This is a genomic window from Sphingorhabdus sp. (genome assembly GCF_044239045.1).
Lineage (GTDB): Bacteria > Pseudomonadota > Alphaproteobacteria > Sphingomonadales > Sphingomonadaceae > Sphingorhabdus_B.
Genome location: NZ_JBIICD010000001.1, coordinates 115,344 through 173,014 on the forward strand (window position 1 = coordinate 115,344; position 57,671 = coordinate 173,014).

Below are 57,671 nucleotides of genomic sequence, written 5' to 3' on the forward strand. Positions count from 1 at the left end.
TCGACCTTTACAAGTCGGATGGCATTTTCGAACATGCCAGTTCGCTCCATGGCTATTGGCAGGAAGCGATACACAGCCTGAAGGGCAAAAAACATATCATCGACATCCGCAACATGGGCATCGTTGCGGCTATCGAACTTGCACCGCATGCGGCCGGCGTTGGTAAGCGCGGCATGCAATTGTTCCACAAATGCTTTGATAATGGCGTGCTCGTGCGTGCAACAGGCGACATCATTGCGCTATCGCCGCCGCTTATCCTGCAAAAATCGCATATCGATGAAATTGTTGGGCGGATCAGTGAATTGATCGAGACTGTCGATTAAAGCGACAGGACAATCTTCCCGACATGTTGCTTCGTCAAAAACGCTTCCTGTGCTTTGACGATGTCAGATAGGTCGTATGTCGCTGCCACCACTGGCCGGATTTCACCGCGCTCGATATAAGAGACAAGGTTTGGAAACACATCTGGTTCCAGCACGGTGCAACCAATCAGGCGCAAATCCTTAAGATACAAAGTCCGCAGATCAAGATCGACAATGGGGCCCGAAATGGCACCCGAAACGCCATAGCGGCCGCCGCGTTTCAATACGTTTAATATGGCGCCAAACTGCGATCCTCCGACAATATCGACAACGGCATCGAAATATTCCTGCCCAAACAAAGCTTCAAGATTGGCATCGCGAGGCACCACCTGCGATGCGCCCAGCGCGCGAACAATCCCCGCCTTTGCGTCGGCGGCCATAGCGATCACCTCAGCACCACGCCTTTTGGCAAGTTGCACAGCGGCGGAGCCAACACCGCCCGACGCTCCGGTGATCAACACGCGTTCGCCTGCCTGCAAATTAATCCGCGTCAGGATATTTTCTGCAGTCCCATAGGCGCAGGGAAAGCTTGCCAGTTCAACGTCAGATAGCTCAGAATTCACACGATGCGCATGTAGGGACGGGGCGCACGTATAATCGGCAAAGCCACCATCGACTTCTGATCCAAAATAGCAAATGTCAAAGGTGCTAGCGCCGCGAAAAACAGGTTCAACCATCACCCGTTCACCCATGCGCGCTGGGTCAACATCATCGCCCACCGCCACAATGCGTCCGCACGCATCGGCACCCTGAATACGCGGAAATTGAAAGGCTGCGCCCGACCAGCCGTCATCCTGCGCACCCGCAATCCCGGTCGCGGCTCCCACATCCGTCGCCTCAGCCACGGCCTTTGAGTACCAGCCGATGCGAGTGTTGATATCGGTATTATTGACGCCAGCTGCCGCAACGCGGATCAGCACATCTTTTGGCCCCGGTTTAGGCACCGGAACGTCATCCCGAAAGTCAAGCTTATCATAGCCGCCATGGCCGGTCAGCAAAACCGCGCGCATATTGGCGGCTATTGTCACTCAGCCCGTTCCAGCCCGAATTGGTTGAGGTACCATTTCTGGAAGTTAAGCACGCTTCCTTCCTGATCAGAATATCGACCGGGCCGATACCGACTCGACATGATACCTTCCTGGTTATTTTCGGTTATGACTTTGTCCTGCGTCGTTGTGGCATGATAGCCCCAGATCATCTTTTCAATGTCCACTTCAGCTTCGGTCGCGCGTCCATCCACAAGCCAGATCATCTCAACATCTGTTGCCAATGCGCCACGTGGAGTAAATTGGAACAGGATGGCAAAATGATCATCTGCAACAATCTGGCTGAACGGGCTGAAGCTTAAATGCATCCGTCCGCCATCTGCTTTAATGCGCTTGCCCATAAGCGGAGCAGGTGCAGAGCCATCTTGCGTTTCTGAGGCCCAGCCGTCTTTGTTCATCCGTTGCATCAGCAGGCGCAGATGGCTGCTATCGGGTGCATCATCAATAGTACCAATGGGTCTACCTGCCGCGGCGGCGCTCTCTTCCCAGGCCGCTAATTTAGGCGCGAAGTTAGCAATTGCGTCAGCTGGGCCGGAACTTGGCCCAGCGCCAACCGCGACAATAGATTCTGATGCATGCATGGAGCAGAACTCCGGATGCGACGGCACGCAATGATAGCATTCAAAGAAATTTTCGACGACCAGCTTCCAATTGGCTGTCGTGGGATAACTGCCCGCATGCGCAATGCGCGCGTCGGCAAATCCGTGATAATCGAGAATGGCTCCCATATCGCCAAAGGTGGCATCAAAATCGACTGGCTCATCCTCACTCATATTGATGAAGATTAGGCCATGGAACACGCGGATATGGCATGCAAATAGGCTGTTTTCCGCTTTGTCGAAATCCTCAGGCATCAGTCGTGCGGAAATCAGACGTCCATCAAGCCCAAAGGTCCAAGCGTGATAGGGGCAGACCAGACGCGGTGCGTTGCCGCTTTCCGCTTGGCAGATCGTCGAACCACGGTGGCGGCAGACGTTGAAGAAGGCGCGAACGCTGTCTGCATTTTCACGAATGACAATGATCTGTTCCTTACCAACCCGAAACAGGAAATAATCACCCTTGTCGGGGATTCGCGACACATGGCCGGCCAGTAGCCATTTCTGGCTAATGACTTCGTCGAAATCCGCCTTGAATACCGCGTCGCTGGTGTAGAATTCCTGATCAAAGCTATACCCCATCCGCGTTTTTGCGGCGAGTTGTTGCATGATGGCATGTGATGTATCAGTCATCAGATTTTGATCCGTGCATTTGAGGGGTCATAAAGGGGTTTGAGCGAGGCGGTTACTGGGTAACGCACGCCCGCAATTTCGATTTCATAATCATCTGTACCAATCGGGCCAACAACGCCGCCATCGGCCGCGGTTACATAACCAAGGCCGCACGATGCGCCGAGCGTATGGGCATACATGCCCGAACGGATATATCCGGCGATCCGATCCCCCTGCCAGATTGGTTCATTATGATACAGCATCGGCTCAGGCGATTTCAGCAGGAATTGAACGAGCTTTTGCTTCAGCCCCTCTTCCTTCTGCTTCACCAGTGCCTCTCGGCCGATAAAGCCGCCAGGCTTGTCCATCTTCACGGCAAAGCCAAGTCCGGCTTCTAAGGGCGTATCTTCATCAGTGATGTCATGGCCCCAATGGCGATAGGCCTTTTCCATGCGTAAAGCGTTCAGCGCATGGTAGCCGCAATGCTTCAGGCCAAAATTAGCGCCCGCGGCGACAATCTCGTCATAAACGCCGGTCATGAATTCGGTCGGAATATAGAGCTCCCAACCCAATTCGCCGACATAGGTGATGCGCGAGGCGCGCACGATGGCATAGCCCAGTTCAATTTCCTGGCTCGTCGCGAAAGGAAAAGCCTCATGCGACAAATCATTGGGGCAAATCGATTGCAGCAATGCACGCGCATTTGGCCCCATGATGGAGATTACCCCCATGGCGGAAGAAATATTGGTCAAAATGGCATGGGCATCATCAGGAATATGCCGCGAGAGCCAGTTGAAATCCTTCGTTTCTGTCTCTGCCCCAGTGACGATGAGATAGGCCGTCTGCGACAGTCGGGTGACCGTCAAATCCGCCTCAATCCCACCCTTATCATTCAACCATTGGGTATAGATCAACTTGCCCGGTGCCACATCAACATCATTGGCACACACGCGGTTCAGGACGGCGCAGGCATCGCGCCCTTCCAGACGGAATTTGGCAAAGGAGCTTTGGTCAAACAGGCCCACGGCCTCGCGCACGGCCTTGCACTCTTCGGCATTGGCCTCAAACCAGTTTTGGCGGCCATAGCTATATTCATATTTGGGCGTGCTGCCCGGCGCGCCATACCAATTGGGGCGTTCCCAGCCAAAAGCCTCGCCATGGCAGGCACCAGCTGCGACAAGCCGATCATGAATGGCCGAACGGCGAACGCCGCGTGCGGTTTCATATTGCTTGAAGGGATAATGCGTCGCGTAAAGCAGGCCAAGGCTCTCGGTCACGCGTTCGCGCAGATATTTGCGATTGATCTGAAACGGCATGTTCCGCCGAATGTCGACCGTCCAGAGATCCGCTGGCGGAATACCATCGCGGATCCAATCGGCCATGACCTTGCCAACGCCCCCAGCAGATTGCAGGCCGATGGAGTTAAGGCCTGCCGCAACAAAGCAACCCTTCAACTCGGCACTTTCGCCCAGATGATAGCGCACATCGGGGGTAAAGCTTTCCGGACCGCAGAAGAATTTTTGGATACCCGCATTCTCCAACGCAGGCACGCGCCGCATGGCATCCATCAACAAGGGTTCGAAATGCTCAAAGCTGCCAGCAATTTCGTCAAAGCAGAAATCTTCTGAAATGCCGTCCATGCCCCAAGGGCGGGCATTGGGTTCAAACGCACCGACGAGCAGCTTACCCGCATCATATTTATAATAGCCGCAATAATCATAGTCCCGCAGCACAGGGAGCGTGTTGTCGATCCCCTCCACGCCTTCAAACAGAACATAATAATGCTCACATGCATGCAAGGGTGCCGCCACGCCGATGCTCGCCGCCAGATCGCGTGTCCACATGCCGCCGCAAATCACGACATAATCGGCGTCAATCGAACCATCTGCCGTATCAACGCCCGTCACGCGTTCCCCATTATGGCGGATTTTGGTGACTTTCGTGTTTTCAAATATTTTAGCGCCGCCTGTGCGTGCGCCCTTTGCAAGCGCCTGCGTGATGTCGACCGCATTGGCATAGCCGTCGCTCGGTATATGAATGCCGCCGACCACATCATCGACATTGACAATGTTCGCGAGCTCTTTGATCTCTTCCGGTGTCACGACATGGACTGGCAGATCGAAAACTTTCGCCATTGAAGCACTGCGTTTCAGTTCTTCAAACCGTTCCGCATTCGTCGCCATTGATATGGAACCGCACTGGCGATAGCCCGTAGCTTGTCCCGTTTCAGCTTCCAGTCCGCGATACAGTTCACCGGTATATTTGGCGAGCTTGGTCATGTTGATCGAGGGACGCAATTGCCCCACCAGACCAGCCGCATGCCATGTCGTCCCGCTGGTCAGTTGCTTGCGTTCCAGCAATACAACATCGTCCCAGCCAATCTTGGTCAGGTGATAGGCAATGGAGCAACCAATAACGCCGCCGCCAACAATGACGACCCGCGCCTTTTTGGGAAGTTCAGCCACTATATTATACCTTCATCTTTGCGTTATCGGCATCATATGCCGGATGCTCTAGCACCGTTCCAACGCGCCGTTCGCCCTGCAGCATGATATCAAAACGTGATCCTGGCGCGGCGTTTTCAAGCGGTACGCAGGCAAAGAAAAGGCTCTTGCCCACGCGGTGGCCATAGCCACCCGACGTTGTCAGACCGATGCATTGATCACCGACCAAACACGGTTCTGCGCCGCGCACGTCGACATTGGAGGCATCCACCTCACCATAGACGATGCGGAAACGGTCTGGCGCATCCAGCGTTGCCTGCTTGCCGACAAAGTCATCCTTGTTGAAATTGATGAAGCGCGGCATATCGGCCTCAATCATCGTCAATTCGTTGGTGAGTTCCGAGCCCCAGGCCTTATAGCCTTTTTCAACCCGCATCGTATTTGCGGCATAGAGGCCGTAATTGACGATGCCATATTCCTGCCCAGCATCCCAAACGGCATCATACAGCGCTGCAAGGTCTTCCATAGCTGGATGCAGCTCCCACCCAAGCTCACCCGCATAAGACACCCGCAGCGCGCGCATCTTTATGCCTGCGATTGTGATTTCCTGACCGCTTAACCAGCGGAAGCCTTCATTCGTTAAGTCCGCATTGGTAAGCTTTGCCAGCACATCGCGCGAACGCGGGCCGTTCATCACCAATACGCCAAGATCCATCGTCAAATTGCGGATAGTTACGTCCTCATGCGGCAATTTACTTTGGATCAGCAAATCCCAATCGCGCTGCTCGGCAGCCGCTGCCGACAAGCAGTAAAAATGATCATCGGCAAAGCGCGTGACCGTCATTTCGCCATAAATACGGCCCTGAACCGACAAGGGGTGCACCAAGCCGATACCGCCCAGCTTTTTAGGCATGCGGTTGGCGCAAATACGATTGAGGAAAGCCTCTGCATCGGGACCACAGACATCATATTTGGCAAATCCGGACAGATCGAGCACGCCGACACCCTCGGCAACAGCCTTCACTTCGGCGGCGACCGCGTTGAAGCTATTGGTACGTTGGTAGCCGCCTTGCTCCTCCGCCCCATCAAGCGCGAAATATTTGGGTCGTTCCCAGCCATAGGTTTCGCCATAGACAGCCCCAGCGGACAGCAGCTTACCATATAATGCGCTGGTCTTTTGTGGACGGCCGTCGGGCTCTTCTTCGCCAGGAAGCCGGGTCGTAAACGTCATCCGGTAATCCAGGAATACTTTGTCGCGGCTGTAGTTTTCGTCCGCATAAGGGCCATAACGGCGCGGGTCGAACTCAGTCATGTTAATGTCGACATCACCAAACACCATCCATTGCGCCATATATTTGCCCGCACCGCCACCTTGCGCGATACCAAAGCTGGTACCGCAACAATGCCAGAAGTTTTTCAGCCCTACTGCTGGCCCCAATAATGGCCCACCATCTGGCGTATGCGGGATAGCGCCATTGACAAAGCGCCTCAGGCCAACCTCGCCAAATATAGGCATCCGCTCAATCGCGCGTTCCAGCCATGGGGCAATCCGCTCCAGATCTTCGGGAAATAGCTCGCTGGTTGAATCCCATTCAGGGTGACCGCCGCGTGGTGCCCACGCCTCGACCAAACCTGTATCTTCATACACGCCAATCAGGCCGCTTTTTTGCTCCTGACGGAAGTAACCCGATACATGCGGGCAGCGCATAACCGGAATTTCTTCCTCGCGATCCTTAAATGCAGGAATGGGATCGGTGACGACATAATGATGCTCCATATTGGTCACCGGAATATCAATGCCCGCCATTTGCGCAATTTGTCGCGCGTAGCAACCTGCGGCATTGACGACGATTTCCGCCCGGACCGTGCCTTTTTCGGTCTCAACATCCCATTCGCCTGTGGGCAATTGCGTAAGACCCGTCACCCGGTTCTTACGGACAATCTTTGCCCCCATATTTTTCGCACCAATGGCAAGCGCATTGCAGATGCCCGACGGATCAGCATGCCCATCTTCGGTTGTGCGCGCGCCTGCGATGACACCGTCAAGTGTCATGAACGGGTTATGGCGCAGGATTTCCTCGGGCGGGATGATTTCCATCTCAAAGCCAATGATTTTGGAAAAACCTTCAATGTAACGCATCCATGCCAGCTCGCGCTCGTTCGTCGCGAGACGAATTCCGCCGGATTTATGCCAGCTTACATATTGCCCCGTCAGCCCTTCCAGCTTGGGATAAAGCTGATTGCTATAGGCATGCATTTTGGCGAGATTGTAGCTGCCAGTAATGTTCGGGCATTGCCCGGCGGCGTGCCAGGTGGAGCCGGACGTAAGTTCGTCCTTTTCAATCAACAAGCAGTCGGTCCAACCAAGTTCGGCAAGATGATAAAGCAACGAAGCTCCCATTATGCCGCCGCCAATGATGACAACCCGCGCCGATGTTTGCATGAAAACCGTGCTCCTTAAGGCATTAAATCCGACGAACCTTAAGGCGGGATTGCGGTAAGACACAAATGGGGAATATGACGGGATTGGTTAAAAAAATTTTTGAATGCACGCCGCCTGTGGCTGTAAGGAAAGCGTCGTGGTTTCAATATGGGAAAGTTCGACTATGCGGGTTACGTTGATTACAGGTGCTGCACAAGGTGTCGGCTATACAAGCGCGAAGACATTTGCGGCGATGGGATATCATGTCGTCTTAACAGATATTCAGCCGCTCGATGCACAAATCGAGGCACTATCGGCACTTGGCGGTAGCGTGTCCGCCCTGTCGGGTGACATTTCATCGGAAACTTTCGTAACCGAGCTGGCCGAAAAAGTTGCGCGCGATCACATCGCAGTCGATGTCCTTGTGAATAATGCCGGTATCAGCATGATATGCCCCGCGGAAGACACAAGCCTTGACCAATGGCAACGTGTCATGAACATCAATTTGACCGGACCGTTTTTGTTGTGCCGTGAATTTGGCAAACAAATGCTGGCGCGTCACCAGGGCAATATTGTCAACGTCGCTTCAATTGCTGGCTTGCACGGCGTTATCGATCGTTCGGCCTATAACGCCTCAAAACATGGACTGATCGGATTAACGCGTACGCTTGCCGCCGAATGGGGCAGTCGCGGCGTGCGTGTAAACGCTATCTGTCCCGGCTGGATTAAAACCGAAATGGACGAGGCGGACCAAGGTTCAGGCGCATATTCCGATGCAGACATTATTAACCGCGTGCCCATGGGCCGTTTTGCAAAACCCGAGGATGTCGCCCGCGCGATTGCGTTTCTGGCGCAGGAAGACAACTTCATAAACGGCGTTAGTCTGCCTGTAGACGGCGGATGGATCGCAGATGCCAGTTGGGATGCGCTTCGTTTAAAAAAGCGGTGAAGGATTTTACGTGGCTTTTGGTGAGCGCACGTGTCAAATAGAGCTCTTGTGGACCGTCACAGCATAGTCACAGTTGTCACCTAACGCCTAAAAATCTTAGATGTTGTCTTAACAGCAAAGTGAAGTTCAATGACGACGATTTCCATTTCGACCCGGAAGTTAGATTTTCAGGCTTATCTCCTGTGCCTCGTCCGAGCGCTTTGGATAGCGCTGCCATTGGCAATATTGTTACCTCTTCACCTCGTCTGGCATTTGCTGAAACTACCTTCGCCATGGGCCATGCTGTTCCTGCGCATTTCCACCCGTGCGCTTGGTGCGCGGGTCACCGTCTACGGACAGCCATTGCGAAAAGATGTATTCTTTGTCGCTAACCATATCTCATGGCACGATATCCCGATTTTGGCTGGCATTACCGGCACTTCTTTTGTGGCGCAGGACGGCGTTAGGGCTTGGCCAATCATTGGCTGGCTCGCAAAACTGAACCGCACCATTTTCATAAGCCGCACGGAAAAACAAAATGTGGCGCAGCAAGTGGCGGAATTGCGCCAAGCGATTGCAGAAAATTGGTCTGTAACTCTTTTCCCAGAAGGCACGACGTCCGATGGGCTTGGGCTTTTGCCGTTCAAACAATCCTTGTTTGCGACCTTGGCTCCGCCACCCAAACCGATGATGATTCAACCTGTGCTGCTCGATTTCGGCAATGACGGCCGGGATATAGCTTGGATCGGCGAAGAAACGGGTTGGGAAAGTGCGTGGCGCGCGTTTACGCGGCCTGGCAGCTATAACGTTGGCGTCCATTTCCTCGAGCCATTCGACCCCGGCGCGCTTGCGGACCGTAAACTTGTGTGCGCTCTTGCGCGGGCACGGTTGGCAGAGGCATTATCTGCAAAGCTAGGTTACGACGTGCGCTAAAGCAGCAAGCCGCACTTAAGAACGCATAAGAATAGCAAAATAATTCACCCAATCGGCCAAATTTTTCAATTGTGGCCGCGCATCGACGGCGCTCTAACTTTTTCAATCGGCGGGTAACGCTTCTTGAAAAACAACTGGGTGCAATCATGAAAATCGGATTTATCGGGCTTGGCAATGTCGGCGGAAAACTGGCGGGAAGCCTCATCCGTAACGGGCACGACGTAACTGTCCGTGATCTTGATGACGCTTTAGTCGCGGAATATGTTGCACGCGGCGCAAAGGCCGCTGCATCGCCCAAGGAATTGGGTGAAAATGTTGACCTGATCGTCACCTGCCTGCCCTCGCCCGCTGCCAGTGCGGCTGTAGCCGAAGGTGCAGATGGCTTTTTGCAGATTATGCGTCCCGGCCAAGTCTGGCTGGAAATGAGCACGACAGATTATAGCGAAATCATCCGCTTGGGTGCACTGGTCGAAGCACGCGGCGCAATGTTTATGGAATGCCCGGTTTCGGGTGGATGCCATCGTGCCGATACGGGCAATATCGCGATTTTCGCAGGTGGCCCCCGTGCAGCCTTTGAATTTGTGCTTCCTGTGCTGACCACAATGGGCCGTCGCATCTTGCACACGGGCGATTTGGGCACAGCTTCTCAGTTGAAGGTGATGACCAATTATCTTTGCACCGTGCATCTGGTTGCGCTCGCCGAAGCCTTGACGACGTGCAAGGCCATTGGGCTCGACATGAACACCACTTATGAGGCGATCAAAATCTCATCCGGCAACAGCTTTGTCCATGAAACCGAAAGCCAGGTAATTCTTAACGGAAGCCGCGATATCAATTTCACCATGGATCTGGTGTCTAAGGATATTGGCCTGTTTGACAAGATTGCACAGGAAGCCGGTGTTCCGGTGGAAATGTCTCCGCTAATCGTGCGCCTCTTCAAAGAAGCAGAGGCCAATTACGGGTCGCGCGAATTTTCGCCCAATATCATTCGTCGCTATGAAGAGCCGCTGGGCCTCAAGGTTCTTGGCACAGGCTTTCCTGACCAAATGGTCGATGATGAGCCCGAAGAACGCGGGTATGAAGTCGTTCCTAAACGCTAAGGCGCAGTACCTAGCTAACCGCAACCTTAGCCGGCTGGCCATCTGCTACATTTTTGGCCACCCAATCCATGAACGTTCGGATTCGTGGGTTTTCCCGCATATCTTTGCGGCAGATTAACCCCCACGCACCGGGGCAAACGGCCTTATGGGCAATCGGCTGCACCAGTCGTCCTGCAGCCATATCCTGATCCACAAATGGGCCGTTGACCAGCGCGATCCCTTCGCCGTTGAGTGCCATTTCGAGTGCAACCGCCAAGGTATCAACCATCAGATACGGCACGGATGGTTCAAACTCGACGCCGGCGGAAGCGAACCAAGTTTCCCAATTTTGTACTTCAGTATAAATAGCGACGAGAGGCTTGGTCATCAATTGTTGTGATGTCGGCTTTTGCCCCATGGCCGCGGCTACCTCAGGACTGCACACCGGGAACAAGGCATATTCATACAATGGCACCCAATGAAACTTGGCTGGGTCGGGTTCAGTTGCGCAATAGACCAGCCCGACATCCGCATGCACATCATCAAATTCCCATTCCACCGCGCACGTGTTGAGCGTCAATTTGATTTCGGGATGGTCGGCGAGAAATTGCGGTACGCGCTTTGCAAGCCAGCGGATGGACGCTGTCACATAAGTTTGTACCCGAAGCGGTTTATCCAAGGCATTACGATGAACTTCTTCGACACCCTCCAGCAAGGATTCAAACGCGGCCCGCACATAAGGGTAAAGCACCTTGCCTTCTTCGGTCGAGACAATGTGACGTCCTTCTTGAACGAATAAAGTGACGCCAAGCGCGTCTTCGATGAGTTGAACTTGATGGCTGACCGCAGGATGTGTCAGGCAAAGTTCATCCGCCGCGTCGCGGATACTTTGGTGACGTGTCGCAGCCTCAAAGCCTTTTAAAGCTTTCAAAGGTGGCAGTTGCTTCAGATCAATCTTTGGATGCATCGCCACTCCCTCCCCGGATTCGCGCAGTCTGATTTGACTAGCACAGCGGAAAAGGACTGGTAAATAAAATTAACGCATCAATTTCGCATCTTCCAAAATCATGGCCGCACCCTTTTCCGCGACCATAACTGTGGGCGCGTTCGTATTCCCCGAGGTAATTGTTGGGAACACGGACGCATCGACAACCCGCAAACCCTCAACATTATGAACGCGTAAGCGGGCATCAACTACCGAGTTGGCAGGGTCTGTTCCCATCATGCATGTACTGGTGGGATGATACACCGTGTCGGCGCGGGCCCGAAAATCAGCCAACAGGGCTTCATCACCGTCCACATCGCTACCGGGAATAAGCTCCTCGGTAATAATATCGGCAAGCGGCTGTGTCGACGCCAGCTGACGCAGAATGCGGTTGCCAGCCAATACGTCATCAATGTCCGTTTGCGTTGCCAGATAATTGGGGTGGATCGCAGGATATTCGGAAGGGTCCGAACTGTTAAGTTCAATATGCCCCCGACTGGTCGGGCGACAGGGGTTATGCGATAGCAGGAATGCCGAAAATGGATCGGGGTTCAGCAGCTTGCGTTCCGACAATGGGGTCTTGGTATAGCTCACTGGGCTAAAATATAGCTGCAAATTGGGATGCTCTTTGCTCGCATCGCTGCGCACGAAACCGCCACTTTGATTGACGCTCAATGACAATGGCCCTGCGCGATCCGCCACATAACGCAAGCCCGCGCGCAATTTGCCGAGCAACGGGTGGAGCACATCGTTCAACGTAGCCGTCCGGACCTTATAGAAATAGGATACGGCAATATGGTCCTGCAAGTTGCGACCCACCGCTTTTGCATCAACCAGCGTATCAATGCCCATATCTTTCAAATGGCTTGCAGGTCCGATGCCCGACAGCATTAACAATTGGGGCGAGTTGATCGCGCCGCCCGAAAGGATGACTTCGCGCCGCGCTTTAGCCTCTAACTTGGCGCCCTTGCGGGTGTAAGCGACGCCTACCGCGCGCCTTCCTTCGAACAATATCCGCGACACATGCGCTGAAGTCTTAAGCTTCAGCGTTTTGCGCTTTCGCGCCGGATGCAAGAACGCGTTTGCAGTTGATGCACGCCAACCGCCGCGCGTGTTGATGTGATAATATCCCACACCTTCTGGTTTGCCGCCGTTAAAATCACTGCTGGTTGGAAAGCCCAATGTCTGCGCGGATTCGATAAAGCTACGACAGATCGGGTGCGCAAATGGCGAAATATCGGTGACATGCTGCGGCCCGCCTTGACCATGGTGCGCGCTGTGCCAGTCGAAATCCTCTGACTTTTTGAAATAGGGCAACACATCGTTCCAGCCCCAGCCTTGGTTGCCCAAAGCTTTCCAGTCATCAAAATCGCGCGGCTGTCCGCGCACATAGACCATCGCATTGATCGAACCCGAACCGCCGATCACCTTGCCGCGCGGCCAGTAGCTTCGCCTGCCCCCTAGCGCCTCAACTGGTTCGGTATCGTACATCCAGTTAATCCGCTTATCGAAAAAGGTCCGGCCATAGCCTATTGGCATCTGAATCCAGATGGACCGGTCGCTTCCGCCTGCTTCAAGCAACAAGACGCTATATTTACCGTCTTCGGTTAAGCGATTGGCAAGCACACAACCCGCCGTGCCTGCGCCGACGATGATATAGTCGAATTCTTCGCTCACTGAACGGGGTGCTGCGTCATTTCGAGGTGGAGCATGTTACCCGTATACGGATTGGCGCGCGCCACATCTTCGTTCAATTCGACCCCCAAGCCTGGCGCAGTCGAAGGAATGACATGCCCTTCTTCGAAACGGATTGGCGATTTCAATATTTCCGTGTGAAAGCCACCCCAAGTCTCAATACTCTCAAGGATGAGGAAGTTGGGCGAGCAAGTCGCTATCTGGATATTGGCAGCGCCCACAACGGGTCCGCAGTATAAATGCGGCGCAATCTGGACATGATCAACTTCCGCCATTGAGGCAATTTTCTTTGCTTCCAATATGCCGCCGACCCTGCCGAGGTTCATTTGTAAAATCGCTGCCCCACCTGCGCGTAATAACCGGGCAAAATCATATTTCGTCGTTAGCCGCTCGCCTGTTGCAACAGGGATTGACGTTGCCCTTGCAACCTTGGCCATTTCTTCGGGCGCATCGGGTGGCACGGGTTCTTCCAGCCACAAAGGATCATAAGGCTCTAGCCGCTTGGCAAGACGGATTGCGCCTGCCGCTGTCATCTGGCCGTGGGTGCCGAACAACAGGTCTGCTTTCATGCCGACCGCTTCGCGCAAGGATTTCGCAAACCGTTCACACAGGTCGAGTGCTTCCAACGACAATTGTCGCCCATCAAATGCGGAATAAGGCCCAGCAGGATCAAACTTCAATGCGGTAAAGCCTTGCGCTAAATATTCCGCCGAACGCTCTGCCGCCAGTTCAGGATCGTGATACACGTCCTTTTTATCACCGGGTCGTGGGTAAATATAGGTGTAAGCGCGCAGTCGTTCATGGACTTGCCCGCCCAATAACTTGTAAACTGGCTTGTTGGCTTCTTTACCGATGATGTCCCAGCACGCCATTTCGAGCGCCGACAAAACCCCCATCAATGTCAAATCGGGATGCTGGGTAAAGCCGCTGGAATACACTCTGCGCCACATATTTTCGATGTCATGCGGATCATTGCCCGCGACATAACGCGCGAATACATCCTCTATCATCTTGGCAACAAGATGTGGTTCAAACGGCACGCAATAGGCCTCACCAATGCCGGATACACCGCTGTCGGTCGTTATCTTGACGAAAACAAAATAGCGCCCGCCAAAATGCGGTGGCGGATTGCCTACGACGAAGGTTTCAATATCAGTTAGCTTCATGCGGCGCGAAACCCGCTGATCGATTTAATCTCTAGAAAATCGCGGACGCCAAATTCACCATATTCGCGGCCATTGCCCGATTGTTTATAGCCGCCAAAGGGCGCCATATAATCCTGGCTCGTGCCATTAATGCTCACACCACCCGCACGCATCAATCGCGCTACACGGCGTGCACGATCCATGTCGCCGGTTTGCACATAGGCATAAAGGCCATAGGGCGAGTCATTGGCGATGGCGATGGCGTCTGCTTCATCTTTAAAGGGGATCAGCACCAACACCGGCCCGAACACTTCTTCTTGCGCGATACGCATTTTGTTATGGACGCCTGCAAACACCGTGGGCTTCACATAATAACCGCGGTCAAAGCCCTCTGCCCGGCCAGTGCCGCCAGCAACGAGCTGTGCACCTTCATCAATCCCGACCTGAATCAGGCCTTGAATCTTCTCATAATGTGCCTTGCTGACAACTGGGCCATAATGCGGCCCTTTCTCCATCGGGTCACCAAGTTGTGCGGCTTTCGCCACACGGGTCGCAATGGCAACCGCCTCGTCATAGACCGATTGCTCAATAAGCATACGTGTGGGTGCGTTGCAGGATTGGCCGGTATTGCCATAGCAATGCAGAACGCCACGCGTGACCGCCGCCTCTAAATCGCTGTCCGCAAAAACGATATTGGCTGATTTACCGCCCAGTTCCTGCGCAACGCGTTTCACGGTATCGGCGGCATTTTTGGCAATCTGAATGCCCGCCCGTGTCGATCCGGTGAAGGATATCATGTCGACTTCGGGGTGGCCGGTCAGCGTATCGCCGACCGACGCGCCCGTACCGTGAATCATGTTGAACACGCCCTTGGGGAAACCAGCCTCTTCAACCATTTCGGCAAAGAGCTGCGCCGACAATGGCGCCATCTCGCTCGGCTTCAACACCATCGTGCAGCCAGTAATGAGCGCAGGCCCTACCTTGCAGACGATCTGATTTATCGGCCAGTTCCATGGCGTGATCAGCACACAAACGCCGATAGGCTCATGCGTGACAATGCCATCCGTTCCGACATCATAGTCCCACGCCATTTCGCGCACGGCTTTAACCGTCGCGCGCAAATGGCCGGGGCCGCTTTCCGCTTGCGCATCATACGACAAGTCATAAGGCGCGCCCATTTCTGTCGAGATCGCCTTGACCATTTCGTCATAGCGTCGTTCAAAAATGGTGATCAGCTTTTCCACCAACGCAATCCGGTGCTCAAGCGTTGTCGCGGCATAGTCATCAAATGCTGCGCGTGCCGCCTGAACCGCCCGATCAGCATCGTCATGCCCGCACACCGCAACAACGGCACAGACTTCTTCGGTAGCAGGGTTGACCGCATCCACCGTTGCAGTGGATGTCGCAGGCAAGACCCACGCGCCATTGATATAAGACTTTAGCGGCGAATTAGACATATCCAATGGCTCTCTTTTGATCTTCAACTATGTATTTTTCGGCGCGCCAATAATGCCAGGCTGCCCACAATCCGGTTGGTGCGAGAATGAGCTGCGCAAGACGCAGAGAATCTGCATTGCCGCCACCTGTAGCGTCAAAAAAGTCGCTTAGGCCGCCCACAATTGCCGGTGCGATGATAAGGTTAAGCACATTGGCAACAAGCAAGGATATCGCCACGGCCATGGACCGCATTTTCGGTGCCGCCAAGTTCTGGCACAGTGCAAATGCTGGGCCGATGTAGAAATAGATTGCCGGAATAAACAACCACCACATGACCTGCGCCAGCCCCAGATCCCTTGTATAATATGCAAGGAATGACGGGACAGTAGCCAATGCCGTTACCACCGCCAAAAGACGGGCGATTTTTCGTGGGTCGGTATAAGTGGGGCGCGCCACCACCCATGCTGTCAACAACGACGCACCAATACCACCGATAAGGTAAATCCAGCCCAACATGCCGCCGGCTTCGCCTTCATCCATGCCATAAGTGCGCTGCAGGAATAACGGTGTGAACCACATCAAACCCCAACCCCAAAACGCCGATAGGCCGCTGCCCGTCATCGCATGCACGGCCGATTTTTGTGACCAGAGGAATTTTAGCGTCTCCATGACCGTCGGCGCTTTATCTTCCTGAACGAGATCAAGGCGTCCGCGCTTGGGTTCCTTAATCGTTACCAGGATGATCAGCGCCAAAATGATACCGGGTACGCCCAGCACCAAAAATGCAGCGCGCCAGCCATGTAATGTCGATACCAATCCTGCAATGTCGGAACCGAGCCACGCCCCGATGGGCGCCCCAAGCGCGAAAACTGTCATGGCCATCGAGCGCCGGTCAGCAGGGAAATAGTCAGCAATGATGGAATTGCACGCCGGTGTGCCCCCAGCCTCACCGATGCCAACGCCGACACGGGCCAGCAACAAGTCGAAATACCCGCGCGTGTAACCCGTAATTGCCGTCATAAATGACCAAACGGCAACCGACGCGGCCAGCAGATTGCGGCGGTTCGTCCGGTCACACAACCATGACAAGGGAATACCCATCACCACATAAAAAAGCGCGAGCGGCAGGCCAAGCCATGCGGTCTCTGTATCGCTCAGCTGCAATTCTTCGCTAATCGGGCCAAGCAAAGTGGACAAGACATAACGATCAGCAATGCTAATCGTATACACCAGCATCATCATGATGAGGACATACCAACGCTGCCCCAGCGAGGAGACTTCGTCGACACCTATTGGACCAGTCGTCACTTTCTCAGCCATAAAATTACCTCTCAGGTTGCGGCCAGTTCTGGCCCTAATTTATTGCGAAGTGGGTCAAGGAAATTACTGAAATTTTCCCATTGATCGACGCCACTTTTGAAAATGGGTTGTCGCACCTGCTCCGAGCTCGCGGTGCGAACGGCGCGCTCGGTCTGGTGGAAATTGAGACATGCCTCTTCAAACGGAAGCCCGCAATAATCAAGCAAGCGCCGAACCTGCGTGTCCAAATCAGAGACGACTTCCTCATAACGGACGCGCAGTATTTTGCCGGGCAGCACAGTGTCCCAATGATCCATGAGCCGAACATAGTCGGCATAATATTGACCGATTTCCTCAAGTCCGTAGGTGAATTCCTGACCTTCGGCGAAGAGCTGCTTAAACCCGCTAAAACAGCAACCCATGGCCCCACGGCGCGCATCAATGATCTTCGCGTTCGGCAAGATCATGTGAATGAGGCCAATATGACGGAAATTGTTGGGCATTTTGTCGATGAAGAAGGGCGTGCCGCCTTTGCGGAAAATTTGCGTATCGCGGATAAACTCTTCGCCAAAGCGAGTAACATCCTCTTGCGTCAAATCCTCTAAGTTACCGGGATATTCGGGTTCTTCGCCAACAACGCGCTGCCGGTCGAGGCGGAACGCCAAAGCAAAGATATTCGGAAGCTCCATCGTCCCCTCAACTTGACTGTGGGAGGCAAGGATTTGTTCCAACAAGGTCGACCCCGCACGCGGCAGTCCGACGATGAAAATTGGATCAGGGGCAGCGCAGCCTGCCCCAGAAAATTTTGCAAGCAAGTCGGCCGTCACCAATTCGCGTTGGAGCCGCATTTCCTTCGACAGCCTGCTCGGATCATATTTCAGCTCCTCGCGCTTCAATCGGTTGCCGAGCTCATAATATTCAAACGCGGAACTATAATCGCCACGATCTTCGAGCGCCTTACCGAGCGCAAAACACAAATGGTACCGATCTTCAAGCGCCGTCATCGGCGAGGCTTGTCGCGCCTGCATCTGGGCGATCTCGCTATCGTCAAAACGGTAAGTCTTCAGATTGGCGAGGCTCCAATAGGCATCGCCAAAGTCTGGCCGCGCCTTATAAGCCTGCCGATAGGCGGAAATGGCATCACCCTGCCGCCCGACGGTTTTTAGGGCGTGGCCGTAGGTCAGGTTTATGCTTGGATTGTCTGGCATGGAATTCAGCAACGCTTCATAACTCAGCATTGCCTGATCGAAATTACCGACCGCCAGGTTTTCATTCGCGTACAGCATTTCAAACTCGGGATTATCCGGTGCTTTTTCGCGTAGTTCTGAGGCTTCGCTGAGCGCCATTTCGAATTTTTGGCGCTTATGCAATACTTTCACATAATCGAAATGTGCGTTAACATTGGCCGGCTCCAGAACTTTGCAAGATTCGAGCAAAAATTCCGCCTCATCATACGCATTAAATTTCATCCCCGTCTCAGCCAGCAACCGCATGGCTTCGACATGATGGCCATTGCGTTGCAGGAACGCCCGACACAATTGTTCGGCTTTGTAGATGCGCCCTTCTTGAATAAAGCTTGCGACTGTCAGCAATTCAGGCGGAAGGGCCGAAAGATGCGTATATTGGGCATGCGCAAAGTTAGCAGGCACTTCGCGCCCAGCAGCATCATGTAATTCGGAAAGAATGCGCCAACTCGCGACAAGTGCGCCATTATGGGCCACTGCACGTTGATAAGCCGCAACAGCTTCTTCGATACGACCACTATCGCGAAAACAATGCCCGCGTTCCTGCCATGCACGGCCGTAACCGGCATTAATCGCAATTAAATCATCCAGTGTCTTAAGGGCTGCCGGCACTTGCCTCTGCATCCGTTGCGCCACTGCCAAAGTGTATAGGGCATCAATATTTTCAGGTGCCGCTTTGAGTATAGTGGCACATAAATCTTCTGCGTCAGCCAATCGGGCATTTTGCAAATGCGACCGCGCTTCACGCAACATGCCGTCAATGATTTCCGGAGAGGCCTCGGCCAACATTGTCACCTATTCTCCCATATTGTGACGAACGATTGCACGAACCCTGCAGCAATTCGCACGCTTAACGCAATGCAGAAATGCAGAAATGGCAAAGCGCCCCTAGTTTCCTAGGGGCGCCCACCTTGTTACTTAAATTTTGTACGAGAAACGCAGTCCGATTGTGCGTGGACGCGAAGTCGTTGTGCGAAGCTCACCGTCATTCCCGCTCTTGTAAAGCTCGGGACGCTTGTCGGTCAGATTGTCACCAAACACTTCCAAGCGCCAATCATCCTTTGATACGCCGAATGACATTGCCGCAGTGGTGTAGGAACCAAGGTTCTGGGCACCATCGATTGGCACGATCACATCACCAGGACGAACCGTTACACCGTTATATGTGACAGGAATCGCTGCCGCATAGCCAAGTGTCGGGTTCGACGACTGGTAGCGAATGTCCACATTGTCGATGACATCAGAGATGCTCTTGCCGACATAATGAATACCAATTTGCGCGAACGGAGCGAGACCCGAGGAAAGCTCCTTTTCCCAATGCAGACGCGCATTGAACTGGAATTTGGGGCTCAACGCAAGCGGGCCACCCAATGGACGGAGCACCGTTGTATTTTTCCGGTACTTTGTCATTTCAGAGTCATTGTAGGAAAATGCGCCGTTAAACGTCAATTCCGGCGTAGTCCGCCACGTTACGTCACCTTCAAGTCCCCTGATCCGGGCATCTAACAAGTTCGTGGTAAATGTCTGGTTGGAGATATTCTGATCGAAAAGCGTTATCTGGATATTGCTCCAGTCGATCTGATACGCCGCGAAGTTTACCTGCAGACGACGATCCATCAGCGAGAATTTACCACCAATTTCATAATTTTGCACCTTGTCAGGTACATATGTACCCAAGCGCACAAAGTCAGCATTTGTGGGACACGTAGCGGTACCAACGCTGCAAGGCTTCCGGTTGAAACCGCCTGGACGGAAACCATCCGAATAGGTTGCGTAAACCAGAGAACGATCATCGATACGATAGGTCAAGTTAGCTTTGTACAACACGCCATTATATTTGGCAGGCGAAGAGTCCGCATAAAGCTGATTCATGTTGACGTTAACTTGATAGATCGTGGTTGGCGTGGCCGCCGAAGAGTAGGTTCCTGTCGTAGCATTGTAAACGCCCCGCGGCTTACCCGTGGCGCCATTATTGTTACTGCCAAAGCTACTATTGGATGAACCATTAATCGAAGCTTTTTCGTCATAATAACGGAGGCCACCGGTGAGAATCAGCTTTTCCGGAACGATGTCAAACGAAGCTTCACCATAAGCAGCAAACTGCTTATCTTGCCGCTGGACATCATTGAAGAAGCCAACTTTTACAGGACGGACGCTGGTATCGTTGGCGTTAACGACACCGTTTGGTGCACGACGGTAGATGAAACCAGCGGCCTCTTGCAGATAGGACCAGTCGGTATTGTCGAACAATTTGTTATCATCGTAGAACAAACCAAAGGTACCGCGAAGACGCTTGTCGACTGGCGTTGTGATGCGGAGCTCGTGCGTCATACGCTCAGTCCGGTTGCGTACTTGGTAGGTTTTGTTCGGCGCGTAGCAGGTATTGCCGATGTTTCCATTATAAGAGGCTGTGTAATAAACCCCCTTATCACATTCATAATAAGGCAGATAAAGCCCGATGTTGGAATATCCGGCATAATCGGCAACTTGTGTTGCGCGGTGCTTCATGAATGAACCAGTGTAGATCAAATCGAGCGCACCAAGACGTCCGTTTACGCCCCAAGTCGACAGGTTTACGCGGTCACGCAGCGAGTTGTCGTTGAACTTCGTTACCTTAAGGTCGCCCACATCGGGTTCAAAGTCAAAAACACCGTCGGTGTCGAGTTCTTGACGCACATGCATCAGATCGACGGACCAATCGTCAGTGACTTTCCAAGTCAGCGCGATACGGCCACCGCGATAGGTTGCGTCATTATAATTGTCTTCGACAAACGCATCATTGTTGATGGTTTGACGTGTTGGCGCCCGATAGAGGCTGCCGTTACAATTTGCCACCACAGTGGTTGCCGTTGCTTGGCACGACTGGATAGCGCGCATGACGAGCAAAGGATTGCCTGTTGGCAACTTGCCAGCGATACCTACATTGGCGTTGAACGGCATTTGGAAGGTGCCTGCAACATTGTCGATATAGCCGCCCTGACGGTCGGTATAAAACACAGCGCGGATGGCAAGCTTGTCCTGAATTACAGGGATGTTGATAAATGCGTCGCCAGCAACGCTTTCTTCACCACCCTTAGTGAAGGCATAGCTGGAGTTGAATCCAGCGCTGAACGCGCTCGTGTCAGGCTTATTCGTGATGTAGCGGACTGCGCCGCCCATCGCGCTTGCGCCGAAGAGCGTGCCTTGTGGACCTGCCAAAACTTCAACGCGCTGAAGGTCAACTGCGTAAAGGTCAAGGTTACGGCCAACAAGCGATGCAGGTGCATCGTTAATGTAAAGCGCGACAGTTGGCTGCGCACCAGCAGTACCAGCGATTTGCAGACCCGGCGAGTCTGTCGAAAGGCCGCGGATGAAGATCGAAGATGCGCCTGGGCCGCGCGAAGCAGCGCGCACATTAGGAAGATATTCGATCAGCTTGTCGAATTTGGTTACGTTAAGGTCGCTCAGCGCGTCACCACCCAAGGCGGTGATGGCCAGCGGCACCCGATTAGCCGACTCTTCACGACGCGTTGCGGTAACAACGATGTCGGCGATGCCGCGGTCCTGCTCTTCAGCTCCTTGTTGCGCAAACGCAGGATTGATGCCGATACCAACACTGGCCGATGCAATAACAAGCGCGGCCGTCGAAATTTTCAAATAACTTTTCAATTTCTTTCCCCTGAACCATCCCCCGACGTTGCGAGGGCTTCTAAACTCCATTTAGTAGACTGAAACTGGAGCTCAATGCAAGCAACTGACCAAATTTTCGCGATTGGTAAAATAAATTCTTTAATCAATTACATCATCTACATATCGCGATTAGAAGACCTAATATATGTCGGAACGAGATGGTTAGTGCGGAATTGGGCCGCTACGCGGTGCCCAATTTCTATGGGAGTAGGGTATAAAATGAAAACGGGCGCCGACTTTGTTTTGCTGATCATGTGCGAGGACCGTAAAGGTATTGTAGCCGCCGTCGCTAATTCGATCGCCAGTCAGGATTGCAACATCGTTGAAAGCTCGCAGTATAGCGACGAAAGCACCGGTCGGTTCTTTATGCGCATTTCCGTTTCATGCACTGCGGAAACCACGATCGAAAGTTTTCGCGCCGCATTTATGCCCGTGGCGACCGCATTCCATTTGGAATGGCGCATCCACGACTTGCGCAAGAAACTCCGCGCCATGATCATGGTGAGTCAAGGCGGTCATTGCTTGAACGACCTGCTTTACCGCACCTCAACCAACCGACTACCGATGGAAGTCACCAGCGTGGTATCCAACCACTTGAATTGGCAGCGCCGCGCAGAGCATGAAGGCGTAGCTTTTCACCATTTACCGATCACGCCCGAAAACAAGCTGGAACAAGAAGCTAAATTGTTAGCGATGGTTGAGGAGCAGCAAGTCGACCTCATAATCCTCGCACGTTATATGCAAGTTTTGTCTGATCAACTTTGCCGTAAACTAGATGGCCGCGTGATTAACATTCACCACAGCTTTCTTCCAGGATTCAAAGGTGCGAAACCTTATCACCGCGCGCATGAACGGGGCGTCAAAATGGTCGGTGCCACGGCGCATTATGTAACCGCGGACCTCGACGAAGGCCCGATCATCACGCAGGACGTATCCATCGTTGACCATGCCGACACCGTCGACGATTTAATTGCTCAGGGCCAAGACACCGAAAGCCGGGTACTTGCGCGCGCAGTTAAGCTCCATTTGGAACATCGCGTGATGCTGAACGGCAACCGCACTATTGTGTTCAAGTAAATTTCGCGAAAAATCAGATAACATTTAAGGATAGCCATCATGAAGACCCGCGCAGCTGTTGCATTTGAAGCCAAGAAGCCATTGGAGATTGTCGAATTGGATTTGGAAGGTCCAAAGGCAGGCGAAGTTTTGGTCGAGATCATGGCAACAGGGATTTGCCATACCGATGCATATACGCTGGATGGTTTTGACAGCGAGGGTATTTTCCCAAGCGTTCTGGGCCATGAAGGTGCAGGAATTGTGCGTGAGGTTGGCGCAGGCGTGACCAGCGTCAAGGCGGGCGACCATGTTATCCCGCTTTACACCCCCGAATGCCGCCAGTGTAAGTCTTGCCTGTCGGGCAAAACCAACCTGTGCACCGCGATCCGCGCGACGCAGGGTAAGGGGCTGATGCCCGATGGCACAACGCGCTTCAGCTACAAGGGTCAGCCGATTTTCCATTATATGGGCTGCTCGACCTTTTCGAACTTTACGGTTTTGCCAGAGATCGCGGTTGCCAAAATCCGCGAAGATGCGCCGTTTCAGTCAAGCTGCTACATCGGCTGTGGCGTAACCACGGGCGTTGGTGCGGTGGTGAACACGGCGAAGGTGCAGGTCGGCGACACGGTTGTGGTGTTCGGCCTTGGCGGTATTGGCCTCAACGTCATTCAAGGCGCGCGTCTGGCCGGCGCGGGCATGATTATCGGCGTGGATATCAATCCGGATCGCGAAGAATGGGGCCGCAAGTTCGGGATGACAGCTTTCCTCAATTCCAAGGGCATGAGCCGTGAGGATGTGGTCGCCAAAATCGTTCTGATGACCGACGGCGGCGCAGATTATACCTTTGACGCCACAGGCAATACCGAAGTCATGCGTACCGCGTTGGAGGCCTGCCATCGCGGCTGGGGCACCAGCATCATCATTGGCGTGGCCGAAGCCGGCAAGGAAATTGCAACACGTCCGTTCCAGTTGGTAACGGGCCGCAACTGGCGCGGCACGGCCTTTGGCGGCGCCAAGGGCCGGACCGATGTCCCAAAGATTGTCGACATGTATATGACCGGCAAGATCGAGATTGATCCCATGATCACGCATGTCATGGGTCTGGAAGAGATCAACAAAGCGTTCGAATTAATGCATGCGGGCGAAAGCATCCGCAGCGTAGTGGTTTTCTAAATGGTGTCCATCGCTGACATTTTGGCCGAACATAAGGATCGGGAAGGCCCGCTCCTACCCATCTTGCACGACGTGCAAAAGGCGTTTGGCCATGTCAGCGAGGATGCAATGCGCGAGATTGCCAGCGCGCTGAACCTTACGCGCGCTGAAGTTTATGGCGTCGTCAGCTTCTACCACGACTTCCGTAAAGAAGCGGAAGCCCGGCCCGTTTTAAAATTGTGCCGGGCCGAAGCCTGTAAAGCACGCGGCGTAGAGGCATTGGTTCCTATCGCTGACAACCAAAGCCGCATAAAAGTGGAGGCGATTTATTGCCTCGGATTATGCGCGGTTGGTCCGTCCGCGATGGTTGGCGAAAAAGTCTATGCGCGTTTGGACGGTGCTAAGTTCAAAACATTATTGGAGGCCATTTGACCGTCCGGATATCCGATGATGCTGTGGCCATCGCTTGCGGGGCGGATGAGGTAGCTGCTGCTTTCCTGGCAGCGGGCATTGCCGTCGAACGCGTTTCAAGCTGGGGGATGCAATGGCTTGAGCCGTTGGTGGATATCGATGGCGTCGGCTACGGCCCTGTGTCGGTCGATCAGGTTCCCGACATTATCAATGGTAAAGCGGCGTCCTTGGGCCGCATTGAGGATCATCCCTTTATTGCCAATCAAACCCGCCTTACTTTTTCGCGCGCGGGCAAAACCCGTCCGCTTTCGCTCGATGACTATTACGCATCGGAAGGTTGGCTTGGGCTTGCCAAAGCACGTGAAATGGGTGCCCAAGCGACCATCGACACCGTCATGACGTCGGGGCTTCGCGGGCGCGGCGGCGCCGGTTTTCCTGCGGGAATAAAATGGCAAACCGTCGCACGTGCGGATGCTGACCAAAAATACATCGTCTGCAATGCCGATGAAGGCGATAGCGCGACTTTTGCCGACCGCATGGTGATGGAGGGTGACCCCTTCATGCTGATCGAAGGCATGGCGATTGCTGGCTTCGCGGTCGGAGCGAACAAAGGCTATGTCTATATCCGTTCCGAATATCCGCACGCTATCGCCAAGATGGAAGCCGCTATAAAGCTTTCGGCCCATTTGGTTGCGCCATTTGTCGTCGAAGTCCGCGTCGGCGCCGGCGCTTATGTGTGCGGTGAGGAAACGTCGCTGCTAAACAGTCTTGAGGGTAAAAGGGGCGAAGTGCGCGCCAAGCCGCCATTGCCCGCACTGGAAGGCCTGTTTGGCAAACCCACCATCGTGAATAACGTGCTGACGCTCGCCGCTGTGCCATGGATATTAACACATGGCGGTGACGCATATGCCGCATTTGGTGCGGGCCGGTCCAAAGGCACCATGCCCATCCAGATTGCAGGCAACGTAAAGCATGGCGGCCTTTATGAAGTGGCCTTCGGCATCACGCTGGGTGAATTGGTCAATGATATAGGCGGCGGCACAGCGAGTGGCCGTCCCGTACGCTGTGTGCAAGTCGGTGGACCATTGGGCGCTTATATACCGCCTGCACAATTTCATCTTCCGCTCGATTATGAGGCTTTTGCGGCTGCCGATGCGCTCGTCGGCCATGCGGGTATCTCGGTGTTCGATGATACTGTCGACATGGCGCAAATGGCGCGCTTTGCTATGGAATTTTGCGCGATTGAAAGCTGCGGAAAATGTACCCCCTGCCGCTTGGGCAGCACGCGCGGCGTCGAAACAATCGACCAGATTATCGCTGGCAAAAATGTCGAGGAAAATCTCGCGCTGATTGCAGATCTGTCCGAAACCATGAAGTTTGGGTCACTCTGCGCTTTGGGTGGCTTCACACCTTATCCGGTGATGAGCGCCATCAAGCATTTTCCAGAGGATTTCAGGTGAAACGGCTCGGCGCGATCATTGCCGGCGGCAAGGCAACGCGCTTTGGCAGCGACAAGGCCGCTGCACTGTTAAACGGTCGCCCGTTGATTGAGCATGTTGCCGATGGATTGCGCGAGCAGGTTGACGCCTTGATTGTCTGCGGGCGGGCATGGCCGGGAATGGATTCGGTGGACGACGCTCCGTTCCCCGATATGGGACCATTGGGCGGACTGAATGCTGCGTTTCTATATGCGCAGCAAAATGGCTTTGATTCAGTCGTGACCGCTGGCTGCGACGTTGTCCCCGTGCCCGAATTGCCGCGCAATCTGCATAATGGATATGCCGCCTATATCGACGGGCATTATCTTTTCGGCTTGTGGCCCGTTGCGCTTGCACCGGTTCTTGACGGGCATATGCGCAATCAAGATGACCTTTCAATGCGACGCTGGATCACATTATGTGGCGCGCAGGCGATCACATCTGCAGATATTTTTCACAATTTGAACACGCCTTTGGAACTTGCGCAATATGCTGCGCAACAGACGAATATTGGTATAAGGTAGATAGATGACATACCAGCCGCAAAAGGATTTTGGGACGCCAGAAAGCCGCTCTGACGAAGCGGTTTCGCTGACGATTGATGGCCGTGACGTCACTGTGCCTGCCGGCACCAGCGTCATGCGGGCAGCGGCTGAACAAGGCACATCCATTCCCAAATTATGCGCGACGGACAGCGTCAAAAGCTATGGCTCCTGCCGTTTATGTCTGGTTGAAATTGACGGCCGCAGGGGTACACCTGCAAGCTGCACAACGCCGGTTGAACCGGGCATGGTTGTCCGCACGCAAACGCCGCAACTGGCAAAATTACGCAAAGGCGTGATGGAGCTGTATATTTCGGACCATCCGCTCGATTGTCTGACGTGCGCCGCCAATGGGGATTGCGAATTGCAAGATCAGGCTGGCGCCGTTGGCTTGCGCGATGTGCGTTATGATGTGCAGGCGACACATTTGGGGCAAGAAAAGGATCACTCCAACCCCTATTTTGATTTCGATCCGAGCAAGTGCATTGCCTGCTCGCGTTGCATCCGCGCCTGTGACGAAGTGCAAGGCACGCTTGCGCTCACCATGGAAGGCAGAGGATGGGATTCCAAAATATCCGCCGGCCTTGCCAGCGATGATTTTCTGGGTTCGGAATGTGTTTCGTGCGGAGCCTGTGTACAAGCCTGTCCCACAGCGACCTTAGTTGAGAAAAAAGTTGTTGAGGTCGGCACACCGGAACGCAGCGTCGTAACGACTTGCGCTTATTGCGGTGTCGGTTGCACCTTCCGCGCCGAAATGCGTGGTGAGCAATTGGTCCGTATGGTTCCTTACAAAGACGGCAAAGCCAATCGCGGCCATAGCTGCGTCAAGGGCCGCTTTGCATGGGGCTATGCCCAGCATCAGGAGCGCATCCTGAAGCCCATGATCCGCAAGTCAATCAGCGACCCGTGGCGCGAAGTCGAATGGGACGAAGCCTTTGCTTATACCGCGTCCGAACTGAAGCGGATTAGCGAAAAATATGGCCGCAATGCGCTTGGCGGTATTACGTCCAGCCGTTGCACCAATGAAGAAACCTTCCTTGTGCAAAAGCTTGTCCGCGCCGGTTTTGGTAACAATAACGTCGATACCTGCGCCCGTGTCTGTCACTCGCCGACCGGATATGGCCTAAAAACTACCTTTGGCACCAGCGCCGGAACGCAGGATTTTGACAGTGTCGAAGATAGCGATGTCATCCTAATCATTGGTGCGAACCCCACCGATGGTCACCCCGTTTTCGCCAGCCGGATGAAACGCCGCTTGCGCGGACAAGATGGACGCCCCGGCGCAAAGCTTATCGTTATCGATCCGCGCCGCACCGACATTGTGCGCTCGCCGCATATTGAGGCGCAGCACCATCTGCCCTTACGCCCCGGCACCAATGTCGCGGTACTGACCGCGATGGCGCATGTCATCGTGACCGAAGGCCTAGCCAATGAAGCCTTCATTCGGGAACGTTGCGATTGGGACGAATATAGTCATTGGGCCGAATTCGTCTCGCAAGCCCGCAACAGCCCCGAAAACCTGCAGCCAGTCACTTTGGTCGATGCCGAAGAACTACGCGCAGCGGCGCGGCTTTATGCCACAGGTGGCAATGGCGCGATTTATTATGGCTTGGGCGTCACCGAGCATTCGCAAGGCAGCTCAACCGTCATGGCCATCGCTAATTTGGCAATGGCAACGGGCAATATTGGTCGTAGAGGCGTCGGCGTAAACCCGCTTCGCGGCCAGAATAACGTCCAAGGTGCCTGTGACATGGGCAGCTTCCCGCACGAACTTGCCGGCTATCGCCACATCAGCGACAATGACGCGCGGTCCTTGTTTGAAAATGACTGGGGCGTAACGCTAGATCCGGAACCCGGCCTGCGCATTCCCAACATGCTCGACGCGGCGGTCGATGGCGTGTTCAAGGCGCTTTATTGCCAAGGCGAAGACATCCTGCAATCCGATCCGAACACGGCCCATGTGTCCGCAGGTCTGGCCGCGATGGAATGTGTAATCGTCCACGATCTATTCCTGAACGAAACGGCAAATTACGCGCATATCTTCCTGCCCGGATCGACCTTTTTGGAAAAGAACGGTACCTTCACCAATGCCGAACGCCGCATTCAACCGGTGCGCAAGGTGATGACACCCATGAACGGCTTGGAAGATTGGGAAGTCACACAAAAGCTGGCGCAGGCGATGGGGCTGAATTGGAACTATAGCCACCCGTCCGAAATCATGGACGAAATCGCGCGGCTTACGCCAACTTTTGCCGGCGTATCCTTTGCGCGGCTGGATGAGGCGGGCTCGCTGCAATGGCCCGTGAACGCCGACGCGCCGGACGGATCACCCATCATGCACATTGATGGCTTTGTGCGCGGCAAGGGCAAATTTGTTGTGACCGATTATGTCCCGACGGATGAGAAAACCGGTCCACGTTTCCCCTTATTGCTGACCACCGGGCGGATATTGTCGCAATATAATGTCGGCGCGCAAACACGTCGGACGGAGAATGTCGCTTGGCATCCCGAGGATCTGCTCGAAATCCACCCTGTGGATGCCGAAGATCGCGGCGTCAAATCAGGTGATTGGGTGAAGCTGGCGAGCCGTGCAGGCGAAACCACCTTGCGCGCCAATGTGACCGACCGCGTTGCCCCGGGTGTTGTGTATACCACGTTCCACCACGCGGTAACGCAAGCCAATGTTGTCACGACCGACTATAGCGACTGGGCGACCAATTGCCCCGAATATAAGGTCACGGCAGTTCAGATCAGCGCCTCCAACGGGCCAACAGAGTGGCAGGAAGAATATGAGGCCCTGTCGGCGCGCTCGCGCCGGGTGGAAACCGGGATTGCCGCCGAATGAACAGCGTAGAGCGCCTCGTCCACATGGCGAACCAAATTGCGACAAATCTGGCGACCGACGCTGCGCCGGTTGCGGCGGTTGCAGACCATATCCAGACATTCTGGGACCCGCGGATGAAAAAGATGATTTTTGCCCATGGGACCGATGGCCTGTCGCCCGTTGCTGCCGCCGCCATAAGCTTGCTGGCCGACGCACAAAATGGCGGTTGATCAGGGCGCAAAATCTCTACGTTTTGCGGTACTTACCCCAAGTGACCGTTCGACCGAAATCATAGAACGGCCTATCATTGCCGAAGCACCCATCGCCATTGAATATAATGGTATTGGCTATGCCGTAATGATGGCAACGCCAATTGATTTGGAGGACTATGCCGTCGGCTTCAGCCTGTCGGAAGGGCTGATTACACACCCTGACGATATTTTGGCCCTCGATACCCATCACTCAGAACTGGGCTGGATATTGCGCATTCAGGTGCCGCAAGAAAATGCCGAGAAAGTCGTTGCCCGCGCCCGTCAGCGTGTCTCGGAAAGTAGCTGCGGCCTGTGTGGTATGGACAATCTCGAAGAAGTCATGCGCCCGTTGCCGCCTGTAACAGCGCAAATTGACGTGCTCGACGCGGCGATTTTTTCGGCGCTATCGGCATTACGATCGCATCAGACGTTAAATGCCGATACAGGGTCCGCACATGCGGCGGCGTTTTGCACGCCCGACGGTGCTATCCAGATGACCCGCGAGGATGTTGGCCGTCATAATGCGCTGGACAAGTTAATTGGCGCACTCGCCCGGGCCGATATCGATATTTCAGCTGGCTTTATCGTCCTGACCGCGCGGTGCAGCCTTGAGCTGGTGCAAAAAACGATCCTCGCAAACTGTCCAATGCTCGTGACAATTTCGGCAGCGACCGACTTGGCGATCCATATCGCAGAGAAATCGTGCCTTCGCTTAGTCAGCCTGGCGCGCGCGGACTCGGCGCTTGCCGCAATGCCACAAACTGGCTGATTAACCAGCTACGGAGCATGGAGATAGCAGGGTCCGCCAGATCATCGGCGTGGAGTTTCAAATAATAGCCATAGCCGTCTTCAATCACCGCATCATAGGGCATCACGAGCCGCCCATCGGCAATTTCCTGCGCGAACATATCAATATCGCCCAAAAAGACGCCATTGGCTGCCATGGCATATTGCGCAGCGGCAATGCTGGTATCAAAGGCCAGACCACCATGCGTCGCGACAGCCAGCTGGCTTTGCCGGAGATAGGCCGTCCACAAAAGCTCGCGCGGTTCACCATCTAGTTTGAGGTGCAAAAGCTCTTCGCTCTTCAAAAATTCCTCCAGCGACTTGCCCTGACTGCTGGCAGCTGTTGCCGGCGAACACAGAGGGGCGACGCGCACCATCCAGAGAAGGTCAGTAATCCGGTCATCGACATTGGGCCGGTCATAGACAATCGCCATGTCGAAATCCGTTGATGGTAATCCCGTCACATGTGCGCTCGAAACATCGAGGCGTAAATCGGGATGTTCAACGTGAAAATCGCGGAGCATCGGCAGAAACAATTGTTGCAGCAGCGACGGCGGGACATGTAGCCGCAGTGAACGGCCAGTGACCTCATCATCGCGAATGGAATTCATCGTTTGCTCGATCCGGTCGAGGCATTTGCTCACCACCGGCAACAATTCTTCGCCCGCCGCCGTGAGCGAAAGCCGCGACGCGTCGCGCACGAACAATTGCTTGCCCAGCAGCTCCTCAAGTCCGCCAACATGACGACTCATCGCGCTTTGCGACACCGAAAGCGCCGACGCACCGCCCGTGAAGCTTAAATTCTGTCCTACCGCTTCAAACGCACGCAGGGCATTTAAGGGCAACCAGCGACGGTTAATTGTGCTACGATTGGATATGACAGCGACCTTTCGAATGCAGACATTTTTTCGTCTGCTTTATTGCCCGACATTTTGACATAGGGCTATGCGAAAATGCGATTTTATTCGTTTCCATATCTGGCCCATTCCCGTTTTAGAGAGATTTGGATAAAGGCCCACACATGGATTTGCAGCGGATAAGCGCGCTTTTTGAACAACGCCGTGAAGGGCATACCTTGCCCCAAGCATTGTACACCGAAACGGATAGCTTCGATTTCGATATGGCGGCGATTTATGGCCAAAGCTGGCTGATGGCCGGCATGGAATGCGAATTGCCAAAAGCCGGCAGCTACATTTCCATGATGGTGGGCAAATGGCCTGTGGTCATCACGCGCGATAAGGAAGGCACGATCCGCGCGTTCCACAATAGCTGCCGCCACCGTGGCTCCATGGTTTGCCAACCGGGCCATGGCACCGCACCCAAGCTGGTCTGCCCTTATCATCGCTGGACCTATGATCTCGACGGATCCTTGTTTGCGGCAGGCCGCATGGAAGACGATTTCGACAAAAGCGCCCATGGCTTGAAACCCATTGCGATAGCCTGTTTCGGTGGCGCGATCTTTATCTGCCTTGCGGACAATCCGCCGCCTATCGATGATTTCCGTGAGAAGTTTTCGGCTTATGCGGCCCCTGCCAATTTCGAAAATCTCAAGCTCGCACATGTCGATAAGCTGGTCGAACATGCAAACTGGAAGCTTGTCATGGAAAATGCGCGCGAATGCTATCATTGCGCGACGGGTCATCCGGAATTGGCAAAGACCTTTCCTGTCGGCATGTCGAAGCATTTTGACGCGCACGAAGATGCCCGCGCCGAAGCCTTTAACGCTGCCATGGGCGCCCATGGTTTTCCGCATGAGCCGGTGGAAGGGCATTGGTGGCAGGTTGCCCGCTTCGCGCTAAACGAAGGCTGCACCTCCATATCGCAGGATGGCAAGCCGCTGATTAAAAAGCCGCTTATCACAGCCAATAATGGCGACATTGGCTCGCTGCGCTGGGCGATTGACCCGCATCTTTTTGCTCATGCAACGTCGGACTATGTGTTCATGTTCAGCTGCATGCCCGTCAGCGCAACGGAAACCCATGTGTTCAGCAAATGGTACGTCCACAAGGATGCGGTGGAAGGCGTCGATTATGATGTCGATACCCTTATCTCCCTGTGGGCAGTGACCAATTCGCAGGACAAGGAACTGGCGGAAAACAATCATAAGGGCGTCAACAGCCCGGGATATACGCCCGGCCCTTATTCGGCCGATGCAGAGATGCTCGCCCGCCGATTTACCGACTGGTATTGTGACGTTTCGCGTGTCTATATTGATACCTATGGAAAATAAGAAGTCGGGGGACTTTCACCCAGAAACATTGGCGGTGGCCTTCGGATATGATCCGCAAATGGGGATGGGGGCAGCAAAGCCCCCGATCTTCATGACCTCCACCTTTGTCTATCCGTCGGCGCAGCACGCCAAAGACGTGCACGAGGCCTATTTCGATGGCACAGGGCCGCTAGTTGGGGAAACTAACCATATCTATTCCCGACTTGGCCATCCCGGTCTGGATTTTCTAGAAGCCCGCCTCGCCGCGATTGATGGCGCAGAAGATGCAGTGGCTTATTGCAGCGGCATGGCTGCGCATTCCAGCATTGCGTTGGCGTATATCCGCGCAGGCGACAGCGTGCTGCATGGGCGACCCATTTATGGCGGGGTAGACTATCTCTATAATGTCATGATGCCGCAATTCGGATCGCATGTGACCAGCTATCTGGATGGCACGGATGAAGATCATGTCCGCGCCGCAGCGCAAGCCGCAATGACAAAGGGCCCGTTAAAGCTGATTATCGCAGAAACACCTGCCAACCCGACTGCTGCGATTGTTGATCTCGACCTCATGGTGCGTATCGCCGACGAGATTGGCGCAAAACAGGGGCATCGCCCGCTTGTTGTTGTCGACAATACGCTGCTTGGCCCATTTGCGCAGCGCCCGATCGCGCATAATGTAGATTTGTGCATGACCTCCCTCACCAAATATTGCGGTGGTCATAGTGACTTGCTGGCAGGCGGGATTTCGGGCCGTAAGGAATTGATTGAGCAACTCAAGCTCCAGCGGACAACATGGGGCAATCATCTGGATCCCTTCACGGCATGGCTGGTACTCCGTTCGTTGGAATCGGTCTCGGTCCGCACCGAGCGAGCCATGAGCAATGCGCGCATTGTCGCGGAATATTTACGCGATCATCCCAAGGTCGCAGGCGTGACATATTTGGGCTTCCTGCCCGAAGGATCGCGGCAGCGCGCCGTGTATGATCGGCAGTGCAAGGCCGCAGGATCGACCTTTTCCTTCCACATGCATGGTGGTGAGGCAGAGGCGTTCCGGATGTTGGATCAGCTCAAGCTGATGAAAGTAGCGGTCAGCCTTGGCGGATCGGAAACATTGATCTGCCATTCGGCAAGCACAACACATTATGCAGTCGCGCGCGAACAGCGATTGGAAGGCGGGATAACCGATGGCACGATGCGGCTATCGGTCGGGTTGGAACATGTCGATGATCTCATCGGCGATTTGAAACAGGCATTGGAAGCAGTTTAATGGATCTGAACTTTACCGGAACCGATGTGTGCGCCATCAATGGCACACGAAGCGCACCCGAAGCAAAATATGACCTTGTCGTCATTGGCGCCGGGCCAAGCGGTATTGCCGCTGCCATAGAAGGCGCAGCCAGCGGAGCTTCGGTTCTTCTGGTAGATGAAAATCCTGTGTCCGGCGCGCTGATGGGCAATGATACGCCGCTCTATTTCGGCGGCCGCATGACGGCGGCGACGCAGAATAGCGACCGGATGCTAGAAGCCATTTTCATGAGCATGCCTGATCTTGAAAAGGCAATGGAAGCTGGCGTTGAGCTGCTGCTCGGCACCACCGCATGGGGCGTATATCGCAACGGACCGGGCGTGCAGAGCTTGCCAGAACAAGTTGTTGGCCTTGCCGATGCTGAACGGTCGTGGCTGGTCGGCTTTGAGCGGATTGTGCTGGCAACAGGCGCCCGCGATCTCGCCATCGCCTTTCCCGGCTGGAACCAGCCCGGCGTGATGGGGGCCGCTGCCCTGCAGATGCTGCTTTCCCGCTATGGGGCCTTTTCTGGGCGGCGCATTGTTGTTTTAGGGTCGCATGACCTCGCGCTCGAAACCGCGCTTCTGGCGCAGGAACATGGGCTGGATGTCGCCGGTTTGGTGGAAGTTCGCGATGCAGCCCAAGGCGATGCCGCACTTCTTGGGAAGATTACTTCGGCAGGCATTCCCATATATTATGGACAGAGCATCAAATCCAGCAAAGGCGGGCTTGATGGGATTGAATCCATCACCCTGACAGATGGAACGGACATTGCTTGCGACACCATTTGTGTCGCCATTGGCCTTATTCCCTCAATTGAACTGGTCGATGCCATGCATGGCCCACGGGCGCTGAACGCTGCGCGCGGCGGATATATTCCGGCAGGTGAGCCGAATGTGATGACTGTGGGCCTGTGCGCTGGCCTTCCCGATACGGGTTTTGACCATGTCGCCTATCGCATGGACTGGGTGCGTGCGGCGCTGCGCGTCAATGCGCCCGATACGATTATCTGCCAATGTGAAGAAGTGACGTTGGCGGACCTGATCGGCATTCAACCGCCCAATTATCTGCCCCGCCCCGCAGCACTTCAGTCTCGCTCGCTCGACACGCTGCTGAACGATGGCCCAGCCAACCCGGATCAGATCAAGCGGTTAACGCGCTCTGGCATGGGTGTGTGTCAGGGTCGTCGTTGCCGCGATCAGGTGGCGATGATGCTGGCCATTGAATCGGACAAGCCATTCGGCACTATTCCGCTCGCCACGCACCGCGCGCCTGTGCGCCCGTTACCGCTGAAGATTTTGGCAGAATGGGATGAACCAGCGACGATGGATGCGGCGTGGGATGTCTGGTTCGGTATTCCAACCCAATGGGTGCCTGTCGAAGATATCGGCACAGAATATCAGGATGCGCATCGCGAGATGCTCTACACGGGGATGTATAAATGAGCGGCTCTGAAGTAGTCATCGTTGGCGGTGGCGTCACTGGTCTTAGCGCAGGCTGGTGGCTGGCGCGTTCGGGCGTTAAAGTCACCGTCCTCGACAAGTTCATTGTTGGCTGGGAAGCCTCTGGACGCAATGGCGGCGGTGCATCGCACTATTCCAGCCCCTTGTTCGATGAAGAACAACGACTATGGCCGCAAATGGATGAGCTATTGGGCTACCCGACAGAACATCAAAAAGGCCGTATCCTGATTGCGATGACGGAACGTCAGTGGGACCAATATCGCTTCATTGCGGAACGCCACACCCGCCTCAACCACCCGGTCGAGGTACTTGACGTCAAGCAAGTGCAAGAGGCTGTTCCGCTGGCGGGCGACAATTGCTTTGGCGGCGTGCATTATAAATTTGGCGGCCATGCCAACCCGCAACGCACGGTTCAGGCTTATGCTTGGGCGCTGCAAGATCTCGGCGGCAAAATCATTCAGCACAGCCCGGTCACGGGCTTTGAAACTGCTGGCGGCAAGGTTACGGGCGTGAAGACCGCCAATGCAACCTATGGCTGTGATGCCGTAGTGGTTGCTGCCGGACCGCAAATCCCGCATTTGATGGCGCAATTGGGCGTTGATGTCCCTCTGGCCGCCGCACGCGCAGAAATGATTATTACCGAGCCTGCCCCGATGATGCCGCTAGGCGGCGTCGATGGGCATAAAATTTATGGTCGCCAGACTTTGCGTGGCAACCTCGCTTATGGCGGCGGTCCGCATGAATGGCTGGATGTGGATGCCACCGGTCCGGCGGCTCGGCCATCGACACCGCTGGCGCGCAATCTGGCGAAGCGTTTGGCCGAACTGCTGCCCAAGGCAGCGCACCTCAATGTCATTCGCAGTTGGGCGGGCGTGATTGAAAATTCACCCGATGGCCGTCCGATCATTGACCGCCTCACCAGCCCAGACAATGTGGTTGTCGCCTCCATGTCCAGCGTCGGCTTTGGCCTGTCGCCAGCATCGGGCCACGCGATCCGCGATCTGGTGATTGATGGCGCATGTTCCTTTAATAATATCGACCTTCTCAAACTGTCGCGCTTTGACGGGCTTGAAAAGGATTGGCGTGAAAAGCGTGGGTGGATGCCCATCGCATGAGCCGATATTCAGCCTTAAGCCTGTTGCGCGGCGCTCTTACGGGGCACCGCCACTGGCAACCAGCATGGCGCGACCCAGAACCCAAATCGCATTATGATATCATCATCATCGGCGGTGGTGGCCATGGGCTGGCGACGGCATATTATTTGGCCAAAGTTCATGGCCTAAAGAATATTGCCGTTCTGGAAAAAGGCTGGATTGGCGGCGGAAATACTGGACGCAACACGACGATTGTGCGCTCCAATTATCGGCTGGAACCTCTACATAATCTCTTCGAATTTGGCCTAAAGCTATGGCATGGCCTGAGCGATGAGTTGAATTACAATGTCATGTTCAGCCCGCGGGGCGCGATGTTCCTTGGCCATAGCGACGCCGATATGGTCAAGCTGGCCGAACGCGGCGACGCCATGCGTTGCGACGGGATTGATGCCGATCTGTTGACTCGGGATCAGGTGGCAAAGCTTGAGCCTTTGCTCGATATGTCGCGCGATGCGCGCTTCCCCATTCAGGGTGGTTTGATCCAGCGCCGGGGCGGTACCGCGCGGCATGATGCCGTTGCTTGGGGCTATGCCCGCGGCGCGGACAGCCTGGGTGTCGACATTATTCAAAAATGCGAAGTCACAGGCTTTGTGCGGGATGGTGACGCGGTGGTTGGCGTGGAGACAACACGCGGACGCATTGGCGCGGGGCGCGTCGGCATTTGCGTTGCAGGGAATAGCGGCCATGTCGCAGGCTTGGCAGGTATCAAGTTACCGGTTGAATCCCAAACCCTGCAAGCCATGGTGACCGAAGGCGTCAAGCCGATGATCAACAGCGTGATCATGTCCCAATCCTTGCATTGCTACATCAGCCAATCGGACAAGGGTGGCGTCGTCTTTGGTGGTGACCCAGATAATTGGCCAAGCTATGCCCAGCGTGGCCATCCCATGGTGATGGAAGGCGCTGTGGCGCAAGGCCTTGCGCTCGTCCCTGCTTTGTCCCGCCTGCGTATGGTGCGGACGTGGAGCGGGGTCACGGATATGAGCTTTGATGGCGCGCCGATCATTGGCGAAACGCCTGTCCGCAACCTCTTCCTCAACGGCGGCTGGTGCTATGGCGGCTTTAAGGCAACGCCCGCATCCGGTTGGACCTATGCGCACACGCTAGCGACGGGCAAGCCGCATGCACTGAATGCCCCCTTCTCGCTCGATCGCTTTGAACGCGGTGCAACCATTGATGAAACGGGGAGCGGCCCAATGCCGAATAGCCGCTAATGATGCTCATCGCCTGCCCCCATTGCGGCCCAAGGGCACAATCAGAATTCATTTACGAGCGCACGGTCGATTCCGTCGTGCCACTGAACGCGCCAGTGGACGAGGCGATGGCCAAGCTCTTCACCCGCAACAATCCGCGCGGTGTAGATGATGAAATCTGGCGCCATACTTATGGCTGCCGGGCATGGATGGTTTTGACGCGTCACCGCGTTACCAATGAAATTTCCGAATGCCGTGCCATCGGGCCGGAGGCGTTGCCATGATCAACTTCAGCTTTGATGGGAAAGCCTATACCGCGCAGGAAGGCGATACGCTGGCGGCGGCATTGTTGCGCAATGGCGTTGGCCTTGTTGGCCGCAGCTTCAAATATCACCGCCCGCGCGGCATCATGACCGCAGGCGTGGAAGAACCAAATGCACTGGTGACCGTTGGCGAAGGAGGCAGAACCGAGCCAAATACCCGCGCCACCGATGTGTTCGTTTATGAAGGCCTTGTCGCCAAAAGCCAGAATCGTTGGCCAAATCTGTCTTTAGATGTCGGGTCGGTTTTCGGTTTGGCTGCGCCCGCCCTTTCCGCCGGTTTTTATTATAAAACCTTTTTTGGTTCGGCCAAAAAATGGATGTTCTACGAATATTTCATCCGTAAGGCCGCCGGGCTTGGCAATGCACCCACGCTTGCAGACCCCGACCGCTTCAGCCAGCGTGCAGCGTTTTGCGATGTTCTTGTGGTTGGCGCGGGTCCCGCAGGCATGCAGGCTGCGGTCGAGGCTGCCGAAAGCGGTAAGCGCGTTATCTTAGTCGAACAGGACAATATCCTTAGCCCATCATTGATCCGCGACGGCGAAGAGCAGGATGCAGCCTGGATCAACGCGACTGCCGCGCGCATTCGCGCTGCAAATGGCCTTATTCTTACGCGCACCACGGCCTCGGGCTATTGGGAACATGATCTGGTCACCCTGACACAGCGCCTATCGGAGCCGGGGCAAATCCCAGCAGATAATGTGGCGCAACGTCTATGGCATGTCCGCGCAGGCCAAGTGATTTTAGCCACCGGAAGCATTGAGCGGCCCATGGCCTTTGCCCATAATGACCGCCCCGGCGTCATGCTGTCACAAGCTGTGCGCAGCTATATCCGCCGCTTTGGCGTCGTTCCCGGCAAACGCGTCGTGATCGCAACCAACAATGACGATGCCTATAAAACCGCACAGGCGCTTAAAGACGCAGGCGCGCAGATTGTTGCAATCCTCGACGCACGGCCCGCACCGGCGGGAGCCAACAGCGGCCATCGCGTCTACAACAATGCCGTTCCGCTTTCGACCCAAGGTGCGCGGCATTGCCTGAAAAACGTTTCTGCATCGGTCGATGGTGAGACGATGGCGTGGGAGGCCGATCTGCTTGCCGTGTCAGGCGGATTTACGCCCGTTGTGCATCTGCACATGCAAGCGGGCGGGACGCTTGACTGGAATGAAGATGCGCAAGCTTTCATCCCCGCCAGTTCGCGCCAGAATGTCACAACCATCGGCGGGGCTTCAGAACCGCAACCGATATTCAAAATGGTACCCGTTGCTAAACCGAAGAAAAGCTTCATCGATTTCCAGAACGACGTGACATTGGCCGATGTCGATCTGGCATGGGCGGAGGGCTATCGTTCGGTCGAGCACCTTAAACGCTACACCACTTTGGGCATGGCGACGGATCAGGGCAAGCTCAGCAATATGGCCGCTCTCGGACGTTTGGCCGAAAAACAGGGTGTGGCCATTCCGGAGGCCGGGCTGACCACATTCCGTCCGCCTTACACGCCGGTGACAATGGGCTTGCTCGCAGGTGCCGGGGCGAAGGATGCAGGCGCACATGTTCGCCGCCTTGCATTATATGACCTGCACGCGGCAAAGAACCCGATCTGGCAACCACTGGGCTATTGGTTCCGCCCACGCGCTTACCCCATAAGCGGCGAAAGTTTGGCGCAAGCCGCACTGCGTGAGGCAAAGTCCGTGCGTAACAATGTCGGGATGACCGACGTGTCGACACTGGCGAAATTTGAAGTGAGCGGCCCGGATGCTGCGGCCTTTTTGGAAATCATCTGCGCCACCACGGTTAGTAAACTGGCCGTCGGGCGCGGGCGCTACACCTTCATGCTGCGCGAAGACGGGTTCGTCTTTGACGATGGCACCGTGTGGCGGCTTGACGAGAACCGCTATCTGCTCACCAGCTCCACCGGCGGCGCGGACCGCATGGCGACCCATATCTCTTATGTGCGCCAATATTTGTGCCCGCATTTGCGTGTCTCTGCCGTCAATGTGCAGGAACATTATGCGGGCATTGCCGTTGCTGGGCCAAAGGCGAAAGCGGTGCTCACAACATTAATCGGCGAAGAACCACCACGCCATATGTCAACCGTTCCGGCGGTTATATCGGGCGTTCCAGTGATCATCTTGGCCGCAAGCTATAGCGGCGAACGCGCATTCGAAATCTATATCTCAGCAAGCGATGCCGCGACGGTCTGGGCCGCGTGCGAAGCCGAAGTGATGAAGATAGGCGGCGCGTTATTCGGGCTGGAAGCGATGGAGTTTCTGCGCATTGAAAAGGGCCATCTGGTAGTCGGCGGTGAAGTCGACGGGCGGATGACGCCGCATGATCTGGCACTGGATAAGATGCTCAATAAGGCAGGCGGTTATATCGGCGCCTCTGGCCTTGCCCGCCCCGCTTTGGCCGAAGCTGGACGGCGACAGCTGGTTGGACTGGAGTCGCTTGAAGGCGACATCCCAGAAGGTGCGATGCTCATCCCCAACGAAGGTGCGTCACCGCAAGGTCATGTCAGTGCGGCGGCTTTCCGCATAATTGAAGGCGGGTCTGTTGCGCTGGGGCAGTTGGTCGATGGGTTTAGCCGTCATGGCGAAATCCTCATCGCTTCGTCCCCCACACGCGGCCAAAAAGCGCGTGTCCGCGTTGTAGCCCCACATTTTTATGATCCAGCAGGAGAGCGTTACCGTGACTGAAGTGACGATCACGACCCTGCCCGCCGCTCCGCTGCATGTCTTTGAGATTTGGGGCAACGCGGCCGCCGTTGCAAAACGCTTCAAAGCGGCAACGGGCTTTGACCTTCCAGCGACCGGACGGTCAGGTGGCAATGATGCGCTCCGCTTGATCCGCTTTGAACCCACAGTATGGCTCGTAGAAGGCGATATCAGCGCTCTGGGCGACGTTTTGGCAGAAGATGGTGCGCTCACCGCAATAAGTGGCGGGATCGTCCGTATGCGCCTCTCAGGAGCCGGTTGGCGCACGCTCCTTATGGAAGGCGGCGTATTCGACGCAGAGAGCCCAGATTTCGCTTCCGGATGCAGCGCAGCGACGATCATCGACCATGTCAACGTCCGCCTGCATGTCGTCGATGAAACCACCTGCGACGCCTATGTGCCCTTGAGCTTCAGTCAGGGCTTGCTGCACTTTTGGAAGCAAGCTGCGGGGAGTTTGGCGGGATAGGTTTTGCCCTTCCCCATCGCGACCCTTTGTTTACTTCGCCGCTGCCTGATGCTGCAACGTCATTCCCCGTGCATGGCGGCGTTGGAAGCCCTTCCATAATGTCACGCCTTCGCCGCCGGGGCTATATGCGCCCCATGCTGTCCCAGCGGGTGCGTTCCATTGCCCTTCATCCGAATCTTCAACGGCCATATGCAGATACGCCGCCTTGCTATCGTCTTTTCGCAGGTGAACGGCCAAAAATGCGGTGATGAAATGCAGGTTGATGGCGTTAATCCGGTCCTGCCGCCAGATGGGGTCTTCAAACCAATCGATATCCCATAGTGTCTTGCGCATTTCAGGTGGTGCAGGGTTAAGTGCAATCGAATGGCCGGCCTGCTTATAGGTCAGCAAAGTGCGATCACTGTTTACAGCACCACCAAAGACCGCAAGCGCGCCAGTTTTATAGTCCACAGTCGCGTCGTTATCTCCGTGAATCAGCAGCAAGGGCGCGGTAAGCGCGGCGAGACCTTCAGCGCCCCATGCGCTGTATGGCGCGCCGCCAGCGGGTGCCAATGCGACTACAGCCCTTACGCCTTTTAATGCTATGGCATCAGCCTGCGCACGGCCCCGCGCAAATGTCTTGAGCCAGCCGCCCGCAACCAGATCCATATTCGGTCCCGCCGGGTCCAGCGATGCCCCGCCAGCGGTCAACACGCCATAGCCGCCTTGTGAATAGCCAATGAGTGCAACATTATCCGGGTCGATTAGGTTGCCCAAAACATTGCGCAGTTCGCCTGCAACAAAAACGATATCGCGCGGACGGTTGAAATTCGGCGCGGCGCGGGTGCTGGGCGACGCGATATAGGGGTTTGGGTCATTGTGATTAATAGCGGCAACGACATATCCCTTGGACGCCAAATTTTCGGTCAGCCAGGTCATCATGGCGGGATTGTTGCTATAACCATGGCTGATAATGACCAAAGGATGCTTGCCGCCTACCGCCGAAGCGTCGGCCACAGCCATACCCTTTTGCGAGAAGCTTACCGGCGGGAACGGTGGTTCAGCCCACAGACTTCCGCGATAGATAATTGGCTTTTTACCGTTTTTGACCGTTGCGGGGTACCAAATATCAACCCGCAAATTGCGATCAACAAGCCGAACTTCGGTGCCGAGCGGATCCCCATTTTCGACATCAGGCTGATTTTGATGGGCTAACAGGACCGACCGGAAACCAACCCCATTTGGACCCAAGGCCGCGAGTTCCGGCGCGTCAACGCTCGGGATGCTGGGGATTCCCGCGTGGGCGGGCGCGGCGAGTAGGGCCAGTCCAGCAAGCCAGATATAGCGGATCATGCGATCATCTCCTCACCGTCCAGCGTTGGCGCGGGCCATGACAATTGCTGGGCCATCCAAGGATATTCGGCAATCAAAGGCGGAAAGGTTTTTTCGCGCAAGACCTGCTGACATAAAGTCGCGGTGCGCTGCGGAATATCGCCCAGTTCGTCCATCCGCGCCACAACCTGAATCGCGCGGGAGAAGCGCCCACGCGTCATGGGTTCGGCGCGCAGTTCGGGCAGCAGCTCCGGCACGGCTGCCAGACACACCGGCGTCGTGATAGTCCACCCAATGCCTGCGGCGACCAGAGCCAATTGCTGATGCGAGGATTCTACTTCGACCATCTGCGGCAGTTTCAACTTCATCCGGACAATCTGACGTTCGATTTGTTGGCCTGTGCCCGTCAGGCGCGAAAAGCGGATGAACGGCAAAGATGATGGCACGCCGTTTATATCCAATGGCTCACGAAAATCTTTCGGGAAAACCATGATGAAGCTCTCCTCAAACACAGGATGCAACTCCACCGTGTCGCGATGTTCAAGGCTAAAACTGCCGGTCACCATCATATCAATATCCCGCGCCAGAAACTCGCCTTGATGCTCCAGCGATATACCCGAGCGGATATTCCATCGGTCCGCGCGCGGCCCAAGATGCTGCAAGATAGGTGCGGTAAGTTCGTTCGCCAGGCTGAAGGACATAGCGACCGTCACGCTGGAAATGGGCAGGTTTGCGCCTTCGCGGACCTCATCATACGCAAGGCGGGCATGGGCGATCAGCTTGTGACCGCGCGCAAATAGCGATTTTCCGCTTGCCGTTAAGCCCAGTGGTCGCATCGTGCGATCAAATAAGGATGCGCCAATGCCGGCTTCCAGTCGAGCAATCGTTTGTGAAACAGCCGATTGCGTAACCTGCAGATGCGCGGCGCATTGCGACATGCCGCCAAGCTCCACGGTCATGATGAACACTTCCAATGCGTGCAGATCAAATTCTTGCGGCAATTTCATACAGCAGCCCCTCCAAGCGCACAGGCGTAGCCAATGGCTAATATTACCTGCGCTAATGGCTATTCGAGACTTTACGTAATAATGCCATGCATTTTCGACATAGACGGATTATGCTTCAGCGGCGTTGCACAGTTGCATCACTTTGCCAGATCATTGGCGATGACATGATCCCGATGCAATGCCAGCAAGCCTTTTAATGTACCAAAACACATGCCCAACAAGATAAAGGCCAAGGGCAAACCCGTGGCGATAGCACCTGCCTGAAGCGAGGTCAGACCGCCATTGAGCAGGAGAAGGACGCCGATGCCACCAACCGCGACCAACCAGATCGTCTTTTGCTTCAGCAAGGTATCGGTGCGACCACCCGCTGTCATCGTATCAATGACCAAAGTTCCAGAATCCCACCCAGTCACGAAAAAAATCAGGATAAGGCCAATCGCCACAAAAGATGTGAATTGCGCCCAAGGCAAAGCGCCCAGCAGCACAAATAATTGCGTGTCGAGTGATGCTTTGGCCAAGTCCGCACCATTGCCGGCAACAATCTGCGCAATGCTGGCATCGCCAAAAATGGTCAGCCACAAGATGCCGAGCAAGCTTGGCGAAATCATAGCCCCGGCAATAAATTCACGCACCGTTCGGCCCAATGAAATACGCGCCATGAACATGCCGACAAAAGGTGCCCAGCTCATCCACCACGCCCAATAATATACCGACCAATCATTATAAAAACCGGTGTCCGTGCGCCCCAGTGGGTTGGATAATGCCGGGAGCAATTTGAGATAGTTGTAAATATTACTGGCAAGATCGCCAAGCAATTGAAGCGTTGAGCCCGTCGTCAAAACAAAGATCAGCAACGCAAAGGCAACCCACATGTTCACTTCGCTCAAAATCCGGATGCCCCGATCAATGCCGCCCCGGATCGACAGGAAGGTGATGCCTGCCATCACGAAAATCAGCGCTAGGATTGTCAAAGACGAGCTCGTCACGTCATATAGATAGGAAATCCCTGCCATAGCTTGCTGCGCGCCAAGACCAAGAGATGTCGCAAGCCCAAAGATTGTGGCGAGGACGGCCAGAACCTCCAGAACATCGCCTGTGCGGCCCCAAACAGCCTTGCCGAACAAGGGGTAGAATGCCGAACGCATCGACAGCGGCATGTTGAAGTTAAAGTTGAACACCGCAAGCGCAAGGCCGGTGACGGCGAAGATTGCCCAAGGGTGAAGCGCCCAATCAAATATAGTGGCCGCCATCGCGATGCTTCGTGCGGTAGCAGGATCACCAACGGCGCCGCCCAATGGTGCCGCAGGTCCACCAGCCATGGCCGAGGTAAAATGGGTAACTGGTTCGCCAACGCCATAGAAAACAAGGCCGATGCCCATGCCCGCACCGAACAACATCGCAAACCATGACAATCGCGAATAATCTGGCGTTGCGCCCTTACCGCCCAAACGGATTTTGCCCAAGGGCGAAACGGCCACGACAACGCAAAACAGCAAAAGCAGGTTGCCCGACGTCATGAAGAACCAGTCGAAATGGGAAACCGCACCACTGCGCAAAGCGGCGAACAGGTCTGTAGACGCTTTAGGCGCAATGAGGCTGAATAATATGACAGCAAAGGAAATGAATGCAGTTGGTAAGAATACGGCTGGGTTTATATGCATCCCGCCCCAATCGCGATTGGACTGGCCGTAATTGCCCAGATCTATTGATTTATCCCAATCTGCCATTGAACCCTCCCCCAAAGGTGCGATGCTGGTCGGTCAATGGCGTGCTGCCGTTGTCATCGCTGTCCACAGCCATGCAGCAAAACTGCGCCAGACTTCGATGTGGAAACGATCTTCGGCGTCACGCATGACGATGATTTCAACCGTTTCATAAATGGTGCGCGTGGCCCTACCGACGGCAAATTGGTCGAGATCAAGCGGGCACCCCGCCATCAATATTTCCGATGCGCGCGGACCTTCGACGATCAGACATATGGACCGTTCGCTAATGTCGGTAACGGCCAGGGGCAGGCCTTCCCCTGTCGGGATCGCGGTGCCAATAGCGCTGCGGAGATACCATTCGTCGGGGCCAAGGCACATAACACCACCTTTGGATGTGCCGACTTTCGTTGGTATCTTGACCATTAACAGGCGTTCCAAATCCTCCGCATTCCGTGACCGCAGCGCGTGCCGCTGCATCGGCGGCGCAAGGCTGATACGAACACCCTCTGCTACAAAGGGGGTTTGGGAAACAGGCTCCTGACGAATAAGGGCCTCAGACATGCAGCCGTGCTCCTTCTGAGTCATAGAAAACAACGCCGCTGACTTTGGTGGTATGCGTCTTGCCCGGCATCGGAATATATAGGGTACCGCCCGTCATATCATGTCCGCCAGCGACCAAAGCCATCGCAATCGAACGGCCAAGCGTTTCGCTCCAATAGGACGATGTCACATGGCCAATCATGGTCATCGGGATAGGCTGGTTGGGGTCAGCAACAATTTGCGCGCCTTCCTCCAAAACGACATTGGGATCGTCGGTCAGCAGTCCGACCAACTGCTTACGCCCCGGCGCGACAATATCTGGACGTGCCATCGACCGTTTGCCGACAAAGTCAGGCTTTTTCTTACCCACCGCCCAATCGAGACCGGCGTCAAAGGGCGTTATTGTGCCGTCGGTATCCTGCCCGACAATGATGAAGCCTTTTTCCGCGCGCAAAACGTGCATTGCCTCGGTGCCATAAGGCGTGATGTCATATTGCGCGCCTTGCGCCATCAACTGTTCCCATACAGCCCGTCCATAAGCCGTTGGGACGTTGATCTCAAAGCCCAGTTCGCCGGTAAAGCTCACGCGGAACAGCCGCGTTTCTATGCCACATATCTTGCCCTCACGGATCGCCATATGTGGAAAGGCTTCTGCAGACAGGTCAATGCCCTCCACAAGCGGTTCAAGCACTTTGCGCGCATTCGGGCCTTGCAGGGCAATGACCGCATATTGCTCTGTGGTACTGGTCAACCACACATCAAGCTCGGGCCATTCGGTCTGGAGATAATCCTCCATCATATTCAACACGCGGGCCGCGCCGCCAGTTGTCGTGGTCAAGTGAAAGCGATCCGGCGCCAGCCGTGCCGACACACCGTCATCGGTGATGAAACCATCTTCTTTCAACAGTAGGCCATAACGGCACCGCCCCGGCTCAAGCGCCTTCCACGGATTGGTATACATACGGTTGAGAAATTCGGCGGCGTCAGGGCCCACGACTTCAATCTTCCCCAGCGTTGAAGCATCAAAAATACCAACGGAAGACCGCACCGCAACGCATTCGCGGTTCACCGCTGCATGCATATCTTCACCGGGTTTCGGGAAGTAACGGGCCCTTCGCCACTGCGCGACTAACTCAAATACCGCGCCATGTGCTTGCGCCCAGCTATCAATATTGGTTGTCCGTGTGGGTTGGAACAGCGCCCCTTTGGCATGTCCGGCCAGTGCCCCAAATGTCTGCGGCGTGTAAGGCGGACGAAAGCTAGTCAGCCCGATATCAGGGACGGGCTTATGCAACGCAGAGGAAGCGATTTGCAAACCGTTGAGGTTGGATGTCTTACCTTGGTCAGTCGCCATGCCGTTGGTGGTGTAGCGCTTAATATGCTCGATGGAACGAAAGCCCTCACGCACCGCCAGCTTGATGTCTTTTGCCGTCACATCATTCTGAAAATCGACAAATGCCTTTATGCGGCTTTGGTCTTTAGGCGTCGGCAACATATCGATAACGGCACCCGTGCCAAAATCCCAATCGCCCGAACATCCGCCAACACATTGGACATTTTCATTGGGGACATCTGGGACATAAGCGCCCAGGTCATCGCGCCATTTCAGGCTGCCCTTGCTGTGCGACCATAAATGCACGCTGGGCGTCCAGCCCCCCGCCATTAACAGCGCGTCAGTATCCACGCGATGCACCCGTTGATTAGTATAATCGCAGATGTCGACGGAACTGACGCCGTGCCGGCCGTTCACACCAACCACGCCATGGTTCAGGTAAACCGGGATGCCCAGACGGTCCGCCTCGAGCGTCAACGCGGTGTCTACACTTTCACGGACATCGATAATGGCGCAAATGCCAATGCCCGCTTTGGCCAGCGCAAACACATCATGCCAACCGCTATCGTGCGATGCCATTAACGCTGGCGCATTGCCAACCGCCACGCCGAACCGATTGGCATAAACCTTTGCTGCGGACGAGAGCATTACGCCGGGCGTATCATTGCCGTCAAAAACAAGCGGTCGTTCGATAGCGCCTTGCGCAAGCACCACTTCACCCGCCCTGAAGCGCCAGAGTTTCTCGCGCGGCGCATCTTCGTTTTCAGGAAGATGATCGGTCAGCCGCTGCACCGCGCCAATGAAATTGTCGTGATAATAACCAAATGCCGTCGTGCGGGTTAGGATCGTAACATTGGCTGCGTTGGCTAATGCTTTAACGCTGCGCTCCAGCCAGGGCCATAATGCAGGGTCAGCCAAAGCGCCGCCGCCCAATTCATCCTGCTCATCAATCAGGACGATCCGCTTATTCGTATCCATCGCGCCAAGTGCGGCGTCGATACCTGCGGGTCCTGCCCCAATAATCAACAGGTCACAATGGGCATAAGTTGACGCATAAACATCGGGATCTTCGGCCGTGGGCGCATCGCCAAGCCCTGCCATTTTACGAATGGCAGGTTCATACACTCTGTCCCAAAAAGAACGCGGCCACATGAATGTTTTATTGTAAAAACCTGCCGGAAAAAACATGCCCAGCCGGTCGTTGATCGCACCGAAATCCATTGCCAAAGATGGCCAACGATTTTGACTGAACGCCTTTAGCCCATCGTGAATTTCAACAGCCGTTGCGCGCAAATTGGGGGTAAATCGCCCTGGGCCGCGATCGACCGAAATCAGGGCATTTGGCTCCTCACTGCCCGCTGCAACCAAACCGCGCGGACGGTGATATTTAAAGGATCTGCCGAACAGCATGACACCATTGGCGAGCAACGCCGACGCCAAAGTGTCACCAGAAAAGCCGTGATAGCTTTTTCCGTCAAAGCTAAATTGAACAGGCTGGCTACGGTCGATGCGCCCGCCAGATTCAAGGCGAAAGCCACTCATCGGCGTGGCTCCCCTGCTTTATAGGTTGTTTCAAATTTATCGGTCACGGTATCGCGCACGGCGTTGAAGAAACGGCCGCATCCATGGACATGGCGCCAGCGTTCATGGTGGCGTCCGCGCGGGTTGGCGCGGATAAACAAATAAGTCTCCCAATCCGCATCGCTTTGACCCGATGGGTCAAGCGGGCGCGTAATATGCGCCTGTCCTGCATTGGCAAATTCAATTTCCGGACGCTTCTCGTCACAATAAGGGCAGTGGATCAGGATCATATCAATGTGCCACCGCTGCTGCAGCTGCTTCATCAATCAATCGCCCATTGCGGAACCGGTCGAGGTTGAAGGGGGCGTTGATCTTATGCGGTTCATCTTTTGCCATGGTATAGGCCAACAAATCTCCGGCACCCGGCGTGGCCTTAAACCCGCCCGTGCCCCAACCACAGTTAACGTAAAGCCCCTGGACGGGCGTCTTACCCAATATCGGCGAGCGATCGGGCGTCACATCGACGATACCACCCCATGTCCGCAACATCCGCATCCGCCGATAAATCGGGAAAATTTCGCAAATAGCCGCCAACGTATGTTCAACAATGTGCAGCGCGCCGCGTTGCGAATAGCTGACATATTGGTCCGTTCCTGCGCCAATCACTAATTCGCCCTTGTCCGACTGGCTCATATAGGCGTGGACCGTGTTCGACATCACGACGCACGGGAAAGTCGGTTTGATGGGTTCGGACACCAGCGCCTGCAGCGGGTAGCTTTCGAGCGGAAAGTCGAGGCCCGCCATTTGCATGATAACCGACGTGTTGCCCGCCGCCGATACGCCAACGCGCTTGGAGGCGATATAGCCACGCGTGGTTTCCACGCCCTCTACGGCGCCATCTGCGCCACGGCGGATCCCCGTGACGGCACAGTTCTGAATGATATCGACGCCCAAAGCAGCCGCTGCACGTGCATAGCCCCAGGCCACCGAGTCATGCCGCGCAGTGCCGCCGCGCCGTTGCAGCGCCGCGCCTAAGACCGGATGGCGCGCGTCAGGCGATATGTTCAATGGCGGGCAATAGGCTTTAGCCTGTTCCGGCGTCAGCCATTCATTATCAACACCGTTGAGCCGATTGGCATTAATGTGCCGTTGAAGACTTTGCACGTCATGCACATTATGCGCGAGCATCATGACGCCGCGCTTGGAATACATGATGTTGTAATTGAGCTCCTGACTAAGCCCATCCCACAATTTCACCGCATGGTCGTAGAGATGCGCACTTTCGTCATATAAATAGTTGGAGCGGATGATCGTCGTATTCCGTCCGGTATTGCCGCCGCCGATCCAGCCCTTTTCAAGCACGGCGACATTGGTAATCCCATATTTTTTGGCGAGATAATAAGCAGCGCCAAGACCATGTCCGCCACCGCCGACAATGATCGCATCATAGGCTGGTTTAGGCGCAGCATCGGGCCATTGTTCAGGCCAATTTTGATGCCCGCCAAACGCTTTGGTAAACAGGCTTAACGCGCTGAACCGAGTCATGCGTCACCCGCAACCATAGGAGCGTAAACAATGAGCATCGTACAGCCGTTTATGCTGCCTGCCCGATGCATCGTACCTGGCATACGCAGAAGGAAATCGCCGGGGCCATAGCTGGCATCATCATCAAAAAAATCACCATCCATGACGTAGATTTGCTCAATCTCGTCATGCGCGTGCTTCTCTCCCAAGGGGCCGGGGGCAATTTTCGTCACCATCGTGCGGTACCCGCGCGGGTCATCGATAAGCGCAAGGTTCGTCTCACCGGACCGCTTGCCCGGCTTCCAGCTATCACCCGTAATCTTTATCGAGCCTGATATGGGAAGTGTCGTCATATTGTCTCCACCTTCAACGCCGCCTTGGCTCGGTCGACATAGAAATCTTTGAAATCCTCAACCAGCTTTTCCTCGACAGCATAGGGCCCTTGTACATAGCCGTCATTCGCAATGCCTTGATGGTTAACCATAGAGAAATATCCATCTTGCACATTCGTAGCCCGCCACAACGCGGCAAGATGGTCGGGATCATAATCGACGCCCTCGACCGCGTCTTCATGCACGAGCCAGCTTGTCCGCAGCATTGTCTTGTCAGGCCCAATGGGTGTCAGCGAGAATGTGACAACATGGTCGCAACAGAAATGATGCCAGCTATTGGGCTGAGTCCAAACGGACAGGCTCGACGTTTCAGGCTTTGTAAATGGGCCGATCAATTTCTGGCACGCAAGCTTGCCATCAATCGATTGCGTCACCGCGCCATTTGCCAATGCCAGACGCGCAACGCGATGCCACCAACCATCGGGAAATTCTATCAAGTCACGGTCAATGCCCAACGCCTGCCATTCTGCACGCTTTGCTTTCAGATAATCATCGGCTGGTGCATCTTTGCCGAAACCTGTCGTTCCTAGGACGCTGATCAATTCTGGGTGACCCACGTCACAATGGTAACATTCGCGGTTATTTTCCATAACCAACTTCCAATTGGCATCTTCGACATAATTGTCTTGGACGACGACCTTCAGCTTTTCGAGGTCATACATCGCGATTTGATCGGCAATGTCTGCCTTTACACGATCAATCGGCGGCGGATTGTCATTCAAGCAGATGAAAATCAGCCCGCCGACATTTTCCAGCGCCACCGGCGCCAGGCCGTGGTCCGCCTTGTCAAAATCCTCTGCCATACTGCGCGCGGCCAATAATTTTCCATCAAGACCGTAGGTCCATTGGTGATAAGGGCACATTAAACGTGGCGCACGACCCCGCTGCTCGAGGCAGATTTTGGCCCCGCGATGCCGACAACTATTCCAAAATGCCCGGACCTCATTGTCACGTCCACGCACGATGATGATCGAGTTATCCGCCAGTTCGAACACAAAATAATCACCCGGATTTTTCACATGGGCGACGGTGCAGGCATATAACCAGACCGATTTGAGCATGACCTGCGTGTCGAATGCAAACGCTTCATCGCTGACATATAAGCCACGCGGCAGTGTGTAGCCTTTACGGTCATTGGAAAGCCAGTTGGCGATCGGTGCGAAGTGCGACATGGGCTTAGCTTCTCAATGCCAAGTTATCAGGATCAAATGGCGAGTCTGTTATGATCGTCGCTTTGTGGCGAACGCCCAAAATTACGATTTCCAATTCTGCACCGGGCACTGCCAAATCCGGCCGCACCATTGCAAGCGCAAGTGACTTACCGACGCGCCAGCCATAGCCACCCGATGTCACGCGGCCAACAATGTCTTCTCCATGATAAATCGGCTCCGACCCGCGCGCATCAGCATCGGTAACATCATGCACTTCCATCGTTACCAACTGGTTAGCGCTGCCGCTTTCTTTCCACGCAAGCAACGCTTCCCGTCCGAAAAAGGAGGGTTTCTTCAGGCTGATGAAACGGTCCAAACCGCTTTCATACGCAGAATATTCAACCGACAATTCGCGCGGGATAAGCTTGTAGCTTTTTTCTAGCGCCATCGACGTCATCGCGCGGATGCCAAATGGCTTAATGTCAAATGCGGCTCCCGCCTCCATCAATTTGTCAAAAATATAATTCTGCATTTCAATCGGATGGTGGATTTCCCAACCCAGCTCGCCAATGAAGTTGACCCGCAACGCGTCGACTTGCGCAAGGCCAATGCTCATTTTCTTACCCGTCAGCCATGGGAAGGCATCGTTAGACAGATCAGTATCGGTAAGCTTCGCGAGCACGTCGCGTGACCGAGGGCCAGCAAGTACCAAAACGCCCATGGATGTTGTCAGCCGTTCGAAGTTAACTGAACCATCTTTGGGCATGGCCTTTTTCAGATAGTCATGGTCATGCCGCTCATATGCCCCTGCCGACACCAGATAATAACGCTGCGGCGCAGCTTTGTAGACCGTGAACTCGCTGCGCACGCCGCCTTTGTGCGTGAGCAGATAGGATAAGGTCACGCGGCCAACCTTTTTCGGCACCGCATTTGTCAATAATTGGTCAAGCCAACTTTCCGCACCGGGGCCGGATATCTCGCATTTGGCAAAGGCGCTCATATCTTGAATGCCGACATGCTTCGTCACGCGCAGGCATTCATTGCCGACATGTTCAAAATAATTGGAGCGGCGGAACGACCATTTTTCACGGATGGGCTCGCCGGGTACGACAGGATGATTGTCATTCAACAACACATCAGGCTTGTCGAGATCGGCTTCGCTTAAGCTATAGCCAGCGGGTGCAAACCAGTTAGGACGTTCCCAACCGAACACGCTACCAAACACCCCGCCAAGGGCCTTCATCCGATCATAGCATGGCGTGCGCCGCAATGCCCGCCCTGCCTCGCGTTCTTCATCTGGATAATGCACGGTGAAGACCTTGGCATAGGCCTCCTCATTCTTTTCGACCAGAAAGCCGCGACCCGCATAATCGCCAAAACGGCGTGGATCGACGCCCATCATGTCGATGGTGGGTTCGCCGTCCACGATCCAATGGGCCAACTGCCAACCCGCGCCGCCAGCGGCCGTGATCCCGAAGCTGTGACCTTCGTTCAACCAGAAGTTTTTGAGGCCCCATGCCGGTCCGATGATCGGCGACCCGTCGGGCGTATAGGCAATCGCGCCATTATAGACTTTCTTGATGCCCACTTCACCAAAAGCAGGCACGCGGTTCATGGCCGCAACAATATAAGGCTCAAGCCGTTCGAGCGCATCGGGAAACAGTTCATATTCACTGTTCGCTGCGGGACCATCGACATAACAAGCAGGCGCGCCAACTTCATAGGGCCCAAGCAACAGGCCGCCGGCTTCTTCACGCATATAGTAGCTGGCGTCAGACTCGCGCAGCACACCCATTTCGGGAAGGCCAGCCTTTTTACGCTCCATGATTTCGGGATGCTGCTCGGTGACCAAATATTGGTGCTCCACCGGGATGACAGGAATATCCAAACCAACCATCGCCCCTGTTTGCCGCGCGAAGTTGCCCGAACAGGATATGACGTGCTCGCACGCAATATCGCCCTGATCCGTCGAGACCAGCCACTCACCATTGGGTTGCTGTGTGATGCCAGTAACCGTTGTGTTACGATAGATCGTTGCTCCACGCTGCCGCGCGCCTTTCGCCAGCGCCTGCGTCAAATCTGCTGGCTGAATATAGCCGTCATCGGGATGCTGAATCGCGCCAATGACGCCGTCCATATTGGCGAGCGGCCAAATTTCTTTAACCTGCTCCGGCGTTAGGAAGTTTACATCGACGCCAATAGTGCGGGCGACGCCGGCGTAATAATGATATTCATCCATCCGGTCCTTGGTTGTCGCCAGTCGGATGTTTGTGACTTGCGACAATCCCGCATGCAGACCGGTTTCGGCCTCCAAAGTGGGGTACAATGCCACCGAATATTGATGCAACTTGCCGACGGAATAGCTGAGATTGAATAACGGCAGAAGCCCGGCAGCATGCCATGTTGACCCTGATGTTAGTTCCTTGCGCTCCAGCAAGACAACATCACTCCATCCCATTTTGGCGAGATGATACAAGGTGCTCACGCCTACAACGCCGCCACCAATCACTACCGCCCGTGCCGTTTTTTTCATTTTATCCACTCAACTTTGTTGGACGGCGGCTATGTCAGATGACATGGCGATGCCGCAATTGGATTGCGCCTAAATCGGGTATATATTGATTTTTCTAATGTTAAATATTAGCTTGTTATATTATGCCCTAAACTAGGCTTTCCAAGCCGCGTTAAATTTCAATTGGCGTTAGCTTACGCTTGAATCGCACGTCGCGGCTTCTATAGAAACGGAAACTGACAATTGGACGGGTCGTATGAAAACGCGCATTTTTGTAACATTAAAAAACGGTGTGCTCGACCCGCAAGGTAAAGCGATCCATCACGCCATAGAAAGCTTGGGCTTTTCGGGCGTTCATGACGTACGGGCTGGACGTCTGATCGAAATTGAACATGAGCCGGGCGTGTCAAAGGCTGACTTGGAAGTGATGTGCACCAAGCTACTGGCCAATATGGTTATTGAGAATTTCGAGATTGAGCAGGCCTGATGCGCGCCGCGGTTATCCAATTCCCGGGTTCCAATTGCGACCGTGACATGGCCGTGGCCATTCGCGATATCACCGGCGCCGAAACAACTTTGGTCTGGCACCGCGCTGGCGAACTGCCTGACGGACTAGATCTTATCGCTATTCCCGGTGGTTTTTCTTACGGCGACTATCTGCGTTCCGGTGCCATGGCGGCGCGCTCGCCGGTTATGCAGGCAGTGATACAGGCTGCGGAACGCGGCGTGCCCGTTCTGGGCGTATGCAACGGCTTTCAAATTTTGACAGAGGCAGGTCTGTTGCCCGGCGCACTTATGCGCAATGCGGGGATACGCTTCGTGTGCCGCACGGTCGGCCTGACAGTCGAAAACAATCGATCCGTTTTTACCAACGGCTATTCAACTGGTGAAAAGGTACAAATTCCCGTTGCCCATCATGACGGCAATTATTTCGCCGACAGCGATACGCTTGATAGGCTTGAAGGCGATGGCCGTGTCGCCTTCCGCTACGCCGAAAACGTCAATGGTTCAGCGCGCAACATCGCGGGCGTGCTGAACACAGGCGGAAATGTACTGGGGATGATGCCACACCCCGAACGCATGACCGAAGCCGTCCATGGCGGGTCAGACGGACGTCGCTTGTTCGAGGGGCTATTGCGGCAAATCGCTTGATGCTGTTGTAGGGCTGGCAAACGTCGCTCGCTTTCGCGGGAATAAGAAACGCCCCAATATCAAGATCACCGTCGGCCAAAACATAGTGTTGTAAATATCATGCAAGGCCGCGTCCATTGTAGCCTCGCCGGGTGCAGAACCCCGCAAATCTGCATATTCGTTGAACAACTCCGCAATAAAAACAATTAACCAGCACCACAGGCTATCCGGCCTTCGCCGCAACACCAATGCCGACACACATAAAATCAAAAGCGACCCATGAACATGCATCGCATCATTGGTCAGCCCGACTGTTTCAATCAGCCAGATTTTATAGCTGACCCAATGTTCGGCCAGAAGCTGTAAACGGTCCTGCATGACATCCTAAACTTTTGTTTTAAATGGCGAGAAATCCGTTCCCTCGTCAAAAATCTCGACGCCTTCTTTACGCTTTAGCCAGCCCACAACGCCATAAGTGACGGGCGTCAGTACAACTTCCCAGCCCACTTTCAACAACCAGTTGGTAATCATCACGCTGATAACCTGCTCGTTGCTCCACACCCCCCAAAAAGCCAGCGGATAAAAAATGAGGCTATCGATGCCCTGCCCCACAATCGTCGAGCCAATGGTGCGCGACCATAAATGCTTTCCCGCGGTCCAAATCTTCATCCGCGCCATGACATAGCTGTTTACAAACTCGCCTGCCCAAAATGCCGCGATCGATGCAATGACGATCCGCCAAACCTGCCCAAAAACGCTTTCATAAGCGGCCTGCCCGTCCCAACCAGGTGCAGGCGGCAGGGCAACGACAACCCAACTCATAAACGCCATGAAGAGCAGCGCCGCAAAACCAACCCAGATAACACGGCGCGCGCGGGCATAGCCGTAAACTTCGGTCAGCACGTCACCGATGACGTAGCCTAAGGGGAAGAATAATATCCCAGCACCAAAAATCCATTGCTCACCAGATATCGTCAGCGCCGCGGGCTTGGCCGCTCCAATAATGTTCGAGAGCAACAAAATGGCGACAAAGGCCGCCATGACAAAATCATAATAGCGAAACTGGCGGCCAGTGAGATCGCTTGCGCTTCGGGCGATAATTGGTGTGTCTTGCATAAATTGACATAAGCAGCTTTGCGTTCGCGCGCAAAGCCGTTATTGCGTAGGAAGCGCGCGCCCTTAGCTCAGCTGGATAGAGCGCGAGACTTCTAATCTTGAGGCCACAGGTTCGACTCCTGTAGGGCGCGCCACGCAGTCCCCGAAATCACACCTTTCCAGAGACTTCTGTCGTCGGGTGCGACAAGCAGCCGAGTTCTGCGGGCCTTGGCGGTCCCTAAATTTGTGCAGAAGCCAAAGCTGTCTCTGTTGTGAGACCGTTTGACGAAAAAATAGGGCCGGTCTCACGGGCCCAAAAAACAGACTTCTTTTAGCTTACGCTGGGTATCAGCTGAACCCGAGGACGCGCCTCTGTTCTGGCCATGCTAGCGGTAAATCGGCGGCAAGAAGTTTGCTTGGGCTGAGATTCAATGGTTGTCGACCTTCCACAATTGCGGTGACAATATAGGGGTCAAGGCAGACAAGCTTTGCAACCTTCATCATTCGAACACGGCAACGACCTTGCTCGGCTGCGAGGGTCGGCACTGATTTATCGGTCTTCGTCATAATTTGATTCATGATTTCGCTGGATTCGGCGAGGAGCGTAACGAGCTTGTCATCGCGCAAAGACATGCCTTCACCTGCCGAGGTGGCGGGTATGATCAGCCTGAGCGCCCTCCCGCGACGCATCTTTATGGCCTCGCGTTCGATAATTAGGTCGCTACTTGAAGGTTGGATCGCCCCCTCCGCACCAATGGCATTGAGTAAACTCCTGTTATCGATTTTGATCACCACTCGGTCTTCATGCAGTTCGACACGGTCGAGCACATTTCGAATGATGGCCGGCTTCCGGATATTTTTTGCTGCTGTGAGTTCAGTTCCTAGCTGGCGACATCGCGATATTGCGTTGTGGAGTTGGCCGGCTGTGTACGTACCGTCGAGCAAAACGCTCTGTACCTGAATGCCTAGTGCCAATGTTTGCGAGAGTTGGCCAACGACGATGTCCTCAATATCCCGGGCATTCACACGCGAGGCATTAGAGTCTCCCAAGGCTTCGTATCGATTAGCGTAATAATGGAACCTTCGATTACCTTTCTGAGTGTGGGTCAGAACCATCGGTGTTCCTTCCGCATTGTAAATCAGCCCAGCCAGCACGCCTGTTCTGGCGCTGACCTTCCGCGAACTGCCGCCCTGCCCTTGATTTGCCAATTTGACTTGAACTTGGTCCCACAGCTCTTCAGCAAC

General features: G+C 54.8%; 47 protein-coding genes and 1 tRNA gene (2 of these 48 cut by a window edge). 23 read left to right on the forward strand and 25 right to left on the reverse strand.

Features of this window, described 5'->3' with window-relative positions; translation table 11 throughout:
* Positions 1-323: the 3' end of an aspartate aminotransferase family protein gene (locus ACILP4_RS00520; RefSeq protein ID WP_395618802.1), read on the forward strand. The gene continues 994 nt to the left of window position 1, outside the view; the window shows 323 of its 1,317 coding nt (coding positions 995-1,317); the start codon falls outside the window, past its left edge; it ends in the stop codon at positions 321-323.
* Here ACILP4_RS00520 and ACILP4_RS00525 read toward each other — a convergent pair.
* The 4 genes from ACILP4_RS00525 to ACILP4_RS00540 are packed head-to-tail and all read right to left on the reverse strand — an operon-like array spanning position 320 to position 7,503.
* Positions 320-1,390, reverse strand: a complete 1,071-nt coding sequence (locus ACILP4_RS00525) for an alcohol dehydrogenase family protein (protein ID WP_395618803.1) — start codon at positions 1,388-1,390, stop codon at positions 320-322. The two genes, ACILP4_RS00520 and ACILP4_RS00525, sit on opposite strands and share 4 nt — an antisense overlap.
* On the reverse strand, positions 1,387-2,637 hold the full coding sequence (locus ACILP4_RS00530; RefSeq protein WP_395618804.1) for an aromatic ring-hydroxylating dioxygenase subunit alpha: 1,251 nt from the start codon (positions 2,635-2,637) through the stop codon (positions 1,387-1,389). The genes ACILP4_RS00525 and ACILP4_RS00530 overlap by 4 nt, the downstream gene beginning before the upstream one ends.
* Positions 2,637-5,081, reverse strand: coding sequence for an FAD-dependent oxidoreductase (locus ACILP4_RS00535; protein WP_395618805.1), 2,445 nt, complete (start codon positions 5,079-5,081; stop codon positions 2,637-2,639). The genes ACILP4_RS00530 and ACILP4_RS00535 overlap by 1 nt, the downstream gene beginning before the upstream one ends.
* Before the next feature lie 4 nt (positions 5,082-5,085).
* Positions 5,086-7,503: an FAD-dependent oxidoreductase gene (locus ACILP4_RS00540; protein WP_395618806.1), complete on the reverse strand. Its 2,418-nt coding sequence runs from the start codon at positions 7,501-7,503 to the stop codon at positions 5,086-5,088.
* 136 nt (positions 7,504-7,639) lie between these two features.
* On the opposite strand from ACILP4_RS00540, the gene ACILP4_RS00545 reads away from it, so the two are divergent.
* From ACILP4_RS00545 to ACILP4_RS00555, 3 genes are all read left to right on the forward strand, one after another.
* Positions 7,640-8,431 carry an SDR family NAD(P)-dependent oxidoreductase gene (locus tag ACILP4_RS00545; RefSeq protein ID WP_395618807.1) on the forward strand — a complete coding sequence of 264 codons (792 nt, stop codon included), beginning with the start codon at positions 7,640-7,642 and terminating at the stop codon, positions 8,429-8,431.
* 129 nt (positions 8,432-8,560) lie between these two features.
* A complete protein-coding gene (locus tag ACILP4_RS00550; protein WP_395618808.1) occupies positions 8,561-9,343 on the forward strand; it encodes a lysophospholipid acyltransferase family protein in 783 nt (260 codons plus the stop codon).
* Positions 9,344-9,489: 146 nt separating this feature from the next.
* Positions 9,490-10,443, forward strand: coding sequence for an NAD(P)-dependent oxidoreductase (locus ACILP4_RS00555; protein ID WP_395618809.1), 954 nt, complete (start codon positions 9,490-9,492; stop codon positions 10,441-10,443).
* Between the two features lie 10 nt (positions 10,444-10,453).
* Here ACILP4_RS00555 and ACILP4_RS00560 read toward each other — a convergent pair whose 3' ends face one another.
* The 7 genes from ACILP4_RS00560 to ACILP4_RS00590 all read right to left on the reverse strand — a co-directional run bounded on the left by ACILP4_RS00560 (position 10,454) and on the right by ACILP4_RS00590 (position 21,875).
* Entirely contained in the window at positions 10,454-11,389 is a 936-nt protein-coding gene (locus ACILP4_RS00560) for a LysR substrate-binding domain-containing protein (RefSeq protein WP_395618810.1), read from the reverse strand.
* Between the two features lie 69 nt (positions 11,390-11,458).
* Positions 11,459-13,084 carry a GMC family oxidoreductase gene (locus ACILP4_RS00565; RefSeq protein ID WP_395618811.1) on the reverse strand — a complete coding sequence of 542 codons (1,626 nt, stop codon included), beginning with the start codon at positions 13,082-13,084 and terminating at the stop codon, positions 11,459-11,461.
* Complete coding sequence (locus ACILP4_RS00570; protein WP_395618812.1) at positions 13,081-14,268, reverse strand: mandelate racemase/muconate lactonizing enzyme family protein; 1,188 nt, start codon at positions 14,266-14,268, stop codon at positions 13,081-13,083. Before ACILP4_RS00570 ends, ACILP4_RS00565 begins: the two co-directional genes overlap by 4 nt.
* Positions 14,265-15,704 (reverse strand): aldehyde dehydrogenase family protein, encoded by a 1,440-nt coding sequence (locus ACILP4_RS00575; protein WP_395618813.1) that lies wholly within the window; start codon positions 15,702-15,704, stop codon positions 14,265-14,267. The genes ACILP4_RS00570 and ACILP4_RS00575 overlap by 4 nt, the downstream gene beginning before the upstream one ends.
* Complete coding sequence (locus tag ACILP4_RS00580) at positions 15,697-17,004, reverse strand: spinster family MFS transporter (protein ID WP_395618814.1); 1,308 nt, start codon at positions 17,002-17,004, stop codon at positions 15,697-15,699. The genes ACILP4_RS00575 and ACILP4_RS00580 overlap by 8 nt, the downstream gene beginning before the upstream one ends.
* A gap of 11 nt (positions 17,005-17,015) precedes the next feature.
* Positions 17,016-19,016 carry a sulfotransferase gene (locus ACILP4_RS00585; protein WP_395618863.1) on the reverse strand — a complete coding sequence of 667 codons (2,001 nt, stop codon included), beginning with the start codon at positions 19,014-19,016 and terminating at the stop codon, positions 17,016-17,018.
* A 129-nt stretch (positions 19,017-19,145) separates the two neighbouring features.
* Positions 19,146-21,875, reverse strand: coding sequence for a TonB-dependent receptor (locus tag ACILP4_RS00590; protein ID WP_395618815.1), 2,730 nt, complete (start codon positions 21,873-21,875; stop codon positions 19,146-19,148).
* 240 nt (positions 21,876-22,115) lie between these two features.
* Between ACILP4_RS00590 and purU the strand changes: the two genes are divergently transcribed.
* Genes purU through fdhD form a run of 8 tightly spaced genes read left to right on the forward strand, consistent with a single transcriptional unit; the run spans position 22,116 to position 30,379 of the window.
* Complete coding sequence (gene purU / locus ACILP4_RS00595) at positions 22,116-22,973, forward strand: formyltetrahydrofolate deformylase (RefSeq protein WP_395618816.1); 858 nt, start codon at positions 22,116-22,118, stop codon at positions 22,971-22,973.
* 39 nt (positions 22,974-23,012) lie between these two features.
* A complete protein-coding gene (locus ACILP4_RS00600) occupies positions 23,013-24,125 on the forward strand; it encodes an S-(hydroxymethyl)glutathione dehydrogenase/class III alcohol dehydrogenase (protein WP_395618817.1) in 1,113 nt (370 codons plus the stop codon).
* Positions 24,126-24,536, forward strand: coding sequence for an NAD(P)H-dependent oxidoreductase subunit E (locus ACILP4_RS00605; protein ID WP_395618818.1), 411 nt, complete (start codon positions 24,126-24,128; stop codon positions 24,534-24,536).
* The gene (locus tag ACILP4_RS00610) at positions 24,533-25,975 is read left to right on the forward strand and encodes an NADH-ubiquinone oxidoreductase-F iron-sulfur binding region domain-containing protein (protein ID WP_395618819.1); all 1,443 of its coding nucleotides are present in this window, start codon (positions 24,533-24,535) and stop codon (positions 25,973-25,975) included. Before ACILP4_RS00605 ends, ACILP4_RS00610 begins: the two co-directional genes overlap by 4 nt.
* On the forward strand, positions 25,972-26,517 hold the full coding sequence (locus ACILP4_RS00615; protein WP_395618820.1) for a molybdenum cofactor guanylyltransferase: 546 nt from the start codon (positions 25,972-25,974) through the stop codon (positions 26,515-26,517). Before ACILP4_RS00610 ends, ACILP4_RS00615 begins: the two co-directional genes overlap by 4 nt.
* Before the next feature lie 4 nt (positions 26,518-26,521).
* The gene (gene fdhF, locus ACILP4_RS00620; RefSeq protein WP_395618821.1) at positions 26,522-29,380 is read left to right on the forward strand and encodes a formate dehydrogenase subunit alpha; all 2,859 of its coding nucleotides are present in this window, start codon (positions 26,522-26,524) and stop codon (positions 29,378-29,380) included.
* Positions 29,377-29,589: a formate dehydrogenase subunit delta gene (locus ACILP4_RS00625; protein WP_395618822.1), complete on the forward strand. Its 213-nt coding sequence runs from the start codon at positions 29,377-29,379 to the stop codon at positions 29,587-29,589. The genes fdhF and ACILP4_RS00625 overlap by 4 nt, the downstream gene beginning before the upstream one ends.
* Positions 29,579-30,379, forward strand: a complete 801-nt coding sequence (gene fdhD / locus ACILP4_RS00630; protein ID WP_395618823.1) for a formate dehydrogenase accessory sulfurtransferase FdhD — start codon at positions 29,579-29,581, stop codon at positions 30,377-30,379. The genes ACILP4_RS00625 and fdhD overlap by 11 nt, the downstream gene beginning before the upstream one ends.
* Here fdhD and ACILP4_RS00635 read toward each other — a convergent pair.
* Complete coding sequence (locus tag ACILP4_RS00635; protein WP_395618824.1) at positions 30,327-31,241, reverse strand: LysR substrate-binding domain-containing protein; 915 nt, start codon at positions 31,239-31,241, stop codon at positions 30,327-30,329. The genes fdhD and ACILP4_RS00635 overlap by 53 nt on opposite strands.
* A 176-nt stretch (positions 31,242-31,417) precedes the next feature.
* On the opposite strand from ACILP4_RS00635, the gene ACILP4_RS00640 reads away from it, so the two are divergent.
* Genes ACILP4_RS00640 through ACILP4_RS00675 form a run of 8 tightly spaced genes read left to right on the forward strand, consistent with a single transcriptional unit; the run spans position 31,418 to position 41,203 of the window.
* The gene (locus ACILP4_RS00640) at positions 31,418-32,626 is read left to right on the forward strand and encodes an aromatic ring-hydroxylating dioxygenase subunit alpha (RefSeq protein WP_395618825.1); all 1,209 of its coding nucleotides are present in this window, start codon (positions 31,418-31,420) and stop codon (positions 32,624-32,626) included.
* Complete coding sequence (locus tag ACILP4_RS00645; RefSeq protein WP_395618826.1) at positions 32,616-33,875, forward strand: aminotransferase class I/II-fold pyridoxal phosphate-dependent enzyme; 1,260 nt, start codon at positions 32,616-32,618, stop codon at positions 33,873-33,875. Before ACILP4_RS00640 ends, ACILP4_RS00645 begins: the two co-directional genes overlap by 11 nt.
* On the forward strand, positions 33,875-35,338 hold the full coding sequence (locus tag ACILP4_RS00650; protein WP_395618827.1) for an FAD-dependent oxidoreductase: 1,464 nt from the start codon (positions 33,875-33,877) through the stop codon (positions 35,336-35,338). The genes ACILP4_RS00645 and ACILP4_RS00650 overlap by 1 nt, the downstream gene beginning before the upstream one ends.
* On the forward strand, positions 35,335-36,471 hold the full coding sequence (locus ACILP4_RS00655) for an NAD(P)/FAD-dependent oxidoreductase (RefSeq protein WP_395618828.1): 1,137 nt from the start codon (positions 35,335-35,337) through the stop codon (positions 36,469-36,471). Before ACILP4_RS00650 ends, ACILP4_RS00655 begins: the two co-directional genes overlap by 4 nt.
* Positions 36,468-37,724, forward strand: coding sequence for a sarcosine oxidase subunit beta family protein (locus ACILP4_RS00660; protein ID WP_395618829.1), 1,257 nt, complete (start codon positions 36,468-36,470; stop codon positions 37,722-37,724). The genes ACILP4_RS00655 and ACILP4_RS00660 overlap by 4 nt, the downstream gene beginning before the upstream one ends.
* On the forward strand, positions 37,724-37,987 hold the full coding sequence (locus ACILP4_RS00665; protein ID WP_395618830.1) for a sarcosine oxidase subunit delta: 264 nt from the start codon (positions 37,724-37,726) through the stop codon (positions 37,985-37,987). Before ACILP4_RS00660 ends, ACILP4_RS00665 begins: the two co-directional genes overlap by 1 nt.
* A complete protein-coding gene (locus ACILP4_RS00670; protein WP_395618831.1) occupies positions 37,984-40,719 on the forward strand; it encodes a 2Fe-2S iron-sulfur cluster-binding protein in 2,736 nt (911 codons plus the stop codon). The genes ACILP4_RS00665 and ACILP4_RS00670 overlap by 4 nt, the downstream gene beginning before the upstream one ends.
* Entirely contained in the window at positions 40,712-41,203 is a 492-nt protein-coding gene (locus ACILP4_RS00675) for a sarcosine oxidase subunit gamma family protein (protein WP_395618832.1), read from the forward strand. Before ACILP4_RS00670 ends, ACILP4_RS00675 begins: the two co-directional genes overlap by 8 nt.
* Positions 41,204-41,233: 30 nt before the next feature.
* Here ACILP4_RS00675 and ACILP4_RS00680 read toward each other — a convergent pair whose 3' ends face one another.
* The 10 genes from ACILP4_RS00680 to ACILP4_RS00725 all read right to left on the reverse strand — a co-directional run bounded on the left by ACILP4_RS00680 (position 41,234) and on the right by ACILP4_RS00725 (position 54,221).
* Positions 41,234-42,535 (reverse strand): alpha/beta hydrolase family protein, encoded by a 1,302-nt coding sequence (locus ACILP4_RS00680; protein WP_395618833.1) that lies wholly within the window; start codon positions 42,533-42,535, stop codon positions 41,234-41,236.
* Positions 42,532-43,521 carry a LysR family transcriptional regulator gene (locus ACILP4_RS00685; RefSeq protein ID WP_395618834.1) on the reverse strand — a complete coding sequence of 330 codons (990 nt, stop codon included), beginning with the start codon at positions 43,519-43,521 and terminating at the stop codon, positions 42,532-42,534. The genes ACILP4_RS00680 and ACILP4_RS00685 overlap by 4 nt, the downstream gene beginning before the upstream one ends.
* A gap of 137 nt (positions 43,522-43,658) precedes the next feature.
* On the reverse strand, positions 43,659-45,248 hold the full coding sequence (locus ACILP4_RS00690) for a BCCT family transporter (RefSeq protein ID WP_395618835.1): 1,590 nt from the start codon (positions 45,246-45,248) through the stop codon (positions 43,659-43,661).
* 33 nt (positions 45,249-45,281) lie between these two features.
* Positions 45,282-45,788 carry a sarcosine oxidase subunit gamma gene (locus ACILP4_RS00695; protein ID WP_395618836.1) on the reverse strand — a complete coding sequence of 169 codons (507 nt, stop codon included), beginning with the start codon at positions 45,786-45,788 and terminating at the stop codon, positions 45,282-45,284.
* A complete protein-coding gene (locus tag ACILP4_RS00700; RefSeq protein ID WP_395618837.1) occupies positions 45,781-48,642 on the reverse strand; it encodes a 2Fe-2S iron-sulfur cluster-binding protein in 2,862 nt (953 codons plus the stop codon). The genes ACILP4_RS00695 and ACILP4_RS00700 overlap by 8 nt, the downstream gene beginning before the upstream one ends.
* Positions 48,639-48,944 (reverse strand): sarcosine oxidase subunit delta, encoded by a 306-nt coding sequence (locus ACILP4_RS00705; RefSeq protein WP_395618838.1) that lies wholly within the window; start codon positions 48,942-48,944, stop codon positions 48,639-48,641. Before ACILP4_RS00705 ends, ACILP4_RS00700 begins: the two co-directional genes overlap by 4 nt.
* Positions 48,913-50,166, reverse strand: coding sequence for a sarcosine oxidase subunit beta family protein (locus tag ACILP4_RS00710; protein ID WP_395618839.1), 1,254 nt, complete (start codon positions 50,164-50,166; stop codon positions 48,913-48,915). Before ACILP4_RS00710 ends, ACILP4_RS00705 begins: the two co-directional genes overlap by 32 nt.
* Positions 50,163-50,498, reverse strand: coding sequence for a cupin domain-containing protein (locus ACILP4_RS00715; RefSeq protein ID WP_395618840.1), 336 nt, complete (start codon positions 50,496-50,498; stop codon positions 50,163-50,165). Before ACILP4_RS00715 ends, ACILP4_RS00710 begins: the two co-directional genes overlap by 4 nt.
* Positions 50,495-51,709 carry an aromatic ring-hydroxylating dioxygenase subunit alpha gene (locus tag ACILP4_RS00720; RefSeq protein WP_395618841.1) on the reverse strand — a complete coding sequence of 405 codons (1,215 nt, stop codon included), beginning with the start codon at positions 51,707-51,709 and terminating at the stop codon, positions 50,495-50,497. Before ACILP4_RS00720 ends, ACILP4_RS00715 begins: the two co-directional genes overlap by 4 nt.
* Before the next feature lie 4 nt (positions 51,710-51,713).
* Positions 51,714-54,221, reverse strand: coding sequence for an FAD-dependent oxidoreductase (locus ACILP4_RS00725; protein ID WP_395618842.1), 2,508 nt, complete (start codon positions 54,219-54,221; stop codon positions 51,714-51,716).
* A gap of 235 nt (positions 54,222-54,456) precedes the next feature.
* On the opposite strand from ACILP4_RS00725, the gene purS reads away from it, so the two are divergent.
* Positions 54,457-54,687, forward strand: a complete 231-nt coding sequence (purS, locus tag ACILP4_RS00730; RefSeq protein WP_395618843.1) for a phosphoribosylformylglycinamidine synthase subunit PurS — start codon at positions 54,457-54,459, stop codon at positions 54,685-54,687.
* Positions 54,687-55,352: a phosphoribosylformylglycinamidine synthase subunit PurQ gene (gene purQ / locus ACILP4_RS00735; RefSeq protein WP_395618844.1), complete on the forward strand. Its 666-nt coding sequence runs from the start codon at positions 54,687-54,689 to the stop codon at positions 55,350-55,352. Before purS ends, purQ begins: the two co-directional genes overlap by 1 nt.
* Here purQ and ACILP4_RS00740 read toward each other — a convergent pair.
* The gene (locus ACILP4_RS00740; protein ID WP_395618845.1) at positions 55,332-55,709 is read right to left on the reverse strand and encodes a hypothetical protein; all 378 of its coding nucleotides are present in this window, start codon (positions 55,707-55,709) and stop codon (positions 55,332-55,334) included. The genes purQ and ACILP4_RS00740 overlap by 21 nt on opposite strands.
* A gap of 6 nt (positions 55,710-55,715) precedes the next feature.
* Entirely contained in the window at positions 55,716-56,447 is a 732-nt protein-coding gene (locus ACILP4_RS00745; protein WP_395618846.1) for a queuosine precursor transporter, read from the reverse strand.
* Between the two features lie 57 nt (positions 56,448-56,504).
* Between ACILP4_RS00745 and ACILP4_RS00750 the strand changes: the two genes are divergently transcribed.
* A tRNA-Arg gene (locus tag ACILP4_RS00750) sits at positions 56,505-56,581 on the forward strand.
* Between the two features lie 193 nt (positions 56,582-56,774).
* Here the strand turns inward: ACILP4_RS00750 and ACILP4_RS00755 are convergent.
* Positions 56,775-57,671, reverse strand: the 3' portion of a protein-coding gene (locus tag ACILP4_RS00755) for a recombinase family protein (RefSeq protein WP_395618864.1). The gene runs 444 nt beyond the window's last position; the window shows 897 of its 1,341 coding nt (coding positions 445-1,341); its start codon lies beyond the right edge, outside the window; it ends in the stop codon at positions 56,775-56,777.

What these genes read in the sequence shown, in the direction of transcription:
- ACILP4_RS00695 (WP_395618836.1), bottom strand. Translation starts at nt 45,788, where the DNA reads ATGTCTGAGGCCCTTATTCGTCAGGAGCCTGTTTCCCAAACCCCCTTT.
- ACILP4_RS00530 (WP_395618804.1), bottom strand. Translation starts at nt 2,637, where the DNA reads ATGACTGATACATCACATGCCATCATGCAACAACTCGCCGCAAAAACG.
- ACILP4_RS00665 (WP_395618830.1), top strand. Translation starts at nt 37,724, where the DNA reads ATGATGCTCATCGCCTGCCCCCATTGCGGCCCAAGGGCACAATCAGAA.
- ACILP4_RS00645 (WP_395618826.1), top strand. Translation starts at nt 32,616, where the DNA reads ATGGAAAATAAGAAGTCGGGGGACTTTCACCCAGAAACATTGGCGGTG.
- ACILP4_RS00640 (WP_395618825.1), top strand. Translation starts at nt 31,418, where the DNA reads ATGGATTTGCAGCGGATAAGCGCGCTTTTTGAACAACGCCGTGAAGGG.
- ACILP4_RS00655 (WP_395618828.1), top strand. Translation starts at nt 35,335, where the DNA reads ATGAGCGGCTCTGAAGTAGTCATCGTTGGCGGTGGCGTCACTGGTCTT.
- ACILP4_RS00625 (WP_395618822.1), top strand. Translation starts at nt 29,377, where the DNA reads ATGAACAGCGTAGAGCGCCTCGTCCACATGGCGAACCAAATTGCGACA.
- ACILP4_RS00680 (WP_395618833.1), bottom strand. Translation starts at nt 42,535, where the DNA reads ATGATCCGCTATATCTGGCTTGCTGGACTGGCCCTACTCGCCGCGCCC.
- ACILP4_RS00685 (WP_395618834.1), bottom strand. Translation starts at nt 43,521, where the DNA reads ATGAAATTGCCGCAAGAATTTGATCTGCACGCATTGGAAGTGTTCATC.
- ACILP4_RS00670 (WP_395618831.1), top strand. Translation starts at nt 37,984, where the DNA reads ATGATCAACTTCAGCTTTGATGGGAAAGCCTATACCGCGCAGGAAGGC.
- ACILP4_RS00725 (WP_395618842.1), bottom strand. Translation starts at nt 54,221, where the DNA reads ATGAAAAAAACGGCACGGGCGGTAGTGATTGGTGGCGGCGTTGTAGGC.
- ACILP4_RS00705 (WP_395618838.1), bottom strand. Translation starts at nt 48,944, where the DNA reads ATGAAGCAGCTGCAGCAGCGGTGGCACATTGATATGATCCTGATCCAC.
- ACILP4_RS00700 (WP_395618837.1), bottom strand. Translation starts at nt 48,642, where the DNA reads ATGAGTGGCTTTCGCCTTGAATCTGGCGGGCGCATCGACCGTAGCCAG.
- ACILP4_RS00600 (WP_395618817.1), top strand. Translation starts at nt 23,013, where the DNA reads ATGAAGACCCGCGCAGCTGTTGCATTTGAAGCCAAGAAGCCATTGGAG.
- ACILP4_RS00650 (WP_395618827.1), top strand. Translation starts at nt 33,875, where the DNA reads ATGGATCTGAACTTTACCGGAACCGATGTGTGCGCCATCAATGGCACA.
- ACILP4_RS00715 (WP_395618840.1), bottom strand. Translation starts at nt 50,498, where the DNA reads ATGACGACACTTCCCATATCAGGCTCGATAAAGATTACGGGTGATAGC.
- fdhD (WP_395618823.1), top strand. Translation starts at nt 29,579, where the DNA reads ATGGCGGTTGATCAGGGCGCAAAATCTCTACGTTTTGCGGTACTTACC.
- ACILP4_RS00690 (WP_395618835.1), bottom strand. Translation starts at nt 45,248, where the DNA reads ATGGCAGATTGGGATAAATCAATAGATCTGGGCAATTACGGCCAGTCC.
- purS (WP_395618843.1), top strand. Translation starts at nt 54,457, where the DNA reads ATGAAAACGCGCATTTTTGTAACATTAAAAAACGGTGTGCTCGACCCG.
- ACILP4_RS00720 (WP_395618841.1), bottom strand. Translation starts at nt 51,709, where the DNA reads ATGTCGCACTTCGCACCGATCGCCAACTGGCTTTCCAATGACCGTAAA.
- ACILP4_RS00605 (WP_395618818.1), top strand. Translation starts at nt 24,126, where the DNA reads ATGGTGTCCATCGCTGACATTTTGGCCGAACATAAGGATCGGGAAGGC.
- ACILP4_RS00660 (WP_395618829.1), top strand. Translation starts at nt 36,468, where the DNA reads ATGAGCCGATATTCAGCCTTAAGCCTGTTGCGCGGCGCTCTTACGGGG.
- ACILP4_RS00580 (WP_395618814.1), bottom strand. Translation starts at nt 17,004, where the DNA reads ATGGCTGAGAAAGTGACGACTGGTCCAATAGGTGTCGACGAAGTCTCC.
- ACILP4_RS00560 (WP_395618810.1), bottom strand. Translation starts at nt 11,389, where the DNA reads ATGCATCCAAAGATTGATCTGAAGCAACTGCCACCTTTGAAAGCTTTA.
- ACILP4_RS00585 (WP_395618863.1), bottom strand. Translation starts at nt 19,016, where the DNA reads ATGTTGGCCGAGGCCTCTCCGGAAATCATTGACGGCATGTTGCGTGAA.
- fdhF (WP_395618821.1), top strand. Translation starts at nt 26,522, where the DNA reads ATGACATACCAGCCGCAAAAGGATTTTGGGACGCCAGAAAGCCGCTCT.
- ACILP4_RS00555 (WP_395618809.1), top strand. Translation starts at nt 9,490, where the DNA reads ATGAAAATCGGATTTATCGGGCTTGGCAATGTCGGCGGAAAACTGGCG.
- ACILP4_RS00740 (WP_395618845.1), bottom strand. Translation starts at nt 55,709, where the DNA reads ATGCAGGACCGTTTACAGCTTCTGGCCGAACATTGGGTCAGCTATAAA.
- ACILP4_RS00540 (WP_395618806.1), bottom strand. Translation starts at nt 7,503, where the DNA reads ATGCAAACATCGGCGCGGGTTGTCATCATTGGCGGCGGCATAATGGGA.
- purQ (WP_395618844.1), top strand. Translation starts at nt 54,687, where the DNA reads ATGCGCGCCGCGGTTATCCAATTCCCGGGTTCCAATTGCGACCGTGAC.
- ACILP4_RS00575 (WP_395618813.1), bottom strand. Translation starts at nt 15,704, where the DNA reads ATGTCTAATTCGCCGCTAAAGTCTTATATCAATGGCGCGTGGGTCTTG.
- ACILP4_RS00570 (WP_395618812.1), bottom strand. Translation starts at nt 14,268, where the DNA reads ATGAAGCTAACTGATATTGAAACCTTCGTCGTAGGCAATCCGCCACCG.
- purU (WP_395618816.1), top strand. Translation starts at nt 22,116, where the DNA reads ATGAAAACGGGCGCCGACTTTGTTTTGCTGATCATGTGCGAGGACCGT.
- ACILP4_RS00550 (WP_395618808.1), top strand. Translation starts at nt 8,561, where the DNA reads ATGACGACGATTTCCATTTCGACCCGGAAGTTAGATTTTCAGGCTTAT.
- ACILP4_RS00745 (WP_395618846.1), bottom strand. Translation starts at nt 56,447, where the DNA reads ATGCAAGACACACCAATTATCGCCCGAAGCGCAAGCGATCTCACTGGC.
- ACILP4_RS00710 (WP_395618839.1), bottom strand. Translation starts at nt 50,166, where the DNA reads ATGACTCGGTTCAGCGCGTTAAGCCTGTTTACCAAAGCGTTTGGCGGG.